This is a genomic window from Vibrio sp. ED002, from assembly GCF_023277445.1.
Classification (GTDB): Bacteria; Pseudomonadota; Gammaproteobacteria; order Enterobacterales; family Vibrionaceae; genus Vibrio; species Vibrio jasicida.
Genome location: NZ_CP080238.1, coordinates 749731 through 807401 on the forward strand (window position 1 = coordinate 749731; position 57671 = coordinate 807401).

Genomic DNA, 57671 nt, shown 5'->3' on the forward strand with positions numbered 1-57671 from the left:
TGTTGTCTGTATCATAGCTAACCGTCGTTGAGTAGTAACTGATGACGAAGCGCTCCGTACGCCCACTGCCTTTGATTGAGAGTTCAACTTCACTGTCTAAGTTTTCGCTCAACGATAATAGTTCAAGAACATAATCTCGAAGACCATATAGGCTCACCTCCACAGGTTTGTCAATAACACGGTAATCCCAATTGAAGCTTGCAGCTCGGCGTCCTGAACTGTACTTAGATAAATTCAGCAATGTAATTTCGTAACGTGTTGGTCTTCCATGCTGAGTGAAAAGGTTGATACGACTCCCGACTAAATCTTCGAGCGACAAACGACGTTGTAAAGGCTGTCCGTTTCCATTGAACGCAGTTACACCAGTGGATGGGTATGGCACAATCAAAGTAATTGGATCAGACAGCAACGAAGCCTGAATATTCAAGGTGAAAGTTGCAGGTGGCATCCCACTCGTATTCAGAGAAATTTCTGTGACACCTTGTTTAGGTTTTGTAATTGAAGTACGAAGATCCTTATCGATAACATGAGCAACCAATGGTGACTGACTAGATACCAATACTCGACCTTCAGTAGGCGTAGCTCCTGGAAGTAGATCCAGCTTAAAGTCTTGTGGAAGAATACCGATCCGCTTTCTTAGCAATACTTCATTATCACGGTTTTTGACCGACAGAAGTTGGCGACCGTGTACCTCTGATGGAGCAAGCCGATGGGCAACATCACCATTCAAATAAGTACTCAAGCCGAGGCTAATATCTCCAGTGTCTTGCGTTGCAATTTTCGGCACACCTTTAAAAACTAGGGATGGGATAGACTTCCAAGGGACAAGATCCCCCTTAAGAGTAAAGATCTCATCGGCATAGTGCTCAGCCCCCGTAGTAATAACAAACCTATCTCCATTTTCAAACGACAGTGAAACTTTTCCTTCAAGGCTATAAGTATCTAAATTTCCGAAAGAAAATGAAGGAGTGGATTCATAGTGACCATGTTGTATCTCGAACAACGTTTTATTAGGTACCAATACGAGTACTTTATTCACCTTAGTGCGAACTGTCGCCTGTCCTGCCACCAAAAACCGACCATCGTTTTCCACTAGAGTAAGTGGTGCATCCTCACAATCCACTGTACTGGCAGTCAGCCTTTCTTGAGTTAGTTGTCTACCAGATTGCAATGCGACTATATACAGTTCGCTGTCTGTCGAATCACGCACTACTGATGCTAAACTTTGACGAATTCGAACAACTGTTTTGTCATTATCAAACTGAGCAAAGCAGGTACCAAGGGATGCTAAGTGGCGCTCACCTTCAAAGATAGCCAATTCAATTCGACTACTGCTCAATTGAACTGGGTTTATATTAAATGTGATGCTCAGCGGTAATAAAACATCACTAATCACACTTTGGTTAGCGAAGTCGATATAGTGTTTACAACGTAAGTCGCGGCGTTTCTTTGCTACCTTACGTACTTCTTCCGTTGCGCGTGAAAGCAACTGACTTAAGAACAAAGTACCAGTAGCACTGTCTAGTGGTAAAGGAAACACTTCACGCCACTGAGGGTAATTTTGCTCGAGGTAGGCAACTGGGTCTGCTTGTTCATCTAGATTGTAGGTGTGTACAAAACTGTCTAGCTTTTCTACCATGTTTCGAATCAGTTCTATTGACTCTTCACCTTGCAGCGACTCAGGAAGGTACACAACCTTACTGCTAATATATGCATTGACCGCACTCTCACCAAATTCTCTTACAACTTGGTACTTGTCAAACACCGAGTTAAAGGTCCATTGATAATGATTGTCATTCTGCGATAGCAAGTTAGAAGGCAACCCCCCTTCTCTAAATAAAGAGCCTAAATAATCATTCCGATTAGATTGGCTGTAACGCGACAACGTTTTCCCCCAATAATCCTCAAGCCCCATAGGGATCGCTTCACTAATGTCGCCAGGCGATAGGCGAAACTTCAGACGCTCGAAGATAGGTTCCCAACTCCAATTCTGGGTATACTCTCGCCTAAACCACTCTGCACAATAAAGAGTGAATGCGCCGCACCACTCCTTAGTAAAACGTAACGTGTGTTGAAAATCTCGGCTTTTCGATAGCACAGCCTCTAACTCGCGATATTCCAGTTGAGTCATGTGTAGCTGATAAAGTGGTTGATTAGAATGAATCTTATCACTCCGAGTCAGACAAAATTGTTTCAGCCAGTCAGAGACCGACTGTGTTGGGATATTAGAGGTAGTAGGTATCACAATATTGACCGCTTATTAAATGATTGACTGTTGATGAAAATACCAACAGATTAATGAATGATTAGGTAACTCGGTTAACTGTTAAACGTTATTTATAATTCACTTATTACTTTAAGAGGCTTTACTCATAAACAGGTATATTTTCCAAAAAACCGCAGTATTTATGATTCGTACTTAGAGATAAGACTCTATTAAAACTCTGGTAATTATTATTACCATTATGCGCCAGTTGTGATTTTTATAAGCTTATGGCGTTGACACAGTATTTGGAAATCCGCGGGGCCACATGAGTCTACTTCCCCCCTTCAAGTCAGTGACAAACGGGACAACCCAAAGCCGCAATGATTCGCTGAAATCAAAACTATATTTTATCGCTTTTTTAAAGCCGCTATGTGCGGGGTAGATCAATAAAAGATCCCCCATACCATTTAGGTATTTATGTCCATAAGCAAACATTTGATAGAGATCAGATTGAGAAAGCCCATAATTATGTTCTTCGAGGTCGAGCAGCTTCCATTTTGTATCGAGAATCAGCTTCGAATTATCCGGTAGTGTTAACAATAGATCCGGTTTGAGCTGAAACTGGCTTTGCTCATTATGACTTACAAGATATTTCGAAGAAGCTTGTGTGGTCAGAACCACATCATCAGGGAGTTGCCTCTTTAACACTGAAGCAACATAGCTCTCAAAAACCGCCTCCATCGGAAACAGTAAAGAAAGAGCACTACTTTTGCCCTTCATGCTTAGCGGAGAGAAGCCGTCGAGTATCAGTTTCGCCCACTCAATAGGTCGATGATAATCACTCATTCCCCTGTCCAACTTAAGGGCGTTGATATCTTGTTTAACCGACTTGCAGTTAGGGACTTCAGCAAAAGCAAACTGCAGCTCACGCAGTAACTTTTGGTTGGTCGCTAACCTTGTGTAATTACCTAACTTCAATAGAGCCATTTTGAGAATTCGATTGGCCGGACGGTTAATCAAATATTCATCGTATTCAACGTAAAACTTGTGTTTATTAACCAGGTTGTGCCTGATTTGCTGAGAAACTTGTAGCTTGCCTTTTTGGAAGTGAAGATTATCGTCTTGTGTGACATAGTCACTTTTCAACCCTCGCTTAACCAGCGTATTCACCGACTGAAGAAACTGGGCTATAAAGACCTCTAGAAGTGGCATTTTTTTGCTAGCCACACTCGCTTGGTTCGATGCCACATAGCGAAAAGCCCCTAAGTGCTGAAGCATCATCAGCAACATTTCACGCGATTCTGTTATCGCCTGTTCAGTGCTTTCCGATTTACGGCCTGTTTTGGGCAATACTTCAATATGTTCGCCTGTCGGTGTAAACATTACACCGACGTAGTTTTTAACTTGAAGCAACTCATGTCCAAAACGCTTAGTTAAACCTAAGCATTTACTGGTTTCAGATTCGCTCGCACTCAAGCAGACTTCTTTTAAATACTCGAAAGCACTTTTAGAGATAAGCTGGGCATTTAAGTTATCACACGCAGCTTGCACATGCGTTAGGTAGCCATATTCAAAAACCGTAGTATGCATTGAGATTACTCTTGGTTTGAATCAGATTGACTCTCAGAGGTTTTTACCATCGTTTGGTAAATACCTGTATAAGCCTCAACATCACTCCAAACGGCCGCATTATCCGCAGCGAGCGTGTATTTCACTACTGATTGTCCGTATTGGTCTAGGTGATGCCCCTTACCAAACAGATTTGTCAGAGCTTCAGGCTTTTGCTCTTTTTCTTCAACAAACTGCAAATGATCTAGCTTTTGATTATCAGCTAAAACCAAACGAATATTGCCCCAATCTTCAAAGAAGTACTCTTCAAGTAGCGGAATGATTTTGTTTTTGAATACTGAGACAAGCACTTTAAATGCCTTATCTTCTTCGCCAACATCAGCAAGCGCCTTAACTGGCAATAAGAACGCATGGCCAAGTGTGTGTTCACGGTCATAAAGAATTTCAATACGCTGGTTGAGCACACTTAGTAATTGCTCAAGATCGATGCCTTTTACTACTGCACCTTTCAATAACTCAGGTTTTGGCATCATTTCAACAAAATCAAAACGACGACGAAGCGCTGTATCCATCATCGCTAATGAGCGGTCAGCAGTGTTCATAGTTCCGATGATATGTAGATTGTCGGGTACAGAAAACGCCTTACCTGAGTTAGATAATACAAGCTCTAGAGCTTCCTGCTTACCTGCCCGCTTTGACGGTTCAATTAACGTAATGAGCTCACCAAATATCTTGGATATATTGCCTCGATTTATCTCATCAATAATCAGAACAAATCTTTGTGCACCTTGAGTAACTCCTTTATCTAACAAAATATTGTTCTTATTCAATAGAGTAAGTAACTCTGATACAGAAAAACGAGTCAACTCGCTGCAAGTTTTAATTGGTAAGCGAGTCTGACCATTTAGATCATAAACATTGAGTTTGAGGTTTCTTGCTAACCATTTAATCGGACGAACATGACAATAGTCCTCACGCATAAGAACACCATCTGGTCGAAACTCATAATCTCCGCTAACAACACCAATGGCTTCTATTGTTTTTTGACCACTAACACAAAAAACCACATCACCAATGGCCATTCCATTACAAAAATGCCTTATTGTTGCTTGATTTGGATGAGTTTCAGAGGCAAGTAAGTCATCGCTTTCCTGAGTCCGGTTGGCAGAGCTCATATTACCAACATGCCCCCAGCCAATCGCCCCTATATCATTCTCCAAGCAATACTTCTTAACTTCACTTTGACCGCTACTTTCAATAGATAGTTGCCAAATTCGTGCGTCTTCACTTAGTAATTTGGGTTTTTCAACTTTCTGAGCAGCAGCTTCATCACAGATAGACTTGAAAATACCATCTTTGATTACGTAGGATAGGTTACCGTCATTATCCGACTCAGCGCGGAGCCCTTCAACAAACTCTTCATAGCCATAGCTTTGATGGAAAGTGACAAAACGGATGCGCTTGTCGGCGACTAATTGGTCATATTTTTCTTTTAATTCACTACGATTTGCCCAGCCAAAAGTCGGTTCTGCTGCTACAACAGCTGCTTCGATAGTATGGTAGGTTTTACCTGTTCCAGGAGGGCCATAGAGTATTTGATTAAGCGGTGACATTAATGTGTTCCCTGCAGAAGTGTTAAGTGGCTCATTCGATGGTTGTTCTTCATTATCGAGAAGCTCAAGCTGAGACCAGCACATCCGTCCATACTCAGCAATATTGGCGTGTTGTTCTGTGTCGTAGTTATTCATCAAAGAGCGATAGAGCTCTGGATAACTTGCAGACTTAGGCAGCCCAGTTAACTCAGACAGCTTATCTTTCGCGAATATATTGACGATAGTAGGCACACTTTGTACTTGGTACATAAATGCGATTTTCCATTTATATACAGGAGCAAGTTTCGCATTATCAACCGTCGTTAGATCGCCAACTTGAACCGCATTTATGACTCGAATAATTTCACTTCGAACAGTTTCGAAAGCTTTTTGCTCGGTAGAACCAAGCTTTTCCCACCATGAGTATTCCGCCCCATGAGCCATCCCGGAGCGTTCCTTCGGTCCACTATTGCGTTTATAAATACCAAACTTGGGAGATGGGGAGCCTTTAATATTTGCTAAAGGCTGAGTCTTGGTTTCCAACCAATATGTAAACGTCGTTTTATCTTGAGTTGAAACGTATTCTTGTAGTGTCATTGTTTTAATACGCTCAAGTGGCCACTCGGCCAAAAACTTATCCCACAGTTGCTGCAGTGAATTAATTTGATTCATTGTTCATTCCACTAACCAAAAGATGTTTTACATCGAATTTACTTATTAGCGCCCTTGAAATAGAGCTTTTCTATACCCTTGTTAGCTTTATTGCCTTCCAGCTATAACGAGATTTAACCTTATCCCATGTCATCACGCGTAATGCCTTCACCTGACTTTGTTCTGGAATATCGCTGATAACAAAAGGTGGAATGAAAGTATCTTCTACAAACCCAAAACCTTTGGGCGCAATCCTTAGTTCCCCTTCTATGTATGACACATCGTCAATGCTAACGTCTTGGCAAGGCTCTGATGCCACCACTTCAACCTCACCCTCTTTTTGAGACAGTGAGAGTTCTACGTAACTGCCGACTTCAGGCTTAATTTTCGCCTTATGAGCCCCCATTCGTACAGAGTGTGAGGTCGATTTATTAACAAACACATGGAACCCTTTACCAGATTTGTGAATGTTCTCGACTAAACCTTTCACCTTAGTCACAGGGCCATGAAGGTAGTCAGTGGCATCACTACAAATAGAGTTTAGGTAGGTATTAAGCTGACTTTGGTCGACCGTATCGTCATACCAAGCACTTTGCGACAACTGAGCTAACTCTGGCTTAACCTTCCAACCATTAGATTGGTAAGTAACAAGCGCAGTTTTTACACACATAGAAGCTTCAGCTGTACGTTGATTCTCAACGAGTAGTGGCACTATCCCATTAAGTAATCGAAGACTGAATGTAACGTCATGGGCAGATACGATACCTTTCGCAAAAAACTTGATCGCTAGAGCTTTATCTTGTGAACGATAAGTCGCCGCGAGTGCCCCCCAAGCCCAAGACTCTTTAGTCTTTTTTCTGAGGATTGGTAGAATCAGTGCTCGAGCCTGTTCAAACTGCCCAGTAACAATCAAGCACTTTGCATAGTCATAATCTAACCACACTAGGTGCTTTGTATCAGCGACCGCAGATTTGGTGAGACTGATCAACTCAACTACTCGTTGTAAGTCGATTTGCCAATGTTTATGAGCACGCAACCATGCCGATACAATTTGCCTTGTAGACGATAACATTAGACTCGGGACTTCGCCCTTTTCAGCTTGAAAAGGTTGCTTTGATTCATGATCAAACAGTGCCCCCTGCAAACGTAACACGCAGTGAATCAGTGTAGGGAACCACTCAAGATTTTTACGAAACTGAACTAAGAGCATCTTATATTCAAGTCCACCTGTCGGTATGTCCAAGTTCATAATGGTTTGGAGTAAATTTTCTATTTGCTCGAATTCAAAATCTGTTGGTCTATGGTTTCCCGATGATGATGCACGATGTGTAATCCTCTCTTGCTGCTGCTTAAGAAATTCGTAACAAACCCAAAACAGAGCGCCTTTCAAATACGCATCTTGAGGATTACTCTCTAGCGCTTGAAAACCGACATTCCACGCTTCTTGAAGCTGTCCCGACTTTCTGAGGTTTGTGACAGTACGGAATGGCTGCTCTGACATTATGACTGACTCCAGATTTCTGTAACTGTACTTAATAGTGTTTTAGACCCACTTAGTTGAGGCATTGGCATCACTTTTTTAAACTGTTGTTTACCGTTGTAGTAGAAATCAACTACTGCACTTTCGTTGTTGATAGAAAACGTATAGCGTTGATTCCATGGCTTTTGATCAATGTCTGCAACCTTAATCCCATGTGGGGAAAAAACATCACGTACGCGTTGATAAAAATCAGACAAAAAATCTTCATCAAAGTGGAAATCACCTTTAGTAGCAACGGCTGAGCTATTTGCGACTGTGCTACCAATAATTTTGCCAAACCGAGAATTAAGGTCAGATTGAAGTTCACCCTGCCCCTTGAGTTGCATCGAAGAAATTTTATTTTTGCCGTTATAGTTGAAGTGAGCTTCTACAGTGCTATCCCCAAGCTGAAGAAGGTATCTCTCTTGGTATTGATAATGGCGTATATCAATAATTTCTACTTGCGTCCCCTCCAGACATGCTTTTACTTGCCCTAACAAACCAATTAATACTGCTTGCCCTTCTCCAATACCAAAACGATTTAACTCTTCACTATCGATAGCAACAGGTTGAATCACAGTATCAGGCTTCTGCTCACCAACACCGTTTCCAATAATCACTGGGCCGCCACCAATCTTAATCTTTGGCTGATTTACCACATACAAAGTTTGGGAGGTTCGAGTAATTGCCGTGTATAGCCAGCGAAAGTAATCTAAGCACAGTGGCGCATGATGAGATTTACAATTAACCAAAACATGCTCCCATTCGCTACCTTGGGCTTTATGACAAGTAATGGCGTAACCAAACTTAACCTTGAATGCGTTTAGGTATTCATCCGTTCTTCGAGCATGAATTAATTGCTCTTCATACCCTTTGCGAGTTAACTCTGGATGGCGGTTCAAGAAATCAACGTAAAGAGCTCTGGATTCATCAGCAGTTAACGATGGCTCATCGCTATACAATAGCTTTTCCATCACCTTCGCTCTAACAATCTGGGGGTTGTTGAATTGATTTCTAAACACTAGCTCAACATCGCGGAATGCCAGTTCAACTGAGACTTTTTCTGTTTTGCCATCCACTTTTTTATTAAAAGTGACTAGCCTCGACTCCACACCAGAAAGCACTTGTCTGATTAAGCCGAAGTCACCATTAGTCACATCGATATCATCTCGATAATGGTTGGCAACTGAGATAACTTTGTCTCCGGTGCACAACTCCAATTGCCCAGGAAAGAAATAATCACGACATTGTTTGTTGTAGCCTGCCACGATGCGATTTGAAGAGCCAACCAGCATCACCTCTTTCGTTTGAGCAACTGAACCATTACATAACTGCATAAATCGCTGAACAATTTGGTCTGCCTCGATGGATTCGACGTCTGGCTTTGCTAAGTCAAAATCTAACTGATTGAACACCTTCTTCTCGATGGCATTTCTCAGCATTGTCGCATTCCCTAAGACCCCACTTTCGGACTTCTGTCTCACTACCTCTCTAAGGGTCTCCTCAACGGTCTTTAGTTGATACTCATCGGATAAGTACTCATTCGACAATGCTGGGCTAAAATTCATTCCTACAGGGGGGAGCTGTGCGTGATCACCAATAAAGATAACCTTTCGGCGTACCTGTGCCTCTGCGCTGCCATTAGACTGCTGAGAAAAATCGATAAGATCTTTCAGCAAAAAACCTGAACCAAATTGCAAATTTTCAGTGCACGAATATATGTCTGCAACCATCGACGCTTCATCGACAATATAAACTGTCTCTTCACTGCTAAAGTTGGGCTTTAAAGACGCAACAGGCAAACGGTCGTCATGCTCATCTCTCAGGTAACAATCTCGAAAATCGTAGATTGCACTGTGTATGGTCGATGCACTATGCATCGTCTTTTCTGAAAGTACTTTCGCTGCCTTACCCGTAGGCGACAACAACACACAATGCCTGCCTAGGTTGGTTAAATAGTTTACTACCCCTTTGGTGATAAAGGTTTTACCTGTACCTGCATAACCGTGAAGAATAAAAACATCTGGCTCAGGTGAATTAATGAAGCTTTCAATTGAGTTAAGCGCCCTTTGCTGATCATGAGTAAGAGTGATCCCAGAAAACTCATCATGAATAGAGACTCTTGCCCGCGTTTGATCCATCTTTAGGTCAAAACTGCTGACCGCTTCTTGACCTGCTCTCTGAAACTCTCGGATCGACGCTTCAGAGATTTCGCTTGATAACTGTCCGGTACGACGCTGCGTTAGCTCTTCTTTTAACTGTGCAAGCTCGTCTTCAGTTTGCTTAAGAATGGCCGCTCTCTCATTAAATTTGCTTTGCAGTTTGGAGTTATCTAAGCGTAAGCTCTCTAAAACCTCATCACGACAGATAGGAGCTACAAAAGCCGGAACAAAGACATAGCTACCTTGCATCGTTTGGATAAACCAACGTCCAATCAAATAGCACTCTTCTAGAAGCCACAGAACATCAGAGGCCGTCAGTTCGAGTTCATTATGAACCGCCTTGTTACCTTGTTTCCTCACTGCATGCAGTTTACTTAAGATTTCTTGAGGGACTGCTTTCTTAAAACTTTCACTTTGCAAACGTTGAAGAAGGGATTGATTCGGTTCCACTTCAAGCTGGAGGTGGTGAAATATGTGTTCTACCAACAACTCTGAAAATGCTCTCAGCTTAAAGGCTGCTGTTTGCGGGTCACGATAAATGTTGTTTTCAGCTTGCTCGCCCAGTTTTTGTGCTTTTGGGTAACCTGAGCTTAGAAAAGAAAAATTCGAAGATTTCACTCACGAACTCCATTGAAGATAACTTAATCAATATGTTTGAAGCAGTAACTCGAGCGGTCAAGCTACTAGTGTTTCTAGCAACATTTAGATTGCACCGAAATGCACATCGCTATTATAAACACAAACAGTATGACATTCCAATTATGGATAGATAGAATTCTTGACCAAGAACAAATCAGATTCAGTTTTATAGAAATCAGCTCTACTTATGACCTAGAGAACTGTGCTCTTGTTGTTCGATCTCACTTTTCAGTTTCTCGATTTCTTTGTTTCCTTTATGTCGGATGTAGAAAGTAGAGAAAATATGGCATAGCGCTTTGGTTAAATTGCAGACGATAGAGAATAAACTAGACACAATTAAGAAAAGACTTTTTACAATCTCAACGATTGACTTAGACAACGCAGATATTGCTTTAAACATTTAAAAATCTCATATGACAGGCACTAAAAAGGGGCTCTCGCCCCTTTATTAAAACAACAAAGTAAAGCTTAGAACTTACGCGCTTTTCGCGGCTCTTTTCCTAGCCGCTTCGGCTTTTTTGGCTGCTTTGGCTAGGGCTTCGGCCTCTTTGCGAGCCTCGGCAATGCGCTCTAGCAGTTTATCAGCGGGTTCATCGCTTGGGTCTTGCTCTACCAATTCACCGCGGAAGGCTTTAGCTAAGATGCTTTGGGTGAGGTTATCTACCCTCGCCTGCGCTCTTTTCACTTGCGCTTCGATGGTGTCTGCAAAAGTGAAGTACTGTTCGACTAGGCGAACAATTTCTTTTTGTTCACCTAATGGAGGCAGTGGTACTTTTGATTCTCTACATTGAGTTAAGGAAATATTAACTTGTCCAACAGAGCCTTTGGTTTCAGGCATAACATCACGAACCAATGCACCTTCACATAGAACAAAGTACAAATACTTGTTTATCAATAGCTCATCGTTGGCTCTGAAAAGAGTTATCGCTTGATTCAAGTTCCACTCTGGATATTGGTCCGTGAGTATTGCAACTTTCCCCAGAGGTGGACCGACAATGTTCATCAACACATCACCTGGATAGGCAATAGATCTTTTTAGTTTATCTTGATGTGTATCAGTCGTAACAAACTGAGGCTTATAGTCGAAATCAATCTTTTGATTAACTATATTGTACACCTTCAAAAATGGAACCGTTCCATCTTGATTGAACGGATCGTTTCTTGGAGTAGAGCCACTTTGTACTTTAGTACAAACCTCGTTAGCCGCCTTAATCTGCCAACTTTGAGGTAAATTGCTACCTTCACCTAGAATTCGCTTCTCTTCCCCTCGCCACTCTTCCGTCAACTTCCCCGACACCGCAGAAGCGAGTACCGATTGGCGGAAGCGTTTTAGCAAATCTGGGATGCCATCTAGGCGGGCTTTGATGGTGTCAACCTGTGCCAATACCTCATCGAGTTTTTTAACGATGCGTTTTTGTTCGGCTAGTGGGGCAAGTGGATACGGAATACTTTCTAGGTTCTTTTTAGTAAGCTTGGGTTGAGCAGAGCCTGTGACCCACGACTCTAAAGACAAAGAATTGAAATATTTTTCCAGATACAAGTTTGGACTATCAGCAAGACATCTCAAAGTGTGTGCATGATTGTTTACCCAGTATTTCCCGTTAGCAATAAATGCTAAAGGTTTAGACTTAGACAAAAGGTTTGCCCCATCTTCACCAATAAGAACATATTCGCCTTCATGGGTATAACTATTTAAGTGGTCTATTATCCCAGTTGCACCATAGTAGGGAAAATCACCTTGGCAGCTCGCACGCTCTTTCAATGAGATAGGTTTACGCAAACCATTTTCAATTAAACAAGCTTCACCAATTGTGCTTTCTATCCACCCCTTCGGCAATTCACTCATTACTCTGCCTCCGGCTTTTCTGCTAAGCCAAACGCTTCCTCAAGTAGCTGCTTTTGTCCTGCAGCTTCGTCATTCGCGCCAAGTGCTTGCATCAGTTGGTAAATTTCAGACATGGCTTCTGTTAGCTCAGCCATCGCTTCACCTGCCAGTACTTCTGGCTCTGGCAGGTTTTCTGCGCTGGTGGCTTCTAGGTCTTTTAGCCAAGAGATATCTAGGCTATCGCCTTTCTGATCACGAATGTATTCACGGCTAAATTTGCGGAAACGAGCGTTTTCGGTGATGTGTTCAACACTGTCCTGACCTTCAGTAAAGATGTTGCCCAAAGTCTCGTAAACCCCCTCTTCACGAGGTGATTGGCCGTTTTTGTCTGCACCGTAAGCATTGATAAAGGCTTCAAAGTGCTTCTCAGTCAGTGGGCGACGCTTACCAAAGGTATTCATATTGGTACGCATATCGAATACCCACGTCTCTTTAGTACAGCCTTTGTCTTGGTTCTTGTTCTCTGGAGTGCCTTTTTGGAAGAAGAGTACGTTGGTCTTTACGCCTTGAGCGTAGAAGATACCCGTCGGCAAACGCAAAATGGTGTGCAGGTTACACTTGTCCATCAGGTCACGGCGAATATCGGTACCTTTACCGCCTTCGAATAACACGTTATCTGGGATTACCACTGCTGCACGGCCGCCTGGCTCTAGCGCATCATAGATATGCTGCATAAAACAGAGCTGTTTGTTACCCGTTGGGTGAACAAAGGTGCGAGTGATGTTAGTGCTTGCTGCGCTACCAAACGGAGGGTTGGTTAAAATCACATTTGCTTGTGGAAGCGTTTCACCTGCACTGCCCAACGTGTTGCCAAGGCGGATTGCGCCCTCTTCTGCATCACCTTCGATATCATGCAATAGGCAGTTCATCAGTGCTAGACGGCGAGTTTCTGGTACTAGCTCCAAACCAACAAAGGCTTTGGTCATTTGGAACTCTTGATCATCATCGTCTAGATCATCTAAATCGTTGGTTTGTGATTTGATGTATTTATCGGCCTCGATTAAGAAGCCAGCTGTACCTGCTGCTGGATCTTGAATCACTTCACGTGGCTGAGGCTGCATTACTTTAATGATGGTGCTGATAAGTGAACGCGGTGTAAAGTACTGACCCGCACCCGATTTCGTCTCATTCGCATTTTTTTGCAATAGACCTTCGTACATATCACCAAAGTCATCACGCGATTTACCAGTGTCACCGTCAAACCACTCTAGTTTGTCCATGTTGTCCACCAACTCGGTCAATTGAGCAGGTTGAGTAATGGTGGTGTTTACGTTTTGGAAGATAGCACGAACAATGGCATGGTCGTCAGCACCAAGCTGAACCAGCATGTTACGGTAGAACTGGTGCTGCTCTTGACCTAGTTTGGCTTTTAGATCTGCCCAACGGTAGCCCTCTGGCAGCAAATCATCCTCTTGGCCCGTTTCTTCACACATTTTAAGAAACAGTAGCGACGCCAATTCATTTACGTAGTTTTGGTAAGACACACCACCATCACGTAGGTTGTCACACAGTTTCCACAGTTTGGCGACCAGATCATTATTGTTCATGCTTGTTCTCTTGTTTGTTCTGACTCGTGCCAGATAGATAATTCGTTTAAGACAAGTGCCTGCCAGAGATTCCAGATAGCTCGTTCCTCACTTCTGGAATGACGATACGGCGGCCTAAATTGTCAAAGGCACCGACTAAAGATTCCAGACAGTTCGTTCCTTACTTTTGGAATGACGATGCGATATGCACTTGTTAATTCGCACACTTCTTACTGAGTATGCATTTTACATTTGGTTCGATTGTACTGAGTTAAGCGGGCTCGTCCCACATAAACTCGTTGAATTGGGTGAGTATGCTGTCTAATTCATCATTAAAGACGTTCATAAGCTTACGTTTGCCACCCTTGCGTTTATAGTTACCCGTTTTAAAGGTGTCATCGTCGAGTACCACTTTGTCTTTAATGGATGACGCTAGGCGGTCGAGCCAGTTAAGCTGCTCGTCACTCCACTCTTTTTGAGCCTTGATTTTATCTAACGCTTGATTCACTCGATCTTCGAACGGCAGCAATGCATCACCAATCGCCGCTTGTCGAATGTGACCAATTAAGCGCGCTGCCACATCTTGGTTTTTAGTCTCTTTCCACGCTTTTTTCAGCGTTGGTTCATTGAAGTTTTGAGCATCGAACCACTCTTGCAGCTCTAGCAGACCTTTACGAGTTAAGTCCCTTGGTCGATTAATGATCACATCTAATGCTTCTTGTTGGTTGGATGATTTGTCCACCAGCGCATCAAAGGCTTCTAAGAAATCTTGGGCAGTTTTATGCTCGCCATACACGGTTTCTACTCGTAACAGCGAATCATCCACATCGGTAAAGATTGGCATATCACGCAAATCGTTGATCTCTTGCTTTAGCTGCTCTAAGCGGCCGACCATATTGGTCACCTTGTTGAACACTTCTGCCGACCATTTGGGACCTTTTTGTTTGAGTGTTTTCGCAAGGCTCGCAAAGTTACAGCTTGCTGAGTCTTGGCAAATCTCATCAAAACGTTTGATTTGGTTATCTATCTCGCGTGATTTAAGACGGCTAAACTCCGCGTGGCTTGAGATGCGTTGCAGCTTGGCAACCAGTTGTTCGTGACTATGCTCGGCGAAGCTGCGACCATCCGCCTCAATGACCTTATAGGTTTCAGAATCCGTAATTTCGTTAACCAAGGTTTGCAGCTCTACCTTTGGACGAACCACGACTGGGCGCATGGTATCGACACTTTGCAATGTGGAATACAGGTCAACCGCATCGAAAATTTTGAATGATGTTTTACCTACTGCCGGGCATAAGCGCGTCGCACGGCCTTTCATTTGCTCATACAAGATACGGCTACGCACTTTGCGCATAAACACTAAATTACAGATACTTGGTATATCGATACCCGTTGTAAGTAGGTCTACCGTTACCACGATGTTCGGTAAGCGCTCTTTGTTAAAGCGTGTGATCATCGACTGGACTTTGGTGGAATCTTTGTCTGAATCACCGGTAATTTTGATGATCGCGTCGTGTTCAAGTTCAGGGTACTTAGCCTTAAACGCGGTTCTCAACTCTTCGACCACAGAATCAGCATGCGTGTTGTTCACGCAAAAGACTAAGGTCTTTTGTGGACTGGTTGGGTCAATATGATTGACCAACTCTTCACACACTACTTTATTGAAGTTTGAAGCGATGAGCGCACGGTTGAAATCCGCGACTTCAAAGCCTTGTTCGTCATCTAAGGTGTCGTTGATTAGCTCACCTTGATTAGAGAGTCGCTGAACTTCGGTACCTTGAGAGAGATACAACCCAGATTCACTGAGTTTGGTGATGATGCGGATTGGTGGCTCTTGATCGGTTAAGTACCCATCGATTACGGCTTTTCGGTAGCTATAGCGGTAAACGGGTTTCTTCTTCTCTCCACCAAAAATATCAATAGTGTGCAACGCAGGTGTCGCGGTTAACGCGATTTTTACTGCATCGAAGTGATCGATGATACGGCGATAGGAAGAGATAAAGTCTTGTTCGCTTCTGAACTTCTCTTCCCCTTCTGTTTGCTCTTTATCAAGAATGTAACCACGGTGAGCTTCATCAACAATTATGCAGTCGTAACGCCCTACTGGCATTACCTCATCACTTTGTAGCGTACGCTTAACGAGAGACTGCACAGTGGCAACGTGGATCTTGGTGCTGTCTTCTGGGAAGCGGTCCGTTAACCCTTTCACATTGAAGATCGAGTTAAAGGTATCCCCTTTGATATTAGTGTCTTCAAACGAATCTAGCGCCTGCTTACCAAGAGAGGTGCGATCGACCAAGAATAGAACACGCTTAAAACGTTGAGACTGAATAAGGCGATACATCAAGGCAATCGCAGTACGTGTTTTACCCGTACCTGTCGCCATGGCTAACAAGATATCTTGCTGACCATTAACAATGGCTCGCTCGGTCGCTTGCACCGCTTCTTCTTGGTAGTAACGCAAACCGAGGTCGCTCATGTCTGCATTTCGGCTAAACCAGTTATTGGTTAGCTGGTCGTCACTTTCTAGCTTGGCAACTAGCTCTTCAGGTCGGTGCCATTCAGGCAATGCCTTGGGCATATTTGTGGCATGACGGACATCGCGATACCAGATACCACTTTTGGTCTTCGCCGCCGCTTTATAGCCACGACCATTGGCAGAAAAGCAGAATGGAATTTTAAATTCTTGCGTTTTAAGCGCAGAGGAGCCTTGAGAGTCCGCCCATGATGGCAAATAAGTAGGTAAAGCTTCAGCGACTTGATCAAGTTCATCTTGGCCGTTCGCGGCTTGCTGTAATTCTGAGCGCAGAAAGTCGTTATCAAAATACTTACTGTAACGGTAAGCCTCGGTCAGCTTCGCTGAAACATCTTTGTTGTTCTTCTTCGCTTCAATGACGCCCATCGGCTTTAGACCGACAAACAATACGTAATCGGCAAAACCTGTTTTACCTGTTTCATCTTTGCCTGTTGGCCACTCAGCGATCGCAATATTACGACCAACTTGTGGCCTTGTACCATTGGCAAAATTTAGCTTTTTGGTGTCTGCATCCCAGCCGGCCTTGCGCAGCTGGTTATCAATTAGATAACGAGTTTCGTCTTCGCTTAGGTTTAGAGGGCGTGACTTCGCCTCTTCGATGATTTGTTTCTTATAAGCTTTGCGTTCGACTTCTGTCTTCTTAGAAAGCTCGACTTCTTGCTCTTTAAGCTTGGCTTCTAGCGCACTAATGCGAGCTTGAGACTGCTCGTGTGTCTCTTCTTGCTTACTCTCTAAAACGGAGATGTAGCCGTTCAGCGCTGTCAGTTTCGCCTGTTGCGCTTCTAACTCGGCTTTCGACTGTTCTTTCGCTTGGCTTTCGCTTTGACGAGCTAATGCCAATTCATGTTTTAGCGACAGCACTTCTTGTTCAAACTGTTCACCGCTATCAGAGCTTGGTAAAACAAACTGAGGGACAGGAAAGTCGTATTTCTTAGTGACAAGTCGGTAATACCAAACCGCAATGCGAAACGCAAAGCGTAGGCACATTTCTGCATCTTGGAGATCATCATGGTATTCATGGACGGCTTGGTTACCAATTTTACGCAGCTTATGGAAGACGTTGAGAATGCTGTCATCCACGAAAGGAATTTTTCCGAGTTCACGTAGGAGCTCGTGCTGGTTTTCAGGAATTTCGATATCTAATAGCTTAGCTAAGTGCTTGGCTGTCGCTTCACCAAAGATACGCAGTTTAACTAACGTGGTGTTTGGATCATCTGGGTAGTTTTTTTCTGCTGCGCGAGCAATAGCGTACAAGAAATCGTTAACGCCTTTGAGGAATTCGAAGTTTGATTTTTGCATTAAATACCAACCGACTCGTCGTAGTTTTGCATGTAATTTTTATTGGATAAATCGTATCTTACAATAAAAACCTCATATAAAACGATGAAATACGCAGCACACGACCCATTAGTTTTTACAAGATGTGACCATTGCTCACATGGCTTCTTTTTTATTCGTGCAATTGCACAATTTGCGTTCAAGTCAGGGTGCTATAAACGTCCACAACGCCAAACATCCCTGACCTCACAAAACGGGTCAAATAAGAAGCTCAACAGCTCATTGAGTTCTCGTTCTGTTTTTATCTTGGCACGGATAGCCGCTTCACCACGCTTTAAACCTGGAGAAGCGTACGTGTTACTGTGCCGACCCTTTCCTTCTGAGTACATAACTTTCTCACAAGAAAGCTCGTCCAATGCGTCCATATTGTGAGGGAGCCAAACCAAGGCGTATTCGCCAGTGCTAGGCTGATCTATTTGCACAACAACACCAAAGCCTGAGGTAATGTCCCATGCCAATGCTTTTTTCGTTTCTCGCGTTGGCACGCCCAACTTTTCTGAAAGTGCTGTTATCGTTTTGTTCTTCACCGCTTTATCTCATTGAATTTGATCATTTGTGAATCCTACGACATGCGTAAGAAACTGTGAGTTTTGTAAGCTTGTGAAAGTAAAGGCTCAATCGTAATAAATGACAAAAAATGCCTACTAATTTGGTATTTTCAATTCATCTAGCAAAGCTTTAGCTTTAGGTAGCAATGGTTTAAGCATTTTATCCGCACTGGTGGTGTTACGACGCTCTAGCTCATTAAGTAAAATCATAATGTTCGCTGCGTTGATTACATTTTGAGTTCGGGTAAAGAAGTAATTTACCTTATCTAATACTCTTACATCGCTCCAATGCTGAAGTCTCTCTTCCTTTGCCATTGCAGCTTCTTGATTCGCAGGTATATGTGTCTCTACTGCTGACAACAGCCTCGCCGCTAAATCACTAGGGACAATGTTGAACCTTTTAGCTGTTTCAAGCGCCACTTCGTGTCCTTCAGAAGCCGCCTTAGCAATCCACTTCTCACCATATTGCCTTTTCTTGGGTGTTGATTCAGAACCAAGCATCAGTTTTTGACCTAATTGCCACATAGCTTCTGCATTGCCTTGGTTCGCTGCCTTCATAATATACAGCTCATGATCTTCATCATTCCCGAGCTGCTTCGCCACTTGAGCTTTGGATAAGTAAATATTACTTTTTTGACGTAAACCTGACTGCTCGCCATATTTAGATGTCTTAAATTCAGTTTCCCAAAAATGTTCCACCCAACGCTCTAGTTTCCTAGCCCTTTCATCCAGATAGCTTTGTTCAGGCTTTGGCAAACCACGAGTTTCACTGTAACTATTAACGGCAGGAGGTAAGCCTTTGAAATAAGGAATATCGGGATTTGGTAACAGCTTAAACTTGGTTCGCAAAAGTTTTTCACAGAAATACTGCCACGACGTCAAATGGTCATGAATATCGAGCTGCGACATTTCTCTTATGGCTTCAATGGTCAGGTCTGACGATTCAAACAGACGCTTAGCGTTCCACTCTGTATTTTTGAAAAAGCGAGTTTCGCTCAGATCTCCTCTCAAAAACTCAACTGCGATAATTTTGTCTAACTCGAAAATCAGCACTTCACATTGATAATGAGATTTATCAGACAACGCCTCAATTTGACCAGAAGGTGAATACCCTTGGCTCATCAGGTATTGAAGAGTTTGCGTAGGTAACAGTGCTCTTATTCGATTAAATCGAGCACTATAGTTAGACCAAAACATAGTTCGGCTATGAATCTGCCTCGCTTCATGCTCCTCAAACTCAAGGTTCTCTTTGCCATGATCTGACGTTAATAATCTAGATATACTCTTAAGTTCGTAATAGCTTGAAATGTTGAATTTCTTTTTGAGTATGCCTTTAGTTTGTTCAGACAAGGAGTACCAAAAAGAGTCATCACCTGTTGGTAAGCATTTTTCTTCGAGAATGTCTTCGACGTGCTTACCATAATCAAAGTCTTTGAAGTGGTTGATAGCGGTATCGCAAAAAGCCAACTTATCATTGGTCGTTTTTAGGCTACGAAAACATTCTTGCAGCCATAAGTCCGCTGCGCTAGTAAGCGGCCTCGGAGCGGCTTTAACTAGCTCAGATGATAAATGACGTTCATACGAGTTCGCTTTAGGAAGGCGTAGATACCTCACATAGCTCCTAGGTGTTCGATTGTTATCAAAGCAATATTGACTCATTGATTGATAGCTTTGACTTCTTATTGCTTGAAGCCAATCAATCTTTTTCCTTTCTAAGTCTTCAAGTTCAGACACACCCTGAACAATATCCATACTTTGGATCAAATCGGGGACAATAGACGTTGGCTTGCCGTCAAGTGCTAGCGCTACTTTAAAGAACGCAATGTCTCCCAATGCGACATTGGTACACATTGCATACCAAATAGCACGGCAAGCATCGTTAACCTCACTCGCTTCGAGATCATTCCATTGGCTATGGTTATCTACTGCATCTAGCCATTCCAAGATTGAAATTTGCTCGCTTTTTCCTTGGTCAACCAATTGGATGATCTGTTTTATCGTTTTGGGAGGGAAGCTCGGTAAGTTACCCTTTAGATCACCCATGTTGTAGAAATCATCAAATGACATTCTGTCGAGGCTATTTGCGCCAGGGACGACAGGCTGATTAAAAGTAAAACCTTTATTACTCAACTGATTTCACCTCAGAGAAATAACCTAAGAACTCATCGTCTTTAAACTGGAATCTGAATTTCACTTTACGGTCTGCTGGATCTGTCGCTTCTTGGTTGGCCTCTATTGGTCCACGACCTGAGATCATCGCTTTATCAAAAAAAGGAAGTTTATGTTCAAAATCCATACTGTTTATGTACTTCGCTACACTATTTGCTCTTAAGACGCTAAGCTCCATATTGCGATCAAATGAACCTTCTGAACTTGAATGCCCCTCAATCACAATGCGGCTTACTTCATCAGACGTTTGCTTAGATTGAAATATCACGTCGGAATAAATAGGGATAAACTGATCGAGAAACGCTTTGCCAGACGGCTTCAAGCGGTACTCATTTCTATCAAATAGAATTGAATCTAAAATTGAGATATCACCAGTTTCAGAGTTAGCTTGAACTTCAATACCCGCCCCCTCCAAAGCGTCATTAATGCCTTTAATGATAACAACTCGGGTGGTTTGGCTATTTTCATGAACTTCCGAGATCTGTACTAACGCACTAATCAATAACAATGCAAAGATCATCAAGAGTACGGACATCAAGTCGCCTATCGATAACCAAACCCCAGACTCTTCAGCGTCGGCTGTTCGCGGGCTTGTTCTTAATCCGCGCATTACGCTTCCGCCCTAGCAACAGCTCGCTCATCAGCCTCAAACTCTCGACGCTGTACTTGAGAGTTAATCAAATAACCTGCAGCTTGCGATAACTTGTTATGAATAGAACTTGCTGCTGTATCAAAATCACCAAAGAAGCTTTCAAAACTTTGGTTCGCTCTTGTGAAATATTCATCCATTGCTTTAGGTAGGTTTTCGGTAACATCATTAAACGTAGCTGCCGCTTTTGAGTACTCCAGTTTAAGCTGTCCAATCTCTCGACCCATGGTACGCGCTGCATCTTGGAGCTCTGCCATTTTCGAAGCTTCATTCAGGCCAATAGCTTTAGCGACTTGCTCAATCGTTTTCGCTGACTTTTGTAGTTCAGTGTGCTGAGCCGTTAGTTCTTGCAGCAAGTTGTGACGAGTCTGATACTCACTTTCAAAGACTTTACGAAAGTTTTCGACTACGCCATTTAAACCATCACGTTGCTTACCAAGACTCTCTTCTAATAACGTGTTTTGTTGGCTGAAGTAATTGGTTAAGTTTTGCTGATACTGTTCGCGGAACGCTTCTAACTCAGTTTGTACTGTTTGTGACATTGAGATAACTTTCTTATCAATATCACCAAGCCCTGAAATCAACTCATCTTTTGCAGATGACATCAGGCCACTCGCCTCTTCGCCTACCTTTTCCAATACTTTGGTTTGGTTATCAAAAATGTCTTGTGACTCTTTCAACAAAGAAGCAATTCGACTTTCAACATTGTTGAATAGTGCTTGCTCTGCATTTTGTCGTTCTGAGAGCGCTTTATCCATTGAGTCTTTAATGCCTTCGAAAGCAGAAGCAGCAGTTTCTGAGCTATGTTCAAAAGCAACACGCTGTTTATCCATTCCCTCTGTTGCACTATTTAGCATTTGCTGAACTTCGTTAGCAATTGCTCCCATGGCGCCTTGGGTGTCGTCTTTAAAGCTACTTAAAATATCTTTTAGCGACTCAGCAAAACCTTGGAGTTTAACCATGGTTTCTTGTTGGAATTTGTCGATGGTTTCTACTGTTTCAGCTGTGCGCGTCATTACTTGTTCAACGTTGCGGTTGAGTAGCTCGGATACTTCGTTGTTTTTCTCTACCGCGCTCGCCGTTTTCTCTAGTTCTGAAACGACAGGTTCGATTAGCTGAGTTTTCATCTCACCGATCATAAGCTCCATCAGTTCTTTCTGATTTTGCTCTTTTATATCTTTAAGAAGTGAAAGTTCATTTTTGATACCTTCTAAAGCTGGTGACATTTGTTTTTCGATTGACTCTGTCACTGCTGCTGAAATCGTATTCGCTATGATTTCACCATTAAATGATTGCCCTAAAGCAGACAATTGAGTAACAACTGAGTCCATGCTCCCACCCAGCTTCTCCATTACAAGCGCAGAGTTTAGTTGAGCATCAATCACTTCTTGTTGGTTTTCGTTGGAAATGTTTTTCAAATACATGATTGGGCTAGCTTCTAGATATTGACTAGCGATAGCAGCAATAAAATCACTCTGTTTTTTAGCAATCGTACTCGAAGACACTTTCATAACAGCCATGAACACAGCAGATAATGATAAGCCTACCAACGACGTGTAAAAGGCCGTTTTCATACCTTCCAGTAACAATGCAGCTGATGCCAAAAGGGCTTTCGATTCACCAGTCATGGAGAACTCACTCAGACCCAGAGTGATACCTAAAAATGTGCCTGTAATACCTAAGCTCGTAAGAAGTGCTGGTACTAATTTGTATCGACTAGCGTCAAAGCTTGGCAGCATCTGTGTTACTGGAGATTTAGATAACCACTTGCCTTGTTTAGACTCAACTAAAAGCGACTCACCTTCAACGTCATAGACTAAGTGATCTGTCACCCAAATTAATTCATCTTTACTCAATTGAGCTATTGGTAGCTGACCACCAATGAATCTGTCGCTAAGCGATGCTATGGAAGATAGTCTATTTTTCTCATCAGAGTTGGTCTTCCACTCTCTGTAAAGAAAAAAGATAAAGCACACTATAGTTGTACCGATGATCACTGCAGTCACGGGTTCGCTGAATAAATTCAAAATAAATTGAAACATGATAAGCCTATTGATTTAGTAAGTTTTGTAATTCTTGGGGAGTAAACAGCTCTTCAGCGATTCTTATCGGAAGGTGCTCAGCATCGGTGCGCAATGTGTCATTAATACGTATAGGGTTCCTGAGCCTGACGCTATACATGGCCTCACCATGGTCATCGCTGTCAGTTGCCACTTTTAAATAGGCGTATTCTGGGAACTCACGTAGCAAGGTTGCTTGCAACGATGACTTTGTATCGCGAAAAGATTTCGTAGCAACAAAATCGTTTCCAAATTCATCACGAGATAGTTTCCATGCATGATTGATGGTAATTATTCTTTCGAGGATCTCATCAAAACGTATTCTCAAGTTATCTCTCCTAATACCAATCCTACCAACGTAAATTCCCTGCTTGAGATCTGTAGTCTGCTAAAAACTCATTGGCTGTGAGCACGTGCCAACCTTCATTGCTTGCATCTTCAATATCATTCGCTGATATAGCAATGCCAAACTTGTGCTTAGGCCATGCTAGTTCAATTTTTGCCGCTAAGTCACCGAAAGAATCAGAGATATAGAACCCTACTTCTGGCAATGTTGTTCCAAAGTCTTTACAAGCATGCAAAACACCATGTAAGCCTGGGTCAGCAAAATCAAATAGGCTTTGCCAATTACCTAGATCTTCTAGTAATCCTTGCTCGTTTCGTAATTTGTTAATTAACTGCCTTTCTGAATGACTAACTGCCATATGCGAGTGCATAGGTTGTTTACTGTGACAATCTATACACAAAGCTTTAAGGTTTTTGGGACGGTTGTCAGACTTCACCCCACTTACATGGTGCACATGAAGAAGATGGCGATGTGAACGAAGATTTACATCACATTGCTCACAAGTGAAATCCTTATCAACACGATAATGTGAAGAAACTTTTGTCCAGTCTTCACTGTACCCAGTTTCCGCTGTCTCTGCCTGACGCGAAGGCATATGAGGGAAGAAAGAGCTGTATGTTGCGAAGAACTCTCCCATATCAAACTCGTTGACAACGGATTGAATGTTGGTCGTTGTATTACAGCCTTTATAGTTCAGCATTCGTAAGCAGTTCTGACAAACCTTTAAAGGCGCTTTACGTTCGCCATAAGCTGTAGCAATAGTAAATTCACCAGAGGTGTCATTAGTTACAACATAACGTTCGAACCTGCCATTAGCCCGCATTCCCTGGAGAGTACGGCAATCAGCTACATGGAAACGCGCAGTTGTACCATTATCTTTAATGTATAAAGAAACGTTACGCCCTTTATAGCTAAGTAGGCCAGAGTCAATATCAACATCTTTGAGCTCAACGTCTTTACCTTTAGCCAGCTCCAAGTCTAGCTTTTCAATACTGGTTTCGACAAACGCTAGATTAAACTCGCCTTTCTTTTTGGGCTCCATTAACTCAATGGCAGCATTTAAGTTTTTGAAGCTAATACTCAGTTTCAAGTTAAACCTCTTCCAAGATCTTACGAATTTGTTCTTCTGCGTTAGTTATAACGCGGAAAGATACACGTCGAGATTTCTGTTCATCTTCATTACCAAGCTCATCAAGCGTCAACTTTGATGAAGAGTAACCAACCGCAGCTACGTTCTGTTTAACCCAATGGTAATGTTCGTCAACAACAGGCTCCAAGCTCATGATGTAACCTAGTACCGCTCGCGTTCGTGATTGCGATAATCGCATATTGTTGAAATACGCCTCATAATCTGTCGAATCGTGATTCCATCGACTGGAAGTGTGACCTTCTATCTTGATCTCTTGAATGATTGGCTTATAGCTATCCAGAACCGAAAGATAACGAGGAATGAAATCATCCAAGATCAATTGGAAGTTTTCATTTAGATCAGCTCTACCATTTGCGAATAGTACATCAGGAGCTGTAAAGTTTACGCTCAATGTCTCTCGATCTATCTCAGCCCCCCACTTTATCAAATCTTTTTCGAATTCTTCGTAGAGGGCAACGTAAATTGCTTGTTGGGTTTGTTGATAAGTTTCAGCAACTTCTTTAATTTTGTCGCGCTCGACCATTGCATCTCGCATCAGAGCAACGGAGATGAAAAGGAATACCATCATCAAACCTGCCATTAAGTCTGATACCGACATCCAATGCTCACCGCTGTCGCTGTGCTTTTTCGAGCTTCCGAAAACCTTATCCATGATTACACAGCCATTTTGCTAGTCGTGACAACGTTGTTCATTTCACGAACAAGTTTTTGGTAATCACGAGTGAACTGTTGAGTGATCGTTGCTAAAGCTTCACCCATTTCACTCATGGTACGGTTAATCTCTTGCTGCATTTGAAGGTCAAGCACTTCAACTTGCTTCTCTACCGCGCTGCCTGTCTTACCAACAGAGTCTGTAATTTGGTCTTCTAAACTATCAAAGGTTCTACGCACCGCTTGAGCTTGTACTTGGAAGACATCTTCTAACGTTGTTTCTAGACGTTCATGAAGCTTAGAAATAGCGTTTGTTGTTTCCTGCTGAATTTCTTTAGTGCTTGCCAGAAGCTCTTGGTTTGCTTCTTTTAATACTGTTCCCGTATCTTTTGCATCATCTTTAATCTCAGCCACTAGAACACGAAGCTGACTATTTAGCTCAACAATAGAGTCTTCAAGCTGTTGCTTAATTTGTTCAGCGTTGTCTGTGAGGTAGGTTGCACTATTCTGAAGTGCCCCTGAGGCTGTTGTTACGTTGTCCGTAATATCGTTAGAAGCTTCAGCTAAGCGGCCACCAATTTCTACTGCTCGACTCTCTAGCTCATGTGAAACCTTAGTCGCGCCTTCCTCAAGGTTAGTTCGCATTGATTCAACACTCTGGTTCGCAGTCGCACTAAAATTATCAATGATCTTTTGAGATTCAACCAACATTGACTCGTAGTGCGTTGAGGCCGCTTTTACTGAGTCACCAATTACTGCCATTGTGGTATCCATTTGCTCACGAATCTGAGGCATAGCTTCAACAGCCTTATCTCTCAAGTCTTTAAATGCCTCAAGTCTGTGTTCTAACTCGGTTACCTGACCATGACCTAGTTCCATAACTTGATGCAGCTTCTCCATTGTTACAGGAATGGCTTCCGCTCGCTCATTGATGTGCGCTACAGATTTCTCAGTGGATGAAATTGCATCAACGCCCAACTGGTATTTGGTCGCCATATCCTCTAGTTGATGGCGGTAGTTTTCTTGCCAATCGACTAATTTCTTAACTGATTCATCCAAACGCTTAAAGTTCTCACCAAATTGCTCCGTCAACTTCTCGTTGAAATCAACAATTACTTCTTTTAGAGCATTGATTACTTGTTCTGTTGCAGACTTAGACAGAAGTTCACCGAACTCATCCATTTTCTTCCATAGTGTGCTCTGGAATTCAGCATTACGCTCTGTTGTTTGCTTAAACTGGTCGTTTAATGTTCTTTGACCGTCATTAATGTCTGTTCTGAGGTTCTTAATTTGTGAGGTCAATGACGAATCCTCGTCACCTTTAATCGCAGATAGCAACTCATTCGAAGCGTTTAACTGCTCTGTAGAAGCCTTCAGTTGTTGTGACATAACTGAGAAGATTTCCTCAGGACCTACAGACTTCGTTTCTTCGCGTTCTTTTTGAGGAATTAAACCTAACGCAGCTTTATAAAAAATAGAACCAGCCATACCTGCTAAACTTGTCAGGAATGCAGTCTTTAGGCCACCAAGCAGTGATTCGATACTGCCATCAATGTTTTGGGGATCGAAGTCCATCAGACCAACTACGATGCCTGCAAACGTACCAAGAATACCCAATGATGTTAAAATATTAGTTGTACTTGCAGTAAAGCGTGGTGCTTTCCCTAATATTGCCAATAAGATCGAACCAACTAGCAACAATAAAATAAGGTAGATAAAACCATTTGAAATGGACTCTGCAGAAAATGAAGCGATAAGTGATGCTAATAGTTCGGTCATATAAGTAATTCGGTAGTATGTAATTGGACGGCAGCATTCTATATTAACAGAACGCCATTCTCAAACATTCAAATGGAAGTTTAATAAAATATCTATTTGTACAATGATTTGGATCATTTTTATAAATAAGAGAGCTAGCAAGGTTATTTGATTTAATACACCATGTGAATGAGACGTGAAAAACTCAACATCAATTTTAATTTACAAAAATATATTAAACAATTTGATAACAAATATAATTCCAACTATTCAACTCCCCTAATAAAGCTAACTAGCTCATCAAACATCGCTTCTAGGATGCTAGGCATCACAGCAACTAATTGTGTGGCAATACATCGAATCAAGTTCTGTACCATGATGAGCTCCTTGGCACGAATCTAATAACTATCGCCAACACTAAACAGCTAGCGATAGTGTGATTGTTTGGGTCTACGCGGCTTCTAAACGAGAAATAATAGCCTCTAGAGGCAGATCTTTATCACGAATCAGTTCAACAACTGCATCTATATCTTGTTCGCGGTTCAAAGCTAACGCGTGGTTTAAATCGTCAATTAGTGTTAGAGCTTGTACTCTAGTTAGTTTACGCAGCGAGCTCACTCGACTATCTGACGACATATCCATTAACTCTGCTACGGAGTCTTTATCTTGTTTCACAGAATGGGCTGTGCTTGTGCTTTTCTTGATCTTTGAAACAACCAAATTCTCTACATTCGGCACCGTTTTAGACGAAGAATCAATACTTACAACGCTCTTAGCCCTAAACTCTCGAACATCAAACTCATTCATCACTGTTTCTACAGGCAAAGGTTCATAACTCTTCTGGTTGTATTTGTTTTTACTTACTAAGAGCTCAGAGTAGTAAGCAATTGTTGGCAACATGAAATTCAGATGCTTCAAAATAGCTTGCTCAATCCCTCTCATCTCATTTCGTTTGATATACACGCCGTCTTTGCGTGCTTGCAGTGCGAATGAGATGGAGTGCTTCACTACGTCTAAACGGCTCTCGTTGATATCGCCTAGCTCCTGAGTTTCTAAAACACGAGACTCTTCTTGAGATTTCAAGATAGGTAGACGTGTACGAAGCGATTTGATACACCCCTGGATTAATTTATCGTTCGAAGACCTGATTGAATGAACCTGTTTAGGTTTTGACTGAAAGTCGTCTTTTTTAACTTTACTTGCTCTAAGCTCACGCTTTACTTCCGCCATAAAGTTATTAATTGATTTACAGTCAGATGGAGTCGAACCGGTAAAAATTGGCTTTGGTACACCATCGATAAGCACTTTAAGATGATTCGTCTGTGTTCTTTCATAAGAGAAAGGAGTGTCGGCGCCAAGCAAGTCATTTAGAAATTTAATGACTCGTTTTTGATACTTGCTGTAACCGGATGACTTACACATAAAGGCCTCTCAATTGATATCGTTTTGTTGAAAGGAATTTTATTAAAGGCTAAGCCTTGAGTGGGGTTTATAAGCTTGCGAAAAGTATCTTCCTGAACGTTTTTACTGTGTTGTTGAGTTTATTTAACGACTTAGTGGCTGATTCCATGAACCAAGTGACTATTTGCACTGGGTACATATGTTCAATTTGCGTCAGTTATAGTAAGTTGCGACAGCTCAAACTCACAATTCAAACGGTTCAGATACAACAAAGCCCGCTATAATAGCGGGCTTTGCGTTTGTCCATGAAGGACTAAATTTGGTGGGTCCGACCAGATTCGAACTGGTGACCCCTACCATGTCAAGGTAGTACTCTAACCAACTGAGCTACGGACCCAAATTTAATGTTCAGCATACTTTGGTTTTAGCATGGCTTTAAGGAATGGTGGGTCCGACCAGATTCGAACTGGTGACCCCTACCATGTCAAGGTAGTACTCTAACCAACTGAGCTACGGACCCATTCCTTAAGAACGAGATGGATATTAGCTATATCCTATGAGGGGTGCAAGCATAAATTCACTAACTTTGATTCGTTTGGCGAAAATCTAAACTCAACACCCGCTTTTAGACGATTTTATCGACAAAGCATTGGCAGATACGAGCTAAAAGTGTGATCTACTTAACTTTTATATTTTCAGCTAATTATCGTAGGGCACTTCGCTGAGCATCCAGATCTGCAAAATCTGTGAGACATCGGGGCAATAGCCGAACAAGATTTGGTACTTTGGTTTGAAAGGTTCGCCGATAAACGTGGTACGAATCAGTTTGCCAGTTTTTAGGTCCACCTGCGTACTCACCCTTCCCTTGAGGTTTTGAAAAATCGCAAATTGTTCACTGTGGTACACCATCTGCTCTCGGTAGAACAAAAAATGGTCTTGTGGTGTTTCTGTAAGTTGGCATTCTAGTGGTTTTAAAGGCTGCTGAGCTTGCACACTCAATGCCACTAGCAATGCAGATAGACTCCATCCAAATCGCATCGTACGTCCCTATTCTTCTTTCTTTATCAAAGTATAGGAGCTATCGGGGTAACTGCAGCGAAGCTCGGAACTTGTGACTACCAAGAAAGAAAAAAGCTTCAACCAATCCAGTTGAAGCCTTTCTCTATTTCATTATCTGGGAACGAAATGCTTATTCGTCTTCGGTATCAAACACCACGTTGTAGTTTTCTGTGTAGGTACAGTTTGGTTGGCGGCTACAGGTAAAGAAGCGTCGACCTTTAAACTCACCTTGGCTCGCTGTTCTGATGATCATCGGACTGCCACACTTTTTACAAAAGCGGACTTCTTTATCCGGTTCAATCAGATCAATGTGTGCTGCTAATAAACGACGTAGACGCCCCACTTGGTAGCTGTGTTTTACTGATGCGCCAATCAAAGGAAGGTTCGCCGATTTACACACGTGCATGAGCAGCTTTTGGCGCTCGACTTTGCCTTTATGTAGCTGCTGACCGTTATCAAGCTCAATGATCACGCGCGGTTCAAGCGTTCTAGGGTCGCAGATAACGTAATCAAAGTAGCTGCGTGAAATTCGGTTACTGGCAATGAAGAACTGCTTTTTATTCTTAATCTCTTTTGGTGCGATCAACGTTGCCATGTTTACTTTAGCAAACACCACCGCATGATCACCAACCGCCGCTCTTAACGCATTAAAAAACGCGCCTTCCTGCCCTTTTAATAAAGGACCTTTCGAACGGTATGGGAAGTCTCGCGTGTCATCGTTTTTGATCACGTACTTTTGAATGATAAAGAAGAAAACAACAAGTAGAACAACAATGATAAAGATGTTGGTCATAGATAAAGTGCGCCCAAAACAACTAGTTGCTCAAAGCCTAAATGGAAATTTTAACCAGAGCAACAAAACCGATAAATTTTGCGGGGTGATAATAACAGTAGCCAACGTTTTGAACACGATTTTTACGTCAAGTTGAGAGAACAAAAACGGACTCCATTAAGAGCCCGTTTGTTAATCATTAAGATGTAGAGAGAATGCTAGCTGTTCGCGTCGGGTTGGTTCTCAGGCATGGCACCAATAAACGCTGGCAGTTGATTACATGCTTCTACAACCGAGTTAATTACCGGATAAGGAGTCATATCCACTCCAAAACGTAACGCATTGTACACTTGAGGCACTAAGCAAATATCAACAACAGAGGGAGAGTCAGTCACACTGTAGATACAGTTTCCATGTTGTTGTCGATGCTGGTTTAGCTTCTCTTCCAATGCCATAAAGCCTTGATTTACCCAATAATGAATCCACTCGACTTTCGCCTCTTGATCACACGACAGGTGCCCTTCTAGGTACTGCAACACGCGCAAGTTATTGAGTGGGTGGATCTCCATCGCGATATCCTGAGCCATAGCCAAAGCTTGGTAACGAAGTGGCGATGGTTCTGGAATCACTCGAACTTGTGGATACTGCTCATCAAGATACTGAATGATGGCAAGAGATTGGTTGAGTAGAATATCACCATCCACCAGCACTGGCACAAGCTCAGAGGCGTTTAACTCATGGTATTCCGCGCTATGCTGCTCGCCGCCATTACGTACCAAATGAACCGATTTGGGCTCATAGTTCAGCTCTTTTAAGTTCAAACAAATGCGAACTCGATAAGCCGCCGAAGACCGCCAATAGCCATAGAGGGTGATGTTATCGCTCATACTTCCCTTGCCCCTCACTCTCAGTGTTTTAGGTATTGGCTGATTTGCTGATCAATCGCACCAAAGATCGAGTTGCCATCTGCGTCAAACATTTCAAGCTTGATAGAGTCACCAAACGACATAAAGCTCGTTGACGGTTTGCCATCACGAATGGTTTCAATCATGCGCACTTCTGCAATGCACGAATAGCCTACGCCACCCTCTTTGATAGAGGTACCATGCTCCGTGCCCTGCTTGTTCGATACTGTGCCCGAGCCAATGATTGCACCTGCAGAAAGTGGACGGGTTTTGCTGGCATGGACAATCAAATCAGCGAAATCAAACGTCATATCTACGCCTGCATTTGGGCAGCCAAATGGTGCATTGTTGTAGGTTGAAACCAAAGGCAAATGAACTTTGTTTTCATACCATGCTTCACCCAGTTCATCTGGCGTTACTGCAACAGGAGAAAACGCCGACGATGGTTTTGATTGGAAGAAGCCAAAACCTTTCGCAAGCTCTGCCGGAATCAAACCGCGCAACGATACATCGTTAACTAGCATTATAAGGCGAATGGATTCTTGTGCTTCTGCAATGCTTGCTCCCATCGGCACGTCACCAGTGATCACGGCAACTTCACCTTCGAAATCGATGCCCCACTCGTCGCTGGCAAATTCGATGTTGTCGCAAGGACCAATAAATGCGTCAGAACCACCTTGATACATCAAAGGGTCGGTCCAGAAGCTTTCTGGCATTTCCGCACCGCGCGCTTTACGCACTAGTTCTACGTGATTGACGTAAGCACTACCATCTGCCCATTGATAGGCGCGAGGCAATGGTGACTCTAAATAGTGGGATTCAAACGCTTCACTTCCTGAAACCGAACCATTGTTTAGCGCGTTATAAAGCTCTTCCAGTTGTGGAGCAACTTTATCCCAGTTATCCAATGCCACTTGCATGGTCGGTGCGAGATGCATCGCGTGGAAAATTTCGGTTGCCGGAACACATTGTGTCAGGTCTTTGCTCACGACCATCAACAGACCATCGCGAGTGCCATTTTTCTTGGTTGCTAATTTCATCCTTGCCCCTTACTTCTCTTGCCAGCTATAGACGTATTCTTTGTTTTCAACCTTATCGAGCTCGTCAGAAAACTCGAGCGCGTGGCGCGTATCAATCATCACTGCCACTTCATCGGTAAACTTCTTCTTATATTCCTGACCCGCTTTGAACGCTTTCGGATGAGGGCCATGAGTAAAGCCTGCCGGATGGAAAGTTACCATTCCTGCTTCAATGTTGTCACGGCTGAAGAAATCCCCTGCGTGGTAGAACAAGACTTCGTCATAATCGTCATTGTTATGATAGAACGGCACCTTTAGTGCGCCAGGGTCGCTTTCGATTGGTCGAGGTACAAACGTACACACAACGAATCCAGCACCAACAAATGTAGTGTGGGCAGAAGGCGGTAAGTGATAACGATGCGACATCAAAGGTCGAATATCACGCCAGTTCACTTTCACCACAGCCAAGTCACCGTGCCAACCAATCGCATCAAGCGGGTTGAATGGGTAAGTAATCACGCTGACTTTGTCATGACGCTTCACATGAACTTGAGTTTGATCTTCTGAGTACTGCGCACGAAACTCGTCGTTAATTGACGGCGTTTCCAGAACGGCTGGGTCGAACACAGCATGATTGCCCACCATGCCTTTTTCTGGCAAAGAATAAGCGGCATCGGTGTTTTCAATCATTAGGACAAACATTGGCTCGCTTGGTTCTAAGCGCCAACTGGTTGAGCGTGGGATCATCACGTAATCACCTTCGCTCACTTTGAGATGACCATAGTCGCAGTAAAGATCTGCCGTGCCGTGATGGATGAACAGCAGCTCATCGCCATCGGCGTTACGCACCAAGAAGTCCATCTTCTCGTGCATACGCCATACACGAATCTTACAGTTGGCGTTGTGTAGAAGATGCGGCACTGCCCAAGGCGAAATCTGACTTGCCGTTTCGACTAGGTTGAAATCGAACGCGCGCGGGCGCAAATCGCCTCCCCACTCCGACCAACCTGTCGGTGCGTGTTGATGATGAAAGTGTGCAGCAGGGCCAAAGAATCCACTTCGGCCTGCTTCACGTTCGTAAATTGCCTCTTCCGGGAAATCAGCATGTGCTTGCTTGGAGCACACTCCCTCCCGATGAGGGAATGTGATCCATTTATGCATCACTTAGTACTCCTCGGCGGATTTGGTCTTCTTCAATCGATTCAAACAAGGCTTTGAAGTTACCCTCACCAAAGCCTTCGTTGCCTTTACGTTGAATGATTTCAAAGAACACAGGGCCAATTACTGTCTGGGTGAAGATTTGTAGCAAGATGCCGTCTTTAGTTGGCGCGCCATCGATAAGAACTTGCAGATCACGCAGTTTGCTGACGTCTTCCCCGTGTCCTTTTACGCGCTCGTCCACTTTCTCGTAGTACGTATCTGGCGTTGGCATAAAGTCCATGCCACGATCACGCAGTGTTTGAACGGTTTGGTAGATGTCATCGGTGGTCATCGCGATATGCTGAATACCTTCACCGTTGTACTCACGGATAAACTCTTCAATCTGCGATTTGTCGTCAGAAGACTCATTGATTGGAATGCGGATCTTGCCACACGGTGCGGTCATTGCGCGGCTAACAAGCCCTGTCAGCTTGCCTTCAATGTCGAAGTAGCGAATCTCGCGGAAGTTACCAATGCGCTCGTAAAATCCAGACCACACATCCATGTTGCCTTGCTTCACGTTATGAGTCAGATGGTCGATTTCGTACATGCCAACGTCTGCTTTCGCTAGACGTTCCTCTGCATCATCGTAGAAGCGGAAGTCGACATCGTAAATGCTCTGTTTGCCGTAACGATCAACGAAGTACAGAAGACTCTCACCGATACCGTAAATTGCCGGAATGCTTAGCTCCATCGGACCGATTTCCGTTTTGTACTCTTCACCGCCGTTATCCAGCGCTTGCTTTAGCGCCACGTTAGCGTCTTGCACGCGAAATGCCATGCCACAAACGGAAGGTCCATGAACTTTAGCGAAGCCTTCTGCCTGACTGTGCGGCTGAGCATTAACGATAAAGCTGATGTCACCTTGTCGGTACAGCCAAGCCTTCTTAGAACGGTGTTTTGCGATTTCTGCAAAACCCAACGAAACAAACAGCGCTTTCAGTTGTTCAATACCTTCGCTATCCGCCGCTGTGTATTCCACAAATTCGAATCCATCCGTGCCTAATGGGTTGTAGGTGTCCACCATGACTTTCTCCTTATGTCATTGTTGTGTTTGAACATACGTTCTTGTTCGATATTTCTAACTTGGCGCAGGAGGAGAAAAATTGGAATACATACGAGGAAATCTAGCTTCATGCACTTTTTGCAACGTAATGTAAAAAATATGTTACACGACATTATTCGCCCGCAATCGTTTGCGTGAAAAATAAGGAAAACACATAATATCAATGTATTAGCATATCGTTTTTAAATTTACACGCCCAATTAAGATGTAAACAGATTGTTACCGCAATGACTTTTGTGGGCAGTAACGCGCAATTCTCATTCAAACAGTGTCAATATACGGACAATTATTCTGATAATATATGGAATGAGTGCCGATAAGTGGTAGTATCATTTTTTAACCACTACACTGGCAAATAGTTATGGCACGCCGAACTCAAGAAGATACCCAGATTACCATCAACACCATCCTCAATGTCGCGACAGAGCAGTTGATCAAGCTTGGTTACGAGAAGATGTCCTACACGACGTTGAGTGAGCAATCGGGAATATCGAGGACGGGCATAAGCCATCACTTTGCAAAGAAAGCCGATATTCCTCGCGCTCTACAAGGCCGACTACTAAAAATCATGGCCGATAAGTTGAACATGTCAGGTAATGAAAAAGACTTCATTGACAGTTGGGAACATGCGTTTGGCGATGAAGCGTTTATGGCGATTTGGCGTTTGGCATTTTTGATGACAGTTTGTGAGCATCACACACCTTATCTCAATGAGATTCAAACGCAGATTGAGACTGTTGCATCGTTCAAGCTTAACAAGTCATGCCAACGCACGATTGAATGGTTGATAGGTGTAACTTTATTGAGCTTGCAAAAAAGTTAACCCAATTATCTGGATACGAGGCCGAGTCAGCGACTCGGCTTTTTGCGTTTTTATACTCAGAAAACTTGGATTTGATTATTATTTAAGTATAGCGGCCGAACCCTTTGCAGAGTTCGGCCTATCCAGAAAGGCAGTGCGAGAGGACATGAATAAACAGAGACCGTATTAACCCACAGATGTGATACTGCTTCAATAATTACCCGTTAAATTACAATCGACTATGCAGTTATACTGTTAACTTTTCATCAATTACATAAATAGCTCGACTCTGTACATAAATACCACTCGCCCTTATATAAATCAGTCACTTTCGATATTTGTAAAGATTCGCTAAAAGCTCATAACAAACGATTAGTTTTTCTCTATCACCCCAAAAAACTGGGTGTTAGTCTTGTTTACATATTTACCTAGCCCATTTTTACTTTCGTGACCGCCGCATCAGATCCGGTAATTCGTAGGTCAAGAGAATGTCAGGCAGCGGTATTTTTTGATTCAAGACAGTTTTGACACGGACTAGGTATGTAATAAGAGGTGTTCTGTTCCCTTTCGGGCTCGCACTCTATACCGCTGCGGTCTCGACCAAGAAAGAAAGAGACATCCAAATGACACAAATTAATCAAGAACGTCTAGTTGAACATTTCTGCCAACTGGTTCGCATCGATAGCGAATCTATGAATGAAAAACAAATCGCAGAAACTCTGGCTGAGCAACTGGGCGAGTTAGGCTTTACGGTTCAAAAACTACCTGTACCAGAACAAATTTCTAATGGCTTCAACGTTTATGCACGTCTAGAAGGTAAGAAAGAAGGCTCTATCCTCATGAGCTGCCACATGGATACAGTAACGCCTGGTATCGGCATTGAGCCGATCATCGAAGATGGCATCATTCGATCTAAAGGCAATACGATCCTTGGCGGTGATGACAAGTCTGGCATTGCAGCAATCATGGAAGCGGTTCGTTGCATCCAAGCTGAAAACCTAGAGCACAAAACGTTAGAGCTTGCTTTCACTGTGCATGAAGAAGGCGGTCTGTTCGGCTCTGAGTACTTCGACATGACACACGTAACGTCTAAAGAAGCGATCGTACTGGACACAGGCGGTCCTATCGGCACTATCGTGACAGCAGCACCTGGTCAGCAAAAAATCGTTGCAACAATCAAAGGTCGCCCAGCACACGCGGGTCTAGCACCTGAAGAAGGCATCAGCGCAATCATGGTAGCGGCAGATGCAATCAACCACATGAAGCTGCTTCGTATCGACGAAGAAACCACAGCAAACATCGGTATGGTAAACGGCGGTCAAGCGACAAACATCGTGATGCCAGAACTAAAAATCGTTGCTGAAGCACGCTCTCTAAACGGTGAGAAGCTAGAAGCGCAAGTGAACCATATGATCTCTACCTTCGAGTCAGTATGTGAAAAACACGGCGCAGAAGTTGAAATCGAATCAAGCCGCGCATACGACGCATTTGTTATCGAAGAAGACAACGCTCACGTCTCAGCAATCAAAGCGGCATTCGCTGACATGGGCATCGATGCATTCACAAAAGGCACTGGTGGCGGCAGCGACGCAAACAACTTCAACAAGAAAGGTCTAACAACGGTAAACCTTTCTACTGGTATGGCGAAAGTACACACAACTGAAGAATTCATCGCGGTTGACGACATGGTGAAAATCACGGAATTCGTTAAGCACTTCCTCGTCAAATAAGCGAACTAAGTAAGCACAACTTGCGCTTAGTCTAAAACGTAACCTAAATCCCCTTCCTGCTTTACGCATGGAGGGGATTTTTATTTCCGTTGAGTAACGTCCCCTTCTATTACGCAGTTAAGCCACCAAAAAACAACGATTTCCCAGAGCAATATGGCGTACGCATACATAGAAAACGTCATTTTGTATAGATGGATAAATGTGAATTTGGACATAAGGTACCAATCTGCTTTCGTGATCAAATCAGAGCTGGAAGCAAAATCACAGGCATAATTCATGCTATCTATTTCGTCGGCGGTTCCCATCAGATAATCAAATCCATAAGCCACTTGCATTAAGAGTGCTTATGTAATCCCCCTCCATACTGTGTCGAGCTTCTGGCGACACATAAATGTCTATTCAATTGGCAAAAGTAGAGTCTAATATGAAGAAAAACACGCTCGCTTGGCTGATCTCATCCTTATTAGGAAGTACAGCCACTTTCGCAAACGCGAACCACGACCTAACCTTGGTCGAAATCGGAAACCAAACCTTTGAACGCATAGAAATGCTCAAGCAGTTAGCAGACAAAGGTCAAGGTACATCTCAACGCGATGGCGAAACCTACCTTGATTTCCAAGGCTATGAATACTGGGTGAACTTTGATGGCTACCCTAAGTTCCCATTCTTATTCGGCGATCAAGACCAAGCCTACCGCAATGTGGTGAACTTCGTCGGTCCTGAATGGGAGTTCATCATGTACAACGGCGGCTTCTATCTGATGCACAAAGAGTTTGGTGTGATGAACCCAGACGACACAGGTTGCTACGTAGAATATATCCCTGCTGCCCGCGGCTCTATGCGTCCAAATGGCGAATACATTTGGCAGTCAGATATGATTCAAAACATCGAGACTTCTGATTGTGGCGACCTATCTGCGCCAAGCATCAATGCATTGAACGTAGCCAGCGTTTCAGATCAAGGTGTTCAGCTAAAATGGGCTACGCAAAACGCGAATGACAATGTGGTTTTGACGTTGACCGAATCAGGTTCAGAGCCCGTTCGTTATGACAACGTTCAATCTGGCTTGTTCATTGGTAACCTGAAACCAGACACTCGGTACACGGCGGAGCTTTCGTCATGTAATGCGATCGATTGTATCGAGCCACAAAAGATTGAGTTCACGACAAGTGCTGCACGCCTTGGTTACGCAGACGAATTGCCGCTAGACAATCACTTGAATGGCGATTTGACTGGTTCTATCCATTTTGCTCAAACCCATACTACCACCGCCCCGAATCAAAACGATGTGAACCTGTTCCCTGACTTGGTGATAGGCCGTGAAGCTTTGCTTTTATTCACGCCAGAAGACAAAACCGTTCAAAAAGTTTGGGTAGAAGTGAGCTTTGAAGGCACTGTCATCACTCGGCTCCCAATGCTGCCACCAAGCGCGCTTGCGGCTTCCGATCAGCCAGATAATGGACGTTCTAAAGTGGTATTCTCCCATCACGCGTGGTCACTACCGCTGCAATGGGATTGGATGAAGCCCGGCTTGTCGCTGCGCTTAACCGATAACACTGATCGCCAAGGCGACTTAGCTGCCAATGAACTTGTCTTTGGCGGCGCACCGGAGCTTATCATCCAAAACATCGACATGGGTATGCTCACGGCGCCGCGTGATGGCAACACCATGATCAAAAATATGGCAAAACTCAGCGCCGATTACTTCCAGAAAATCCCAGCATCTAAACTGGTGATGGCGGATTACACTGCAGCTTATTTCCCGAAAGTGACGCTGCCAAACGGTAAGGTTTACACCACAAGCTCCGATGGTGAAGGTGGCTGGCACGGTGGTGACATGCGTGAAGCCATTGGTAAAGCACTGGTCTCTACAGGTGTGAATAATGCGAACGTTGGCATTACCGATAGTGCTGGCTATTCGCAAGCTTACAATAAACGCTTCAATCACATTACTGCGCACACCAACCGCGGCGTGTACACCAACGGTATTATTGACCATGGCGGCAGTGGCGGCGGTGGCATCGTGACGTTAACGGCAACAACAGGTAACGAATGGTCGCATGAGCTGGGTCATAACTACGGTCTGGGTCACTACCCTTGGTATGCTTCTACGCACGATTTAGAATCTGGCTGGGGTTGGGATGCTCTGCATCGCCGCTTTATCGGTAACTTACACTGGACAGGTGAAGCCACGACTAACGATGTGGGTGGTGAAGTGGTACCACCATTTGCGGGTGAATTCCGCTTTATGCGTGACGCTCAAGCTGGTGGCGAAGCCGCATTATTAGGCACCATTAGTCATTACACGTTAGAGCACCCTTCTCAGTCTCGCCGCGTACAAACTTGGCTCAATAACGGTTTTAACGTCGACCTAAACAGCTCGACTGGTTATGCTCGTTGGAATCAAGAAAGCCAAAGTTACGAAGAAGCACAAACCGATACGCCAGTACCTACTGCAGCAGGCGTGCCTGTTGTCACCCTGTTAGGCATTTACGATCCGCGTAACGAACTTGCAAGCCAAGTTTACCCGCTGATTTACTCCAACTACGGCAACGTGTTTGAGCAGACTTCTGCACCAGACGTAACTTATCATCCGGAGGGTTGGCAAGCTGTGTCTTCTTTGTCTAACGAGCAAATTCAACAAGATTTGTGGCAGACGATGAAGGTCAACAATCAGCAAGCTCGTATTTGTCAGTTCACCTACACGGCAAGCAACGGCGAAAGTGCAAACTTCGTTGGTACGATCAGTGCGGATATGGCGCGCTGTGAAAGCAGCGAAGACATGTACTGGAACATCAATGGTCAGCGTGAGCACATGATTTCTCAAGATCATGACTACTCGTTGCTGTCTAAATACGGTGAAGGTGCTGTGACTTACACGCCGAACACCGAAATTGGCGAAGTGCCACTTTGCGTGCTTGATAAATCTGGCACGAGCCATGACGGTGCGGGCTACTTTACCTCTTCCCACTGCCAGCAGTTTAGTGGCGTGAAACACAACAACGGAGCGGATTGGCGTTACGCTCGACATCAAGGTGGAATGCATCAACCGAGTATGATCTCTCAACGTAGCTGTGCGGTTACGGTGGAGCGTCAGGATGGCTCAGTACAGAACATTGCGGTTGCAAGTAGCCGATTAAACGACTCACAAAGCAATAAGTTCCACTTTAACCTAGAGCAGCTGCCACTACCGACTCGTGTCACCTTAAGTTGTACTGACGTGAATGGTGAGCAAGTGCTAGATAGTTTGATCCCTGATCAAAACCCAGCGATCGACAAGCTTGTTGGTCCTATCTTTGTTGGTCAGGAGCACGGTTACAAACAATACATTGATGAACAAGTCATGTTTGCCGACAACGCAGCGTTAAACCGCGTCGACTTTGGCTTTGTGGCTGACTTCGACAAGTTCGTAGCAGACAACTACGGAGCGGGTGTGCTGAACAATGGTGAGACAAGCGCAGAACGCCGCGCTGGTGCACTTTACGTGTACCCTAACCCAGTCACCGGCACTCGCGATTACTTCCTAATGCGTGACATCTCTGCGGCGGATTTCCCAACCAACCAAGCAGACAATGAAGGCTGGAAGTACCTAGGCTCAGCGGAAAACCATGTCCAGTTTGATTTTAACCCACTGAAAGTCGATCGTAGTAACATCGACAATGCACAGCGCATTGCCGGCTACTTCAATCAACCGCAGTTGCTAACGTGGGAACAAGCGAGTTCAACGGCATGGGGACAATCTGAGAACGCTATTTTCATTGATACCGATGAAAGTGGTGAGCGCCGTTACTTTATGCAAAAACGTCCGGGAGTGAACAGCGCGTTGCCAGTTCAAAACACCTCTGACGCTGATTGGCGCTTTATTGGTAGCGATACGGATATTGAACAGTACATTGCTGAGCTCAACAGTGACCTAGCTAAGTTTGAAGAGGAAATCTTGACGTGGCACAAACAAGATCGCATGGGAATTTGGGGTGAGAACAACAACACGGGAACCATCAACGATATTTACGTGTACCACTTCCGTGGTGGTTACCATTACTACCGCCTCATTGACGGCAAGTATTGGTACTTCCCTTGGCCAACGGAGGCAAACCCAAACAACGCTGATTGGCAATATCTCGGTCAGTTCTAACTCGTAAAAATGTTCGTAGCATGATCATTTAACGTTAACGCCCTACCTAAGCTCAGACTTGTGTAGGGCTTCTTTCTATTTTATTTCTGCGGTCTTTTTGGCGTAGCCCTCAAACCGAGTTACACTACGCCCTCTTTTCCTTTTCTGATTCATTCCCATGACTGACGCTGATATCGAGCTGCAACACCTTTGGTTAGAAGTCCAAGCTGAGCGCTGGCAGAACCTGTCACGCTTTTTGTTTAGCTATTACTGCTACAAACACAACCTCGTGAGTAAAACCAACAAAGTGTGTTGGGAAACAGCCCGTGTATCACTACCTTGTTCTAAGACAATTACCGAGCGCAAACATGCGGTTATCGAACCATTGATACCGGAAGATACGGTCGTTGGACTATTAAAAACCATCAGTAAAGATGGCGATATGAGCTTTGAAATGATGGCGAGCACACTCGACACGTTTTTGCGCTATGTTGTGATCAGCAAACAAGAAAAAGCCCAGCTTAAACCCAACATGCCAGCAAGTTGGTATCAGCAAGAGAGCAAGCCATTAATGGCACGTTTTGAGCTAACGGGAATTGTCATTTAAGGTACGTCGATGCAATTACAAACCCTAGGTAAAGGACGCTTTGAGGCGCAATGGAGTGAAGATAAACATCTCATCGAAAAAACGATCCGAGATTGCATCTGTACGCGCCGAATTTTTGATGAAAACGAAAAGCTCCTTACCCAAGGTGAGCATGTCGAAAACTTATATCTGGTCGATTCCGGTCGTATCTCCATGGGTGTCACGGCAAGAAACGGCAAAACCTTTCTGCTTGGTACGCTTGAGTGTGAACAACAAGTCTTTGGTGAGATGGAGTTCTTTACCGGCTATCGCTGCCAAATGGACATCGTTCCGGTAGAACCGGTTGAAGTTGCGATTATTGACGCGCAAAAGCTGCAAAAATGCTTGTTAGAACAGCCTCGACTGTCGCTTTACTTTGCCAGCGCCATCGCGATTGATTACCAAGATACGGTGGAGATTCTTTCTCGCCGATTACTCTACCCAATCACCTATAACGTAGCGTACGACATCTATCATCAGTATTTAAATGACCTGCCAGTGGATGGGTTCCAAAAGAACTATTTGGAAGCGGAGCGATTTGCCACCTCAGACCGTGTTTATCGCCGCGCGGTGAAAGAGCTTGAAAGCAAAGGCTTTATCGCCAAAGAAAAGAAAGGATTACGTATTCTCGATTTGGACGGACTACGTAATTTTGTTGAAGAATAGCTGAGTTCTTCAATCGTAAATGAGAAAAGGTCTGCACAGTGCAGACCTTTTTGTTCTCTTTGTACCGTCCTAAATAAGGTTGACACATTTCCAACATGAAATTGGAGAATGTCATGAAATCAACGAGTAAACGAACCCAACGAGATTATTCTCTTGCCTTTAAATTGACGGTTGTTGACCAAGTAGAAAAAGGTGAGATGACCTATAAACAAGCTCAAGAGCGATACGGGATACAAGGCCGGTCTACTGTCTTAGTTTGGCTTCGTAAGCACGGTCAGCTAAATTGGTCTAAAGGAATAGAGAAACCAAACACAGTAGGTAATGGCATGCCTGATTCTCCTTCTACTCAAACTCCAGAACAACGGATAAAAGAACTCGAGCAACAACTTGAAGAAACTCAACTGAAAGCGGACTTCTTTGAGGCTGTCGTAAAAGTAATGGATAGGGATTTCGGTGTCCGAATCTCAAAGAAGCGCAAAGCCGAGTTATTAAGGAAAAAACGGTCAAAAGGCTCACAGTAACTAAAGCTTGCCACTTCATCGGGATTACTCGGCAGGCGTTTTACAAACGCTACGCGCTCGAGCTTCAGCGAACTCAGAAAGAGCAATCTGTCATTGGGTTCGTCAAAGAGCAAAGGATTCAACATCCTCGATTAGGAACTCGAAAGCTCAAGTACTTACTCAGTCAGAATAACATTTATATAGGGCGAGACTGTCTGTTTTCATTGCTAAAACAGCATCGCCTATTGGTCGTAAACCGAAGGGCTTATCATCGAACAACAAACAGCCATCACCGGTTCCACTGCCATCCAAACCGAATCAAAGAGGGCATGGTTCCAAATAAACCGGAGCAGTTATGGGTCGCTGATATCACTTACTTGGCAACACGAGCGGGAAATACTTATCTCAGCTTAATCACTGACGCCTACTCGAGGAAGATAGTTGGGTATCATCTAGATGATAATATGAAGACGCCAGCCGTTAAAAGTGCATTCCTGAAGGCTTTGAAAGAGCGGCTATATGAGGGCGAGCTTATTCATCACTCTGACCGAGGTATTCAATACTGTTCTGAGGAATATCAGTCACTACACAGAAAATATCACGTGACATGCTCTATGACTGATGGATACGACTGCTATCAAAATGCTCTAGCTGAAAGAGTAAATGGTATTTTAAAGATGGAGTACTTGCTGACTAAGCCGAACGACTTGAATGAAGCTAAGAAAATGGTTGCTGAGTCGGTGAAACTCTATAATGAACAGAGGCCACATACAGCTCTAAAATACAAAACGCCCGATGAAGTTCATCGAGCGTTTTAACTAAAAGTGTCAACCCATATCAGGACGGGTCACTTAATTAATTTAAGCGGCTTGCGTTTGCTCTACTGCCTTAAACTTCATTGAAACCACCAGCATTGCGACGACTACTGCGTAGATAACTGGGATGGCGTACATCACGGTTTGCAGACCAACCACGCTTTCCATTACCGAACTGATAGCTGGGCTAAACATCGCACCCGCACTGCCGCTGATTAAGATGTAAGACACGTTCTTACTGGTTGCATTACGCACAAACGATACACCGTAAGCGATGAAAGCATTGTAAAGCGCAGCACAAGCAAAGCCGTAACCGTAAGTCAGGTATGACAACCATTCTAGTTTATCCGTAGTAACGATAACGCTGGTGATCACCATAGCAACAGAGATAATAGTCACTAGGAAAGTTTGAATCTTCATGCGCGAAACAATCACGGTAGAAACCAACGCGCCAACCAGAGCAGCAGACCAGTATTGAGTGATGATGTTGCCTGCTTGCTCAAATGGGATATCAAACTTCTCTTTTACGAACATTGGCGCCCAAGTTAAAAAGGTGTATAGCGCAAGCATACCTAAGAACAAACCTACGCCACCACTGATGATACCGAAGTTCCATTCAGATTTTGCTTCTTGCTCAGAGCCGCTTTCACCACCATATTGGTTAAAGTTGGTCAGCAGAGCAACAAACATGGTTGCCAACGCCACTACACCCACGCTTAGGTAACTGATGCTCCAGTTCATGGCATTAGTCAGTGCATATGTCGTAATCAAAGGGAAAACAACGCCCGCAACATTAAAGGTCGCATCTTGAACCACCAGCATGGTGCTTTGAATTTTGTCTTTCCATACCGATACGACGATAGTACCCGCGATACAAAGACCGACACCGCCACAGAAGCCAATTACGGTCATGCCAAGCATTACGATAAACAGAGATGGCGCAACGTATAGACTCAGTGCCGCAGCGGCAATCGCACCGTAACACAATACGGTCATGCGTTTGATGCCGACTTTTTCAATCAGAAAGAAAGCCGCGATAGTACCGGCAAGTGCGCCGCCGTTTAATAGCGAGAAAATCGATGCGACTTCGTTAACGTTCGCATCAAAGGTGTTGGCTAGCGGTTCAACCAACATACCAAATTGGGTCGCAAAACCCGCCATAATGAAGTTAGCGAGAAAGCTAATTGCGGTGAGTGTTATTTTATTTTTCATAATTCACTCCAAGGGCTCATGAGATAGATGTTCTTAGTATTAGAGAGAGCCAGCGAGCCAGCTCTCAAAGAAAACTTAATTGTAGGGTTAAGCTTTAATCGCAGTTTCTAGCGCAATTTCAATCATGTTGTTGAAAGAAAGTTGACGCTCTTCTGCTGTGGTTTCTTCACCAGTAATGCAGTGATCAGACACGGTCAAAATCGCCAGCGATTCAATGCCGAATTGGTGTGCCAAGCCGTACAAGCCCGCTACTTCCATATCCACACCAAGCACGCCAAAGCGCTCTAGGGCTGGGATCATGTCTTCATCCGGATCGTAGTAAAGATCGCCTGTGAAGATGTTACCCACTTTGACATCAATACCCTTCTCTTTCGCAGACATGTAAGCGTTGTGCAGCAGTTCAAACGTAGCAGACGTTGCCATATGGTAGCCACTGCTGCGCTTAGCATTCGTCGGTGAATCTGTGCCTGCCGCTTGGGCTAGGATAACGTCACGCATGTGAACATCTTTTTGCGTCGCGCCAATGCTGCCGATTCGGATGATGCGTTTCACACCAAAGTCATTAATCAGTTCGTGACCGTAAAGCACCATTGATGGAATGCCCATGCCGTGCCCCATCACTGAAATGCGCTGACCTTTGTAGTAGCCGGTGTAGCCCAACATGTTACGAATGTCCGTAACCAGTTTGGCATCATCTAGGTAGGTTTCAGCGATATATTTCGCGCGTAGCGGATCGCCCGGCATGATAACAGTTGAAGCAAAATCTTCTGCAGAACCTGCGATATGAGCAGTCATAGTGTTTTCCTCTTTCGTTCTGATGGCGCAATCATAATGAGGAAACAGGGCAAAGTTTCAGGACAAAAGTCCGGTTTGAAAGTGCGAGCTCTCATAACTGAGCAAACAGTAAATATGGGGTCGGTTCAACAGATAAACCGACGAAGTTGCATCGGTTCGAAGCGAATGATCATTAATGACTGAAATAGCTACGGTAAAGAAAGAAATATAAAAACAGATTACAAATTCTGTCATGAAGGTTTACAGGTTTGCTTTTTAATCAGAGGGCCGCTGATAACTTCAACTCATTCAATAAATCAGATTCATTGTTATTGATTTTTAAGAGCCTCTCAAAAGAAAAGTGGTAATTATGGTATTACTTTTCCTTTTTATTATATTTATAAAAATCACCTGTAGTTTTTATTTAGATTCAATAATGAGTATAGACTCTGCAACAACCTTATTTCTTCCACTCAGTTTTGCTTTATATAAACACTGGTCTACTTTATCTAAGAAGTATCGAATGTCTAAGTGTGTTTCTACCCGTTGACTAAATACGCCAATAGAGCTCGTTAGCAAGTGAGCCTGAGCATTATTTTCGCATAGGATTGAAAGTTTAGAGATCGATTCTCTCAATGACTCTGCGCGCTCAACGCAATGTTCATGCTCTGAGTCGACAAGCACAATCAAAAACTCTTCCCCACCCATTCGAAAAGCGATTTCGTCAACACCATTGAATTGCGAAGATAATAACGTCCCAACCTTGGTGATGGCCTCATCGCCCTTTAGGTGACCAAGCTCGTCATTCAGTTGTTTGAAGTAATCTAAGTCAATGGAAATAAAGCTGACAGTTTGCTTTCCTGCTTGCGCTTTAGAAAGAATGTCTGGCGTCATGATGTTGAAGTATCGACGATTGTACAGACCCGATAATTCATCCGTTATCGCAAGTTCTTGCAGCTTTTTGTTGAGACATCTCAACTCTTTTTCTGCCACAAAACGACGATATTTTTCTCTAACAAGCTCGATGGATTGAGTAGACACTTCAAAATACATTTTGAGCACGGTATCTGCGACTAAACCGTTGATACCTTGCAGTGTATCTACCGCATTCACTTTTGCCGTCTCTAAAGAATCGGTAGATTCCAACTCTTTCAATGCGACACTCATTTTCTTGTCGTCGCCGATGATATGGAATACGAGCCAACGAATTAAGAACTGCAGAATATGTTCGATAGATTCTTGCCAGTTGAGGGTTTTAGATTCACATTGAATCTTGATGACTTCGTTGACGAACGACGCATGACTTTTCTTGTGATCATCATTCCAAACATCATCGAGAAAGTGTTCGTTCCAGATACTTTCTTCGAAAGAAAAGTGATATTGAGCGTAGTCCTTTAATTCACTAAACACGCCATCAACTTCTATTTGGTCATCATAAATCAACGTATTGGCTAATTTATTTACCAATAAAAAGAGATGGTAATGTTGTTCATCGATCTTTTTAATCCCTGTCTCAAAATTGTGATTCCAAGGAAAAATGATCAGTTCATTATCAGACATAACTATTCATGTATTAACACTATTTCTTGTGGGGAATAGTACCCCATGTTATTTAAAGTTGATAGCCCTTATAAACAAATCTATTAAGCAGAAAAATAACCAGATTTGTTATAAATATTAAATCAATAAATTTATTGTTAAAAAATAGCACCAACAGAGTGGCGCTATTTTAATGGTTAGAACAGTATGCTGTGAATAATTACTTTAATTCAATCCACGCTTTACGCTGCGATTTGTCCATGTAGGACCAAGCTATAAAGCGGCTGACTTTTTGTCCTTGGCTCATTTCCACGATTCGGATCGCTTTTACACCCAACTTCTCAAGTTGTTTGCGCATCGGACGAACATTGTCTTTCTTTGAGATTAACGTGGTAAACCAGAGCACTTGCGCACTGAATGCTTGGCTTTCGTTCGCCATCTTACGGATAAACGCTGCTTCACCACCTTCACACCATAACTCAGCATTTTGACCACCAAAGTTAAGCGCAGGTTTATTGGCTTTTACTTGAGGCGTTTTCGCTTGATTAGCTTGAACCTTCACGCCCTTCTTACGCTGATTCGCTTTTAAATTGTCTAACTTACGCTGACTGCCCATCGCAGCTTCTTCAGCAGAACGGTGAAATGGCGGGTTACAAGTCGTAATATCGTAGCGATCGTTTGGCTGGATAATACCGCGGTAAATATTGGACTCACTGGTTTGTTGTACGAGTTCGATCTTACCGTTTAACGAGGCGTTGCGTTCTGTGATTGCTCGTGCTGATTCAATTGATTTTGGGTCAACATCGCTACCGGTGTAATGCCATCCATATTGAGTCACACTTACGATTGGGTAAATACAGTTTGCTCCAACACCGACATCAAGTGCTCGCACTTTATGGTGGACGTATTTGCCTTTTACTTCACCATCGAGCAACTCTGCTACGCGATGAACGTAATCCGCACGCCCAGGAATCGGCGGACACAAGTAAGTGTCAGGGATATCCCAATATTCAATATCGTAATGCGCTGCCAGCAATGCTTTATTGAGCATCTTGACGGCCTTTGGATCGGAGAAGTTGATTGAGTCTTCGCCTTTCGGATTCTTTATCACAAATGATTTGAGCTGAGGCTCTGCTGTGATCAGCTTTTTGAAATCGTAGCGACCTCGATGTGCATTACGTTCATGCAATCCACTTTTAGCAATTTTGATCACTTCTACATCGCAGCTTAGGTTAGCGGCGTTAGTTTTCAGATCAGTGCGTTTTACAGCACTTGCGGCTTTTGCCGTCGGTTTATTTTTCACACGCCTTGGTTTGATCTTGGTGGCATCTTTGCTCGGCTTAGACTTCGCCGATTTTGGCTGAGCTTGTTTCGCGTTGTGATTATTGGTCTTCATTCGAATTCGCTTTTAAATCGAGGTAAATCATAAACAGACGAGCATCAAATTCGAGTTGGTGATACTCAGGTTCCATATAACAGCACAGTTGGTAAAAGGCTTTGTCGTGGTTTTTCTCACGAGTATGCGCCAACTCATGCACCACCAGCATACGTAATAACGCTTCAGGTGCATCTTTAAACACGTTCGCAATGCGAATCTCATTTTTCGACTTTAGTTTGCCGCCATGGTTACGGCTTATCACGCTATGCAAACCAAGTGCATTGTTGACGGCGTGAATTTTCTTATCGTAGACCACTTTGCTAATTGGCGCGGCTTTCTTCATGTAGCGGTTTTTGATCGCTATAGCGTATTCGTAGAGTGCCTTTTCGCTTTTGATTTGGTGTCTATCTGGGTAGCGTTTTTCGAACCAAGGCACCAGTTTACCGCTATCGATGAGTGAACTGACTTGCTCGACAATGTTCTGCGGATAACCTTGAATGTATCGAAGTGACGGATGCATGCGTATTAAGTCTGCTATGACAAAAGAAAGGCGCTAAATATACCCGAGATGAGCAAGAGTTTCATCTTAGGTTTCGAGCTTTCCTTTGTTGCGAAACCTCGCTAAACTTCGCCTCCCGACGATAATGGAGAGAAATTGAATGAAACGTGTCGTTCTTTACGTCAAAGACAAATGCCCACACTGCAAAGATGCTCAACGTTATCTTGATTCGAAAAATATTAACTACCGCTTGTGCAACGCAAAGATGCAGCGCGGTCGCAAAGAGCTCGATGCTCTGGGGGCTCGCTCTGTACCTGTACTGAAGATTGGCGATCAAGTCATGATTGGCTGGAACCCAAAGAACTTTGAAAAAATGTACAGTAACTAAGAGACGAACCAATCCAATTGCCCAGTTACTTAGTCCACACTGAAGAGCTTCTCCAAAGAGAGGCTCTTTTTGTATCTGCCCCCACCTATCTCGCCTGAGCCTCTACGCTCCTCAGCTCAATCCGACGACTATTCAAATTAGCAAATGTCGTGTAATGGCAATTTTTAGTTACTCACACACTGTATTTTTACACTCAAGTCAACCGGTCTCAGTTTAATTCGCGCCTTATCTTGCGTCGTTCATAAACTCTGACCGTTCTTTTCTATCATCAGTGAGTGTGAATATGTCAGAGACAGCAGCAGAAAACCAAGTAAACCAGACGCCGCAATCGGTTAATAAGGTCAAGCGCACCACCAATGCATTATTGGCACTCACTATGGTGTCCATTGGTACTGCGATTGTGGCAGATCGCATCATTCCGACGACCGATAATGTCCGCGTGGAAGGCAATGTCGTCTCATTGATCCCACAAGTTTCTGGCCAAGTAGACAGCGTCAGCATTAAGCCAAATACCGAAGTCAAAAAAGGCGATGTGCTACTGCAAATTAATACGACCGATCACCAGATTGCGGTCAAGCAAGCAGAAGCAAAGCTCAAAATCGCAGGACAGAATGTTGGCTCGCAAATGGCAGGTGTGATGTCGGCACAAGCTCAATTGACCACCGCGCTCGTCGCACAAGAAAATGCTAAACGCCAAGGGCAGCGAGTTTTAGCCATGGCAGAAAAAGGCGTGGTTTCAAAATCAGATGCAGACACAACTCGTGCAGCCATTGATAAAGCAAATGCCGATGTCGTTAACGCAAAAGCGAACCTAGAAAAAGCAAAAGCTCAGGTGGGAGCGGCAGGTGAAGAGAACGCTCAGATCCAATCGGCTTTACTGGAACTGCAACAAGCGCAACTGAACTTATCACGCACGACAATGCGAGCACCTTCTGATGGCGCTGTGACCAATTTTAATTTGTCGCAAGGCGCTTATGCTACAGCAGGTTCTCCCTTGATGACGTTTGTTGAAAGCGAAGGCTTATGGCTTGAAGCCTTCTTCCGCGAAAACAGCATGGGTAATATTAGCGCCGGAGATAAAGTTGAAATTGCGCTCGATTATGCTCCCGGACAAACCTTCTCTGGTACGGTATCTTCCGTAGATTTAGGGGTTGCATGGGGCGCGAATAATCAGCCAGGCACCTTAGCCACCGTAAAAAATCAAAATGGTTGGCTACGTGATACACAACGTATGCCCGTGACCATTAAGCTCGATGATAAACATGCGGTTGACTTCATGCGCATCGGTGGACAAGCAGATGTGGTGATCTATACAGAGAGCAACGCTCTATTTAACTTTCTTGGCAAGATTTGGATCAATCTAGTGAGCGTGTTCTCTTATGTTAGATAGTCTGACTCAAGAACAAGAACGTCGAATCCTGCGCTATGTTGTCACTGTAGGTTTGGCTACTTTTATGGCGTTATGGTTTAACTGGCCTTTAGCATTTTGTACGCCTCTTTTGACTGCAAAATTCATCGTCGATAAACCGCACTTTCATATCCTGCATGTCAAACAACTTGGCTATGCGTTGATCTCCACCGCGGTCATTGGCTTTTTGGTATCGAGCGGCTTGCCAGAGTACAAAATAGGTTTTCTGGCTGTACTGTCGTTGGGCATGTTGTGGAGCTATTACCTATTTACCGATCCAAAATGGGTAATGTTTGCCACTTTCTTGATGATTGCCCTGATTTTGATTCCATCGGTTACCATTATCGACAAGCAAGCCGCGTTAGACGTGGGCATCGGTTTTGCGTTTTCTGGTATCGTTGCCGTAGCGCTTTACGGCGTGTCGCATATTTACTTCCCTGAAGAAGATGGAACTGAGTTTGAAGGCTTTCCTCCTTCCCCCTTAAGCAAAGAAGTTCGTTGGAATGCTGCGATTCGAGCTTGGATGATGTCGTTTCCCTTGGTTTGTTTTTATTTCTATTTCCAACTGTCACAAATATTGCTCACCGTTGCGTTTGTCATGCTGCTTTCTCTGATGGCAACCAGCGACAAAGCGGGCAAAACATCACTGTTTTTCGTTATCAGTAATGTGTTAGGAGGACTACTCGCTTTCGCCGCTTTCGTTACCATTTCTCTGGTGCCAAATATGTACATCTACATGCTTGTGATATTGGTGGTTATTACGTTACTTGGGACCAAGATTTACACCGAGCCCGCCAAAGCCCCAGTCTACGCCACCGCATTTACGGGTTTTATGGTGTTAATGGGCACCTCCATGAGCAGCGGGGCGCTAGACGATAAGTTTTACGTTCGAATATGGCAGTTAGTGTTGGTCGTTGCTTACATGGTATTTGTGACCTATTTCTTTGAATCTCGCGACAAAAAGGCCGCGTAGTCACATTAAGCTTGGGCACTTTATGGTGCTCAAGCTTTCATCACTATTGTCGCAAACTGGCAATGAATATTTCATCAAATTGGTAATCTCATACCTTCCATATTGTTATTCACTGAAGGATGGGGAAATACGCCATGCTCGATTCACTCGCTCAAAAATTCATTCCACCAAGGCCCTACCTTGTCCTAGGCAACCGCATGTTTTTGCTTTCTATCGTGCTGCTTATCATCAGTGCGTATTTTTATGATGTCGGAGAAGCTTTTGTGGCGGTGGAAGTGGGAATCATCCACTACCTATACAATCTCAAATTCAGTACGACGAAAGACACCCTACTAGGTAGCCTTCATCCTTTGGTCATGACATTAACTGCGGTACCACTTTCCATGGTGCCTATCACTTATGCGCCTTTTACTAGTGCGCTGTTTGCCTTCTTACTCGTCATAACAGAGCGCGATAAACACCACCAAGGAGTACCAAAGTACATTCTGCCGCTGACGTTTATGTTGTTATCGATGATGATGCCAGTAGATATGCCAGCTACAGAACTTATGCTTCAACGTTCAGTATCGGTTGTGCTTGGCATCACTGTGGCGATCATTGCTAGTACGCTGGTTTGGAGAAACACCAATGCCCAGAATGGCTCGATGAACACCACACATAAAATTGGTCGTTTTGATCTTAAGTACTCCAGCCGCAAAGCGCTAGGAATCGGCTTAGTGTTGTCGTTAGGTATATGGGGTGGCGCAGGAGCCGTTTTAGGTGCTTACCTATTTATGATGATCCATAGCCCATTTAGTAAAGACTTAGCACCGAAAGCATGGCAACGGTTATCAGGAACCTTGCTTGGCGCATTAGTTTATTTGCCTGTGGGATTGCTATTGGGCTCGTTCAACGCCGACATGGCAATGACAATAACCATGTGGGGTTTGGTCATCGCTTCGCTATACGGCATCCTTGTGTATCTCGAACACAACTACACCATTGCCACAGCTTGTATCATGCTGCTTATTCTTACTGTATCGGTAGGTCCTTTTAATCCGGAAATGGCTGAATTTATCTTTTCGCAGCGAGTATTGTTCACGGTAATTGGTGGCGTTGCCATGGTGGCTCTTGGGGTTTTGATACCACTGAATGAGAAAGAGGTAACTGCATAAAAAAGAAAAGCCTCCCAATTAAAGGGAGGCTTTCCATTGAATAGTTTGGTTTTAATAGGTAACTGTCACCGTACCTTTTCCACTCACGTAGTCTACTGAGCCAGCATTGCGGTAGGTGAATTGACACGTACCTCCTACCTCAGGGTCACCACTGCTCTCGTACGTTGCGACCAACTCTGTATTTAATGACTCATCTTCACTTACACGAGAACCATCAATAAGCGCATTCCACAACTTCGCGCAATCACCCTCATTCAATGCTGTTGGATATTCAGTAATGGTATTACCACGGAAAAAGCTAATAGATGTGTTGTCATCAAGTACGAGCTCTTTTGGCTCCCCTTCAATGATGTGTTTGCCTTTAACAATACCCAAGGACGCCTCAAGCCCTCCCTTGAAACCATCTAATACAGCAATTTCTGCATCATCCTGTAAGTTCAAAAACTTAGGCGCAGCTGTTACAGCAAGTACCCCAAGCAGAACGATCACAACAACCAGCTCAATCAGACTAAAACCTCTTTGATTCATACTATTACTCTCTCATTAAATTTACAGAACAATATACCGGAACGACATACCGTATTCAATGAGGATAAATAATTTTTGTCATAAAGATTCAACATACGAATCAAACATACCGCTTCACAAAGTCAATGAACGTACGGTCGGCGATGGATAGATAGCCTTGTTTTCGCCACGCGAGTGCAAGGTCGAGCTTAACGCTCGGTTCAAATGGAATACCCACTACACCCTGCTCGTGTTGTGTCACCAATTCGAGAAGCGCGGTAATAGCAAATTCTTGTTTAACGATACTCAGAATGAGCGGCAGCAAGTTAGTTTCGAATGAGGACTTCATCGTAAAGCCATGCTCTTCACTCACGTGGTCTAAGAATTCTCGGTGGAAGTAGCCATGTTGGAACATCACCAAGTCATGCTCGAAAAACTGATCAAATGTGATGGCATTACGCTGAGCTAAATCATGTTCCGGAGCCACGACGGCAACCATTTGGCTAGTAAACAGATGATCCGTTTCTAAGTCTTCTGGTACATCATCACAGCTGATCACGCCAATATCGAGCTGACCATTAAGTAACATTCGACGGATAGACTGAGTGCCCGCCTCCACCAGCGTCAGCTTTAAATCTGGATACTGGCTCTTAAACGCCATGACAATTCGGGGAAAGAAGTAGCTGCCCATCATTGAAGGCGTGCCAAGGCGAACTTCCCCTTTGGCTAAACCCTTGAGTTCATCAATCGCTAACTGCGCATCGTGTAACTGCTGAATTACTCGCTTAGCGTGAACCAACAGGATTTCCCCTTCTTTGGTTAAGCTGATTTTCTTTTCTTCTCGGCGAAACAGCGTCACACCAAGAGACTGTTCGAACTTCTTAATTGAAATACTTAATGCTGGCTGAGCAATGTGCAAAGCCTTAGCTGCATGAGTAATGTTGCCGTGTTCCGCGACCGCCAAAAAGTGTTTGAGTTGTTTAGATTCCATTAGATCAAAAATATATACCAACCATATTTTTAATATATTTTTTCAATCCACAACTAACTGATAGATTGATCACAGTTTCTTTATATTTGCTCGCTCGCATTAGGCAGGACTCATGGTAAGTTTCGGCACTCCGGAATACAAACGCATTACGCTATCTCTGGCGCTCGGCTCTTTTTTGGTTTTCTCAAACCTTTATCTCCTTCAGCCGATGCTGCCAAGCTTTGCGGCGCACTTTCAGATCTCGGAAACTCAGGTGAACTGGTTATTCGCCGCCACTACACTGGCTCTCTCCTTTAGCCTGGTCCCGATGGCTGTGCTCTCTGAATCGATTGGCCGCAAACCCGTAATGATGTTTGGTCTATTCTCGATCCCTGCTATCTCCGCACTAATGCTGTTTGGTGATTCGTTTTTATTCTTAGTCGTGTGCCGAGCTTTGATCGGTATTGCACTTGCCGCGTTTGCTGCAGTTGCCGTTGCTTATATGGCAGAAGAGCTAGATAAACACGCATTTTCAATGGCGATCGGTACTTATATTGCAGCCAATTCATTGGGAGGAATCGCAGGACGTATCAGCGGAGGATTGTTGGCAGACAACTTCAGCATCGACGTTGCAATCGAAGTCATGATGCTATTCACTCTTATCGGCGTGGTCAGCGTCCATTACTTACTACCAAAGCAGAAAAACTTCACCCCTTCTTCGAGCAGTTTAAGGCATCACAATCGAGCTATTATCGGACACTTCAAAAATCAACGTGTGTGGTTCGCCATGCTGATTGGTGGTTTGAACTTTGCGTTGTTCGTTAATCTTTATTCGGTAATGGGATTCCGCTTGGTCAGTGCGCCACATAATGTGCCTGTCGGGTTAGCTTCTCTCATCTTTGTTTGCTATTTGGGTGGTACGTTCTCTTCCCGCTGCGCCGGTCATTGGAGTAAACGCTTTTCGCCGATACTTGGCATGTTTTTGGGCTCTATCGTGAGTATGGCTGGCATGTGGATCGCAGTGATTGAAAGCATACCTGCGATGCTCACAGGTTTGTTATTGATCAGCTTTGGTGCCTTCTTCACTCACACACTTGCTTACGGCTGGGTTGGACAAAACGCAACACAAGCAAAAGCGACGGCGACCGCATTGTATCTCGTGCATTACTACATTGGTGGCAGTTTAGGTGGATTCCTATTGCTCTATTGCTGGCAAAACGGCGGTTGGTCGAGTGTACTCATCGGTGGCAGTGCACTGTACATTGCCATGTTCGCTGCTATCGCATTCTTAAAACACATCATAGAGCGAATCGACGCTGGCGATAACGCAGACATAGCGGCTTAATGAAGCGTTAAACCTTATTGGTTTTATGTTGTGGCACCGGTCTGCTATGCTTGCGCCACATTCATAAAAGCAAGAAAGTCGTATGCCAACGCGCTCAACACAAGAATCACCAAACACCGATATCAATGCGATCACAGAGCAAGTCGATCAATGGCTCAATGATGTCGTGATCGGGTTAAATCTTTGCCCGTTCGCCGCTAAGCCACAGCGCAATAAACAAATCAAAATCTTCGTTAGTGAAGCCTCGCAAGAAGGAGCTCTACTTGAAGACATTTTGCTGCAACTGATCGAACTCAGTAGTACCGAGCCAGAAAAACTGGAGACAACCTTGGTTGTGGTTCCAAACATGCTGCAAGATTTCTGGGATTACAACTTCTTCATTGATTGGGTTGAAGGCTTGATCAAACAGCAAGATTGGGAAGGCATTTTCCAAGTTGCCACCTTCCATCCTGATTACTGCTTTGGCGGTGCAGAACCAGAAGATGATGAAAACCTGACGAATCGCTCTCCATACCCAGTGTTTCATTTGATCCGTGAGGAGAGCATGGAAAAGGTACTTAAGCACTACCCTGATCCAGAGTCTATTCCAGATACTAATATCGCACGTGTCTCAGCGCTTTCAGAAGAAGAACGTAAGAAGCTCTTCCCTTACCTCTTCCGCTAAAACTCACTCCCCAAGAGACAGAATTCTAACCAGTTAGAATGGGATCGCTTGGGGATTAAAGTTCGGTTTGATATGATTGCGACTTCAATCGATTCAATGGACATTAGAATGCAACTGTCAAAGCTAACCCAAGAGATTTTTGATCACCTATACCGTGACATCACCGAGTTCCGTAGCACTTTCGACCTACCAGTGGCGGATGTTGCAAGCCTAGACGTACAAGCAGATACGCTACACACTTCTCTTGCGATCGAAGAGCTTACTGAACTAGCGGAAGCGGATTGCAAAACAGAGCAAGCAGACGCAATCATTGACAGCGTTTACGTTCTAATGGGTCGTCTAGTACACCTTGGTGAAAGCAAAGTTGAAGATAACCTAGCGATCAGTTACCTGATCGATCTACTGCTTAACGTAGCGGTGAACCGTGGTATCGACTTTATCCCTTGCTGGGACGAAGTGCATTCAAGCAACATGAGCAAAGTGTGTCGCAACGAACAGGAATACGCAGAAACAGAAGCGTTCTACGCTGAACAAGGCATCAAGCTGATGGCAGTTCAAAAAGGCGAATACATCATTGCGAAATGCGCAGAAGATTTTGTATCTGAAGGCAAAACGGTACGTAAAGGCAAGGTTCTAAAATCGGTTTACTACCGCCCTGCCGACCTTAAGCCACTTACACAGTAAGTCGTCCATAAGGCACTACAGATAAAATTCAACGCCCACAATACTCGATATTGTGGGCGCTTTTTTATTCTGAGCTTTATTGGACAACTTTCGAGAATTCATCCAAATTGAATCTGCGCGTTGCATTCCCAGCTGCATTGTTATGCTCAAACTAAACACCTGTTCAGTATTTATTGATATTTCTGAGGTCTATCTCTCTGATAACCTTATCTCAGTTACCATATCGTGGATTACCTATGATTCATATATCTCAGGTGTTGCCGTTAGTCGAAAAACAGCTCAAAGAATTGCAGCCTAAAGAAGCGGTAGAGTTTAAGACTTACAAAAGAGATCGCGGCTTTCTGATTTGTTGCCTAGTTGACTGCGAGTTCCAAGTTGTTGAAACGGGGTATCACAATCAAACGATGACGGGAGATTTGGTCAGTACGCGTAAACACGTTAAGAAAGCCCTCCGACGAGAGTTTCCGAGAAGTAATAAAGTTTGGGTGGAGAACTTTAAGGAGGTCGATAACCCATTAGATATCAAGAAGTCCCATTCACATCAGATG

General features: G+C 43.8%; 45 protein-coding genes and 2 tRNA genes (2 of these 47 only partly in view). 14 read left to right on the top strand and 33 right to left on the bottom strand.

Annotated elements, in window-relative coordinates:
* From ITG12_RS03630 to hppD, 26 genes are all read right to left on the bottom strand, one after another.
* Window positions 1-2245: the 5' portion of an STY4851/ECs_5259 family protein gene (locus tag ITG12_RS03630; RefSeq protein ID WP_248873618.1), read on the bottom strand. The gene continues 1076 nt to the left of window position 1, outside the view; 2245 of the gene's 3321 nt are visible here — the first part of the coding sequence; its start codon is at window positions 2243-2245; its stop codon lies off the left edge, out of view.
* Window positions 2246-2491: 246 nt separating this feature from the next.
* Window positions 2492-3796 (bottom strand): McrC family protein, encoded by a 1305-nt coding sequence (locus ITG12_RS03635; protein ID WP_248873620.1) that lies wholly within the window; start codon window positions 3794-3796, stop codon window positions 2492-2494.
* A 5-nt stretch (window positions 3797-3801) separates the two neighbouring features.
* Window positions 3802-6039, bottom strand: a complete 2238-nt coding sequence (locus tag ITG12_RS03640; RefSeq protein WP_248873622.1) for an AAA family ATPase — start codon at window positions 6037-6039, stop codon at window positions 3802-3804.
* A 70-nt stretch (window positions 6040-6109) separates the two neighbouring features.
* On the bottom strand, window positions 6110-7519 hold the full coding sequence (locus tag ITG12_RS03645; RefSeq protein WP_248873624.1) for a tetratricopeptide repeat protein: 1410 nt from the start codon (window positions 7517-7519) through the stop codon (window positions 6110-6112).
* Window positions 7519-10317, bottom strand: a complete 2799-nt coding sequence (locus tag ITG12_RS03650) for an AAA family ATPase (RefSeq protein ID WP_248873625.1) — start codon at window positions 10315-10317, stop codon at window positions 7519-7521. Before ITG12_RS03650 ends, ITG12_RS03645 begins: the two co-directional genes overlap by 1 nt.
* A 202-nt stretch (window positions 10318-10519) precedes the next feature.
* A complete protein-coding gene (locus tag ITG12_RS03655; protein WP_248873627.1) occupies window positions 10520-10738 on the bottom strand; it encodes a hypothetical protein in 219 nt (72 codons plus the stop codon).
* A gap of 75 nt (window positions 10739-10813) precedes the next feature.
* Entirely contained in the window at window positions 10814-12184 is a 1371-nt protein-coding gene (locus ITG12_RS03660; protein ID WP_248873628.1) for a restriction endonuclease subunit S, read from the bottom strand.
* Window positions 12184-13770, bottom strand: coding sequence for an N-6 DNA methylase (locus ITG12_RS03665; RefSeq protein ID WP_248873630.1), 1587 nt, complete (start codon window positions 13768-13770; stop codon window positions 12184-12186). The genes ITG12_RS03660 and ITG12_RS03665 overlap by 1 nt, the downstream gene beginning before the upstream one ends.
* Window positions 13771-14020: 250 nt before the next feature.
* Window positions 14021-17584 carry a type I restriction-modification system endonuclease gene (hsdR, locus tag ITG12_RS03670; protein WP_248873632.1) on the bottom strand — a complete coding sequence of 1188 codons (3564 nt, stop codon included), beginning with the start codon at window positions 17582-17584 and terminating at the stop codon, window positions 14021-14023.
* A gap of 191 nt (window positions 17585-17775) precedes the next feature.
* Window positions 17776-18150 carry a hypothetical protein gene (locus tag ITG12_RS03675; RefSeq protein ID WP_248873634.1) on the bottom strand — a complete coding sequence of 125 codons (375 nt, stop codon included), beginning with the start codon at window positions 18148-18150 and terminating at the stop codon, window positions 17776-17778.
* 117 nt (window positions 18151-18267) lie between these two features.
* Window positions 18268-20301, bottom strand: a complete 2034-nt coding sequence (locus ITG12_RS03680) for an EH signature domain-containing protein (protein ID WP_248873636.1) — start codon at window positions 20299-20301, stop codon at window positions 18268-18270.
* Window positions 20294-20950, bottom strand: a complete 657-nt coding sequence (locus ITG12_RS03685) for an OmpA family protein (protein ID WP_248873638.1) — start codon at window positions 20948-20950, stop codon at window positions 20294-20296. Before ITG12_RS03685 ends, ITG12_RS03680 begins: the two co-directional genes overlap by 8 nt.
* Window positions 20950-22821 carry a chemotaxis protein gene (locus tag ITG12_RS03690; RefSeq protein ID WP_349292931.1) on the bottom strand — a complete coding sequence of 624 codons (1872 nt, stop codon included), beginning with the start codon at window positions 22819-22821 and terminating at the stop codon, window positions 20950-20952. Before ITG12_RS03690 ends, ITG12_RS03685 begins: the two co-directional genes overlap by 1 nt.
* Window positions 22822-23038: 217 nt before the next feature.
* Window positions 23039-23377: a hypothetical protein gene (locus ITG12_RS03695; protein ID WP_038874834.1), complete on the bottom strand. Its 339-nt coding sequence runs from the start codon at window positions 23375-23377 to the stop codon at window positions 23039-23041.
* A 22-nt stretch (window positions 23378-23399) separates the two neighbouring features.
* The gene (locus ITG12_RS03700; RefSeq protein WP_248873641.1) at window positions 23400-24485 is read right to left on the bottom strand and encodes an HNH endonuclease; all 1086 of its coding nucleotides are present in this window, start codon (window positions 24483-24485) and stop codon (window positions 23400-23402) included.
* 1 nt (window position 24486) lies between these two features.
* Window positions 24487-25197, bottom strand: a complete 711-nt coding sequence (locus ITG12_RS03705) for an OmpA family protein (protein ID WP_009705966.1) — start codon at window positions 25195-25197, stop codon at window positions 24487-24489.
* Window positions 25198-25199: 2 nt separating this feature from the next.
* Window positions 25200-26975, bottom strand: a complete 1776-nt coding sequence (locus ITG12_RS03710) for a membrane protein (protein ID WP_009705965.1) — start codon at window positions 26973-26975, stop codon at window positions 25200-25202.
* 429 nt (window positions 26976-27404) lie between these two features.
* Entirely contained in the window at window positions 27405-28376 is a 972-nt protein-coding gene (locus ITG12_RS03715; protein ID WP_248873643.1) for a hypothetical protein, read from the bottom strand.
* A gap of 299 nt (window positions 28377-28675) precedes the next feature.
* Window positions 28676-28752: transfer RNA gene (locus ITG12_RS03720), tRNA-Val, on the bottom strand.
* 46 nt (window positions 28753-28798) lie between these two features.
* Window positions 28799-28875, bottom strand: a tRNA-Val gene (locus ITG12_RS03725).
* Window positions 28876-29054: 179 nt separating this feature from the next.
* A complete protein-coding gene (locus tag ITG12_RS03730; RefSeq protein WP_248873645.1) occupies window positions 29055-29393 on the bottom strand; it encodes a hypothetical protein in 339 nt (112 codons plus the stop codon).
* Between the two features lie 151 nt (window positions 29394-29544).
* Entirely contained in the window at window positions 29545-30207 is a 663-nt protein-coding gene (locus ITG12_RS03735) for a DUF2726 domain-containing protein (protein WP_005439975.1), read from the bottom strand.
* A gap of 197 nt (window positions 30208-30404) precedes the next feature.
* Entirely contained in the window at window positions 30405-31073 is a 669-nt protein-coding gene (maiA, locus tag ITG12_RS03740; protein WP_248873647.1) for a maleylacetoacetate isomerase, read from the bottom strand.
* A 20-nt stretch (window positions 31074-31093) separates the two neighbouring features.
* Entirely contained in the window at window positions 31094-32131 is a 1038-nt protein-coding gene (locus ITG12_RS03745; RefSeq protein WP_248873649.1) for a fumarylacetoacetate hydrolase family protein, read from the bottom strand.
* 9 nt (window positions 32132-32140) lie between these two features.
* Complete coding sequence (locus ITG12_RS03750) at window positions 32141-33271, bottom strand: homogentisate 1,2-dioxygenase (protein ID WP_248873651.1); 1131 nt, start codon at window positions 33269-33271, stop codon at window positions 32141-32143.
* The gene (gene hppD, locus ITG12_RS03755) at window positions 33264-34337 is read right to left on the bottom strand and encodes a 4-hydroxyphenylpyruvate dioxygenase (RefSeq protein WP_038874811.1); all 1074 of its coding nucleotides are present in this window, start codon (window positions 34335-34337) and stop codon (window positions 33264-33266) included. The genes ITG12_RS03750 and hppD overlap by 8 nt, the downstream gene beginning before the upstream one ends.
* Window positions 34338-34737: 400 nt before the next feature.
* On the opposite strand from hppD, the gene ITG12_RS03760 reads away from it, so the two are divergent.
* From ITG12_RS03760 to ITG12_RS03785, 6 genes are all read left to right on the top strand, one after another.
* Entirely contained in the window at window positions 34738-35199 is a 462-nt protein-coding gene (locus ITG12_RS03760) for a TetR/AcrR family transcriptional regulator (RefSeq protein WP_038874807.1), read from the top strand.
* 602 nt (window positions 35200-35801) lie between these two features.
* Window positions 35802-36908 (top strand): M20/M25/M40 family metallo-hydrolase, encoded by a 1107-nt coding sequence (locus tag ITG12_RS03765; RefSeq protein ID WP_038873360.1) that lies wholly within the window; start codon window positions 35802-35804, stop codon window positions 36906-36908.
* 424 nt (window positions 36909-37332) lie between these two features.
* On the top strand, window positions 37333-41043 hold the full coding sequence (locus ITG12_RS03770) for a M66 family metalloprotease (RefSeq protein WP_248873945.1): 3711 nt from the start codon (window positions 37333-37335) through the stop codon (window positions 41041-41043).
* A 157-nt stretch (window positions 41044-41200) separates the two neighbouring features.
* The gene (locus tag ITG12_RS03775) at window positions 41201-41629 is read left to right on the top strand and encodes a hypothetical protein (protein WP_248873652.1); all 429 of its coding nucleotides are present in this window, start codon (window positions 41201-41203) and stop codon (window positions 41627-41629) included.
* A 9-nt stretch (window positions 41630-41638) separates the two neighbouring features.
* Complete coding sequence (locus tag ITG12_RS03780) at window positions 41639-42313, top strand: Crp/Fnr family transcriptional regulator (RefSeq protein ID WP_038873229.1); 675 nt, start codon at window positions 41639-41641, stop codon at window positions 42311-42313.
* A 113-nt stretch (window positions 42314-42426) separates the two neighbouring features.
* Window positions 42427-43631, top strand: a protein-coding gene (locus ITG12_RS03785) for an IS3 family transposase (protein ID WP_248873654.1) whose coding sequence is annotated in 2 segments (ribosomal slippage) — window positions 42427-42814 and window positions 42814-43631 — 1206 coding nt in all. Because the reading frame shifts where the segments join, the coding sequence is not laid out codon by codon here.
* A gap of 42 nt (window positions 43632-43673) precedes the next feature.
* Here ITG12_RS03785 and tsgA read toward each other — a convergent pair.
* The 5 genes from tsgA to ITG12_RS03810 form a co-directional block, all read right to left on the bottom strand.
* Window positions 43674-44840, bottom strand: coding sequence for an MFS transporter TsgA (gene tsgA, locus ITG12_RS03790; protein ID WP_248873656.1), 1167 nt, complete (start codon window positions 44838-44840; stop codon window positions 43674-43676).
* Between the two features lie 87 nt (window positions 44841-44927).
* The gene (gene deoD, locus ITG12_RS03795; protein ID WP_005439921.1) at window positions 44928-45635 is read right to left on the bottom strand and encodes a purine-nucleoside phosphorylase; all 708 of its coding nucleotides are present in this window, start codon (window positions 45633-45635) and stop codon (window positions 44928-44930) included.
* A 399-nt stretch (window positions 45636-46034) separates the two neighbouring features.
* A complete protein-coding gene (locus ITG12_RS03800) occupies window positions 46035-47174 on the bottom strand; it encodes a diguanylate cyclase (RefSeq protein ID WP_038874784.1) in 1140 nt (379 codons plus the stop codon).
* Between the two features lie 199 nt (window positions 47175-47373).
* Window positions 47374-48549 (bottom strand): 23S rRNA (adenine(1618)-N(6))-methyltransferase RlmF, encoded by a 1176-nt coding sequence (gene rlmF, locus ITG12_RS03805; protein WP_248873658.1) that lies wholly within the window; start codon window positions 48547-48549, stop codon window positions 47374-47376.
* Window positions 48536-49051 (bottom strand): M48 family metallopeptidase, encoded by a 516-nt coding sequence (locus ITG12_RS03810; RefSeq protein ID WP_005427832.1) that lies wholly within the window; start codon window positions 49049-49051, stop codon window positions 48536-48538. The genes rlmF and ITG12_RS03810 overlap by 14 nt, the downstream gene beginning before the upstream one ends.
* Window positions 49052-49190: 139 nt before the next feature.
* On the opposite strand from ITG12_RS03810, the gene ITG12_RS03815 reads away from it, so the two are divergent.
* From ITG12_RS03815 to ITG12_RS03830, 4 genes are all read left to right on the top strand, one after another.
* Window positions 49191-49418, top strand: coding sequence for a glutaredoxin family protein (locus ITG12_RS03815; RefSeq protein ID WP_038874778.1), 228 nt, complete (start codon window positions 49191-49193; stop codon window positions 49416-49418).
* A 283-nt stretch (window positions 49419-49701) separates the two neighbouring features.
* Window positions 49702-50808, top strand: coding sequence for an HlyD family secretion protein (locus ITG12_RS03820; protein WP_248873660.1), 1107 nt, complete (start codon window positions 49702-49704; stop codon window positions 50806-50808).
* Window positions 50798-51799 carry a DUF2955 domain-containing protein gene (locus tag ITG12_RS03825; protein WP_248873662.1) on the top strand — a complete coding sequence of 334 codons (1002 nt, stop codon included), beginning with the start codon at window positions 50798-50800 and terminating at the stop codon, window positions 51797-51799. The genes ITG12_RS03820 and ITG12_RS03825 overlap by 11 nt, the downstream gene beginning before the upstream one ends.
* Window positions 51800-51933: 134 nt before the next feature.
* Complete coding sequence (locus ITG12_RS03830; protein ID WP_248873664.1) at window positions 51934-52953, top strand: hypothetical protein; 1020 nt, start codon at window positions 51934-51936, stop codon at window positions 52951-52953.
* Between the two features lie 51 nt (window positions 52954-53004).
* Here the strand turns inward: ITG12_RS03830 and ITG12_RS27715 are convergent, their stop codons facing one another.
* Together ITG12_RS27715 and ITG12_RS03840 are read right to left on the bottom strand one after the other, a co-directional pair.
* Complete coding sequence (locus ITG12_RS27715) at window positions 53005-53481, bottom strand: prepilin-type N-terminal cleavage/methylation domain-containing protein (RefSeq protein WP_283102922.1); 477 nt, start codon at window positions 53479-53481, stop codon at window positions 53005-53007.
* A 100-nt stretch (window positions 53482-53581) separates the two neighbouring features.
* Window positions 53582-54451, bottom strand: coding sequence for a LysR family transcriptional regulator (locus ITG12_RS03840; protein WP_248873666.1), 870 nt, complete (start codon window positions 54449-54451; stop codon window positions 53582-53584).
* A 112-nt stretch (window positions 54452-54563) separates the two neighbouring features.
* Between ITG12_RS03840 and ITG12_RS03845 the strand changes: the two genes are divergently transcribed.
* The 4 genes from ITG12_RS03845 to ITG12_RS03860 all read left to right on the top strand — a co-directional run.
* Entirely contained in the window at window positions 54564-55775 is a 1212-nt protein-coding gene (locus tag ITG12_RS03845) for an MFS transporter (protein WP_248873668.1), read from the top strand.
* 82 nt (window positions 55776-55857) lie between these two features.
* Window positions 55858-56439: a DUF1415 domain-containing protein gene (locus ITG12_RS03850; protein ID WP_248873670.1), complete on the top strand. Its 582-nt coding sequence runs from the start codon at window positions 55858-55860 to the stop codon at window positions 56437-56439.
* Window positions 56440-56547: 108 nt separating this feature from the next.
* A complete protein-coding gene (locus ITG12_RS03855) occupies window positions 56548-57123 on the top strand; it encodes a nucleoside triphosphate pyrophosphohydrolase family protein (protein WP_248873672.1) in 576 nt (191 codons plus the stop codon).
* Window positions 57124-57359: 236 nt separating this feature from the next.
* A protein-coding gene (locus ITG12_RS03860) for a hypothetical protein (RefSeq protein ID WP_248873674.1) crosses the window boundary here: on the top strand, window positions 57360-57671 show its 5' portion. Its footprint extends 12 nt past the window's final position; only the first 312 of its 324 coding nucleotides appear in the window; it begins with the start codon at window positions 57360-57362; the stop codon falls past the right edge of the window.

Bases quoted from the DNA above. Each gene is read 5' to 3' on its own strand.
- ITG12_RS03635 (WP_248873620.1), bottom strand. From the start codon at position 3,796: ATGCATACTACGGTTTTTGAATATGGCTACCTAACGCATGTGCAAGCT.
- ITG12_RS03640 (WP_248873622.1), bottom strand. From the start codon at position 6,039: ATGAATCAAATTAATTCACTGCAGCAACTGTGGGATAAGTTTTTGGCC.
- ITG12_RS03645 (WP_248873624.1), bottom strand. From the start codon at position 7,519: ATGTCAGAGCAGCCATTCCGTACTGTCACAAACCTCAGAAAGTCGGGA.
- ITG12_RS03655 (WP_248873627.1), bottom strand. From the start codon at position 10,738: ATGTTTAAAGCAATATCTGCGTTGTCTAAGTCAATCGTTGAGATTGTA.
- ITG12_RS03660 (WP_248873628.1), bottom strand. From the start codon at position 12,184: ATGAGTGAATTGCCGAAGGGGTGGATAGAAAGCACAATTGGTGAAGCT.
- ITG12_RS03665 (WP_248873630.1), bottom strand. From the start codon at position 13,770: ATGAACAATAATGATCTGGTCGCCAAACTGTGGAAACTGTGTGACAAC.
- hsdR (WP_248873632.1), bottom strand. From the start codon at position 17,584: ATGCAAAAATCAAACTTCGAATTCCTCAAAGGCGTTAACGATTTCTTG.
- ITG12_RS03685 (WP_248873638.1), bottom strand. From the start codon at position 20,950: ATGCGCGGATTAAGAACAAGCCCGCGAACAGCCGACGCTGAAGAGTCT.
- ITG12_RS03705 (WP_009705966.1), bottom strand. From the start codon at position 25,197: ATGGATAAGGTTTTCGGAAGCTCGAAAAAGCACAGCGACAGCGGTGAG.
- ITG12_RS03710 (WP_009705965.1), bottom strand. From the start codon at position 26,975: ATGACCGAACTATTAGCATCACTTATCGCTTCATTTTCTGCAGAGTCC.
- ITG12_RS03715 (WP_248873643.1), bottom strand. From the start codon at position 28,376: ATGTGTAAGTCATCCGGTTACAGCAAGTATCAAAAACGAGTCATTAAA.
- ITG12_RS03730 (WP_248873645.1), bottom strand. From the start codon at position 29,393: ATGCGATTTGGATGGAGTCTATCTGCATTGCTAGTGGCATTGAGTGTG.
- ITG12_RS03735 (WP_005439975.1), bottom strand. From the start codon at position 30,207: ATGACCAACATCTTTATCATTGTTGTTCTACTTGTTGTTTTCTTCTTT.
- maiA (WP_248873647.1), bottom strand. From the start codon at position 31,073: ATGAGCGATAACATCACCCTCTATGGCTATTGGCGGTCTTCGGCGGCT.
- ITG12_RS03745 (WP_248873649.1), bottom strand. From the start codon at position 32,131: ATGAAATTAGCAACCAAGAAAAATGGCACTCGCGATGGTCTGTTGATG.
- ITG12_RS03750 (WP_248873651.1), bottom strand. From the start codon at position 33,271: ATGCATAAATGGATCACATTCCCTCATCGGGAGGGAGTGTGCTCCAAG.
- hppD (WP_038874811.1), bottom strand. From the start codon at position 34,337: ATGGTGGACACCTACAACCCATTAGGCACGGATGGATTCGAATTTGTG.
- ITG12_RS03760 (WP_038874807.1), top strand. From the start codon at position 34,738: ATGGCACGCCGAACTCAAGAAGATACCCAGATTACCATCAACACCATC.
- ITG12_RS03765 (WP_038873360.1), top strand. From the start codon at position 35,802: ATGACACAAATTAATCAAGAACGTCTAGTTGAACATTTCTGCCAACTG.
- ITG12_RS03770 (WP_248873945.1), top strand. From the start codon at position 37,333: ATGAAGAAAAACACGCTCGCTTGGCTGATCTCATCCTTATTAGGAAGT.
- ITG12_RS03775 (WP_248873652.1), top strand. From the start codon at position 41,201: ATGACTGACGCTGATATCGAGCTGCAACACCTTTGGTTAGAAGTCCAA.
- ITG12_RS03780 (WP_038873229.1), top strand. From the start codon at position 41,639: ATGCAATTACAAACCCTAGGTAAAGGACGCTTTGAGGCGCAATGGAGT.
- tsgA (WP_248873656.1), bottom strand. From the start codon at position 44,840: ATGAAAAATAAAATAACACTCACCGCAATTAGCTTTCTCGCTAACTTC.
- deoD (WP_005439921.1), bottom strand. From the start codon at position 45,635: ATGACTGCTCATATCGCAGGTTCTGCAGAAGATTTTGCTTCAACTGTT.
- ITG12_RS03800 (WP_038874784.1), bottom strand. From the start codon at position 47,174: ATGTCTGATAATGAACTGATCATTTTTCCTTGGAATCACAATTTTGAG.
- rlmF (WP_248873658.1), bottom strand. From the start codon at position 48,549: ATGAAGACCAATAATCACAACGCGAAACAAGCTCAGCCAAAATCGGCG.
- ITG12_RS03810 (WP_005427832.1), bottom strand. From the start codon at position 49,051: ATGCATCCGTCACTTCGATACATTCAAGGTTATCCGCAGAACATTGTC.
- ITG12_RS03815 (WP_038874778.1), top strand. From the start codon at position 49,191: ATGAAACGTGTCGTTCTTTACGTCAAAGACAAATGCCCACACTGCAAA.
- ITG12_RS03820 (WP_248873660.1), top strand. From the start codon at position 49,702: ATGTCAGAGACAGCAGCAGAAAACCAAGTAAACCAGACGCCGCAATCG.
- ITG12_RS03825 (WP_248873662.1), top strand. From the start codon at position 50,798: ATGTTAGATAGTCTGACTCAAGAACAAGAACGTCGAATCCTGCGCTAT.
- ITG12_RS03830 (WP_248873664.1), top strand. From the start codon at position 51,934: ATGCTCGATTCACTCGCTCAAAAATTCATTCCACCAAGGCCCTACCTT.
- ITG12_RS27715 (WP_283102922.1), bottom strand. From the start codon at position 53,481: ATGAATCAAAGAGGTTTTAGTCTGATTGAGCTGGTTGTTGTGATCGTT.
- ITG12_RS03840 (WP_248873666.1), bottom strand. From the start codon at position 54,451: ATGGAATCTAAACAACTCAAACACTTTTTGGCGGTCGCGGAACACGGC.
- ITG12_RS03845 (WP_248873668.1), top strand. From the start codon at position 54,564: ATGGTAAGTTTCGGCACTCCGGAATACAAACGCATTACGCTATCTCTG.
- ITG12_RS03850 (WP_248873670.1), top strand. From the start codon at position 55,858: ATGCCAACGCGCTCAACACAAGAATCACCAAACACCGATATCAATGCG.
- ITG12_RS03855 (WP_248873672.1), top strand. From the start codon at position 56,548: ATGCAACTGTCAAAGCTAACCCAAGAGATTTTTGATCACCTATACCGT.